The 57,671-nt window shown below is 67.1% G+C and carries 43 protein-coding genes (2 of these 43 running past the window's edge); 19 read left to right on the top strand and 24 right to left on the bottom strand.

Going from position 1 to position 57,671, the window contains the following annotated elements; genetic code table 11:
• A protein-coding gene (ntrC, locus tag AC06FE_RS16670) for a nitrogen regulation protein NR(I) (RefSeq protein WP_478073673.1) crosses the window boundary here: on the bottom strand, positions 1–1,142 show its 5' portion. It extends 301 nt beyond the left edge of the window; the window shows 1,142 of its 1,443 coding nt (coding positions 1–1,142); its start codon is at positions 1,140–1,142; the stop codon falls past the left edge of the window.
• Positions 1,135–2,172: a two-component system sensor histidine kinase NtrB gene (locus tag AC06FE_RS16665; protein ID WP_414717013.1), complete on the bottom strand. Its 1,038-nt coding sequence runs from the start codon at positions 2,170–2,172 to the stop codon at positions 1,135–1,137. The genes ntrC and AC06FE_RS16665 overlap by 8 nt, the downstream gene beginning before the upstream one ends.
• A 116-nt stretch (positions 2,173–2,288) precedes the next feature.
• Between AC06FE_RS16665 and AC06FE_RS16660 the strand changes: the two genes are divergently transcribed.
• A complete protein-coding gene (locus AC06FE_RS16660) occupies positions 2,289–4,028 on the top strand; it encodes a prealbumin-like fold domain-containing protein (RefSeq protein ID WP_478073672.1) in 1,740 nt (579 codons plus the stop codon).
• Between the two features lie 37 nt (positions 4,029–4,065).
• Here AC06FE_RS16660 and AC06FE_RS16655 read toward each other — a convergent pair whose 3' ends face one another.
• The 4 genes from AC06FE_RS16655 to glnA all read right to left on the bottom strand — a co-directional run bounded on the left by AC06FE_RS16655 (position 4,066) and on the right by glnA (position 8,423).
• Entirely contained in the window at positions 4,066–4,812 is a 747-nt protein-coding gene (locus AC06FE_RS16655) for an N-acetylmuramoyl-L-alanine amidase (RefSeq protein ID WP_478073671.1), read from the bottom strand.
• A 108-nt stretch (positions 4,813–4,920) separates the two neighbouring features.
• On the bottom strand, positions 4,921–6,345 hold the full coding sequence (locus tag AC06FE_RS16650) for an ammonium transporter (protein WP_478073670.1): 1,425 nt from the start codon (positions 6,343–6,345) through the stop codon (positions 4,921–4,923).
• A 21-nt stretch (positions 6,346–6,366) separates the two neighbouring features.
• On the bottom strand, positions 6,367–6,705 hold the full coding sequence (locus AC06FE_RS16645; protein WP_132862360.1) for a P-II family nitrogen regulator: 339 nt from the start codon (positions 6,703–6,705) through the stop codon (positions 6,367–6,369).
• Positions 6,706–7,013: 308 nt separating this feature from the next.
• Positions 7,014–8,423 carry a type I glutamate--ammonia ligase gene (gene glnA, locus AC06FE_RS16640; protein WP_132862359.1) on the bottom strand — a complete coding sequence of 470 codons (1,410 nt, stop codon included), beginning with the start codon at positions 8,421–8,423 and terminating at the stop codon, positions 7,014–7,016.
• Between the two features lie 215 nt (positions 8,424–8,638).
• Between glnA and AC06FE_RS16635 the strand changes: the two genes are divergently transcribed.
• Both AC06FE_RS16635 and AC06FE_RS16630 read left to right on the top strand, forming a co-directional pair.
• Positions 8,639–9,433 carry an undecaprenyl-diphosphate phosphatase gene (locus tag AC06FE_RS16635; protein ID WP_313254963.1) on the top strand — a complete coding sequence of 265 codons (795 nt, stop codon included), beginning with the start codon at positions 8,639–8,641 and terminating at the stop codon, positions 9,431–9,433.
• 83 nt (positions 9,434–9,516) lie between these two features.
• Entirely contained in the window at positions 9,517–10,335 is an 819-nt protein-coding gene (locus AC06FE_RS16630; protein WP_192288311.1) for an META and DUF4377 domain-containing protein, read from the top strand.
• 97 nt (positions 10,336–10,432) lie between these two features.
• Here the strand turns inward: AC06FE_RS16630 and AC06FE_RS16625 are convergent, their stop codons facing one another.
• The 4 genes from AC06FE_RS16625 to AC06FE_RS16610 are packed head-to-tail and all read right to left on the bottom strand — an operon-like array spanning position 10,433 to position 15,018.
• Positions 10,433–11,041: a YbhB/YbcL family Raf kinase inhibitor-like protein gene (locus AC06FE_RS16625; RefSeq protein WP_478073669.1), complete on the bottom strand. Its 609-nt coding sequence runs from the start codon at positions 11,039–11,041 to the stop codon at positions 10,433–10,435.
• A 14-nt stretch (positions 11,042–11,055) separates the two neighbouring features.
• Complete coding sequence (locus tag AC06FE_RS16620) at positions 11,056–13,125, bottom strand: tetratricopeptide repeat protein (protein WP_446541629.1); 2,070 nt, start codon at positions 13,123–13,125, stop codon at positions 11,056–11,058.
• A gap of 59 nt (positions 13,126–13,184) precedes the next feature.
• Entirely contained in the window at positions 13,185–14,174 is a 990-nt protein-coding gene (locus AC06FE_RS16615) for a YheT family hydrolase (RefSeq protein ID WP_478073723.1), read from the bottom strand.
• A gap of 52 nt (positions 14,175–14,226) precedes the next feature.
• Entirely contained in the window at positions 14,227–15,018 is a 792-nt protein-coding gene (locus tag AC06FE_RS16610; RefSeq protein ID WP_478073668.1) for a lysophospholipid acyltransferase family protein, read from the bottom strand.
• A gap of 200 nt (positions 15,019–15,218) precedes the next feature.
• Between AC06FE_RS16610 and AC06FE_RS16605 the strand changes: the two genes are divergently transcribed.
• Positions 15,219–17,789, top strand: a complete 2,571-nt coding sequence (locus AC06FE_RS16605) for an EAL domain-containing protein (RefSeq protein WP_323437742.1) — start codon at positions 15,219–15,221, stop codon at positions 17,787–17,789.
• A gap of 168 nt (positions 17,790–17,957) precedes the next feature.
• On the opposite strand, the gene AC06FE_RS16600 is transcribed toward AC06FE_RS16605, so the two are convergent.
• The 5 genes from AC06FE_RS16600 to AC06FE_RS16580 are packed head-to-tail and all read right to left on the bottom strand — an operon-like array spanning position 17,958 to position 22,077.
• Positions 17,958–18,383 (bottom strand): hotdog fold thioesterase, encoded by a 426-nt coding sequence (locus tag AC06FE_RS16600; protein ID WP_132862351.1) that lies wholly within the window; start codon positions 18,381–18,383, stop codon positions 17,958–17,960.
• A 25-nt stretch (positions 18,384–18,408) separates the two neighbouring features.
• Complete coding sequence (locus AC06FE_RS16595; RefSeq protein WP_478073667.1) at positions 18,409–20,379, bottom strand: phospholipase D family protein; 1,971 nt, start codon at positions 20,377–20,379, stop codon at positions 18,409–18,411.
• Positions 20,376–20,945, bottom strand: coding sequence for a YceI family protein (locus AC06FE_RS16590; protein WP_132862349.1), 570 nt, complete (start codon positions 20,943–20,945; stop codon positions 20,376–20,378). The genes AC06FE_RS16595 and AC06FE_RS16590 overlap by 4 nt, the downstream gene beginning before the upstream one ends.
• Positions 20,946–20,949: 4 nt before the next feature.
• On the bottom strand, positions 20,950–21,426 hold the full coding sequence (locus AC06FE_RS16585) for a SixA phosphatase family protein (protein WP_478073666.1): 477 nt from the start codon (positions 21,424–21,426) through the stop codon (positions 20,950–20,952).
• An 18-nt stretch (positions 21,427–21,444) separates the two neighbouring features.
• Positions 21,445–22,077: a ParA family protein gene (locus AC06FE_RS16580; protein ID WP_132862347.1), complete on the bottom strand. Its 633-nt coding sequence runs from the start codon at positions 22,075–22,077 to the stop codon at positions 21,445–21,447.
• 127 nt (positions 22,078–22,204) lie between these two features.
• On the opposite strand from AC06FE_RS16580, the gene AC06FE_RS16575 reads away from it, so the two are divergent.
• Positions 22,205–23,686: an AAA family ATPase gene (locus tag AC06FE_RS16575; protein WP_132862346.1), complete on the top strand. Its 1,482-nt coding sequence runs from the start codon at positions 22,205–22,207 to the stop codon at positions 23,684–23,686.
• A gap of 125 nt (positions 23,687–23,811) precedes the next feature.
• Here AC06FE_RS16575 and AC06FE_RS16570 read toward each other — a convergent pair whose 3' ends face one another.
• From AC06FE_RS16570 to AC06FE_RS16560, 3 genes are all read right to left on the bottom strand, one after another.
• The gene (locus tag AC06FE_RS16570) at positions 23,812–24,864 is read right to left on the bottom strand and encodes a hypothetical protein (protein ID WP_478073665.1); all 1,053 of its coding nucleotides are present in this window, start codon (positions 24,862–24,864) and stop codon (positions 23,812–23,814) included.
• A 44-nt stretch (positions 24,865–24,908) separates the two neighbouring features.
• Positions 24,909–25,823 (bottom strand): AEC family transporter, encoded by a 915-nt coding sequence (locus AC06FE_RS16565; protein WP_478073664.1) that lies wholly within the window; start codon positions 25,821–25,823, stop codon positions 24,909–24,911.
• 91 nt (positions 25,824–25,914) lie between these two features.
• Entirely contained in the window at positions 25,915–26,550 is a 636-nt protein-coding gene (locus tag AC06FE_RS16560) for a tetratricopeptide repeat protein (protein ID WP_132862343.1), read from the bottom strand.
• A gap of 173 nt (positions 26,551–26,723) precedes the next feature.
• Between AC06FE_RS16560 and AC06FE_RS16555 the strand changes: the two genes are divergently transcribed.
• Positions 26,724–30,434 (top strand): indolepyruvate ferredoxin oxidoreductase family protein, encoded by a 3,711-nt coding sequence (locus tag AC06FE_RS16555; RefSeq protein ID WP_478073663.1) that lies wholly within the window; start codon positions 26,724–26,726, stop codon positions 30,432–30,434.
• 186 nt (positions 30,435–30,620) lie between these two features.
• On the opposite strand, the gene AC06FE_RS16550 is transcribed toward AC06FE_RS16555, so the two are convergent.
• The 3 genes from AC06FE_RS16550 to AC06FE_RS16540 form a co-directional block, all read right to left on the bottom strand.
• The gene (locus AC06FE_RS16550) at positions 30,621–31,025 is read right to left on the bottom strand and encodes a hypothetical protein (protein ID WP_478073662.1); all 405 of its coding nucleotides are present in this window, start codon (positions 31,023–31,025) and stop codon (positions 30,621–30,623) included.
• Positions 31,026–31,282: 257 nt separating this feature from the next.
• Positions 31,283–35,851, bottom strand: a complete 4,569-nt coding sequence (locus AC06FE_RS16545; protein WP_478073661.1) for an AAA family ATPase — start codon at positions 35,849–35,851, stop codon at positions 31,283–31,285.
• 431 nt (positions 35,852–36,282) lie between these two features.
• A complete protein-coding gene (locus AC06FE_RS16540; protein ID WP_478073660.1) occupies positions 36,283–37,236 on the bottom strand; it encodes a helix-turn-helix domain-containing protein in 954 nt (317 codons plus the stop codon).
• Positions 37,237–37,370: 134 nt separating this feature from the next.
• Here AC06FE_RS16540 and AC06FE_RS16535 point away from each other — a divergent pair, with 134 nt between their 5' ends.
• Genes AC06FE_RS16535 through AC06FE_RS16525 form a run of 3 tightly spaced genes read left to right on the top strand, consistent with a single transcriptional unit; the run spans position 37,371 to position 41,236 of the window.
• Positions 37,371–37,757 (top strand): hypothetical protein, encoded by a 387-nt coding sequence (locus AC06FE_RS16535; RefSeq protein WP_192288321.1) that lies wholly within the window; start codon positions 37,371–37,373, stop codon positions 37,755–37,757.
• Entirely contained in the window at positions 37,747–38,967 is a 1,221-nt protein-coding gene (locus AC06FE_RS16530; RefSeq protein WP_478073659.1) for an MFS transporter, read from the top strand. Before AC06FE_RS16535 ends, AC06FE_RS16530 begins: the two co-directional genes overlap by 11 nt.
• A 19-nt stretch (positions 38,968–38,986) precedes the next feature.
• A complete protein-coding gene (locus tag AC06FE_RS16525; protein WP_478073658.1) occupies positions 38,987–41,236 on the top strand; it encodes a TonB-dependent receptor in 2,250 nt (749 codons plus the stop codon).
• Between the two features lie 324 nt (positions 41,237–41,560).
• Here AC06FE_RS16525 and AC06FE_RS16520 read toward each other — a convergent pair whose 3' ends face one another.
• Together AC06FE_RS16520 and AC06FE_RS16515 are read right to left on the bottom strand one after the other, a co-directional pair.
• Positions 41,561–43,459, bottom strand: a complete 1,899-nt coding sequence (locus tag AC06FE_RS16520) for a M61 family metallopeptidase (RefSeq protein ID WP_478073657.1) — start codon at positions 43,457–43,459, stop codon at positions 41,561–41,563.
• A 43-nt stretch (positions 43,460–43,502) separates the two neighbouring features.
• Positions 43,503–44,129: a DUF938 domain-containing protein gene (locus AC06FE_RS16515; protein WP_192288324.1), complete on the bottom strand. Its 627-nt coding sequence runs from the start codon at positions 44,127–44,129 to the stop codon at positions 43,503–43,505.
• 153 nt (positions 44,130–44,282) lie between these two features.
• On the opposite strand from AC06FE_RS16515, the gene AC06FE_RS16510 reads away from it, so the two are divergent.
• Positions 44,283–45,911: a TldD/PmbA family protein gene (locus AC06FE_RS16510; protein ID WP_446541613.1), complete on the top strand. Its 1,629-nt coding sequence runs from the start codon at positions 44,283–44,285 to the stop codon at positions 45,909–45,911.
• 147 nt (positions 45,912–46,058) lie between these two features.
• Here AC06FE_RS16510 and AC06FE_RS16505 read toward each other — a convergent pair whose 3' ends face one another.
• Entirely contained in the window at positions 46,059–46,832 is a 774-nt protein-coding gene (locus tag AC06FE_RS16505) for an SDR family oxidoreductase (RefSeq protein ID WP_192288326.1), read from the bottom strand.
• A gap of 107 nt (positions 46,833–46,939) precedes the next feature.
• Here AC06FE_RS16505 and AC06FE_RS16500 point away from each other — a divergent pair, with 107 nt between their 5' ends.
• The 9 genes from AC06FE_RS16500 to AC06FE_RS16460 form a co-directional block, all read left to right on the top strand.
• Positions 46,940–47,848, top strand: a complete 909-nt coding sequence (locus AC06FE_RS16500; protein WP_132862329.1) for a LysR family transcriptional regulator — start codon at positions 46,940–46,942, stop codon at positions 47,846–47,848.
• Between the two features lie 245 nt (positions 47,849–48,093).
• Positions 48,094–49,728 (top strand): TldD/PmbA family protein, encoded by a 1,635-nt coding sequence (locus AC06FE_RS16495; RefSeq protein WP_446541612.1) that lies wholly within the window; start codon positions 48,094–48,096, stop codon positions 49,726–49,728.
• Between the two features lie 22 nt (positions 49,729–49,750).
• Positions 49,751–51,085, top strand: coding sequence for a TldD/PmbA family protein (locus AC06FE_RS16490; protein ID WP_132862328.1), 1,335 nt, complete (start codon positions 49,751–49,753; stop codon positions 51,083–51,085).
• A 285-nt stretch (positions 51,086–51,370) separates the two neighbouring features.
• On the top strand, positions 51,371–52,087 hold the full coding sequence (locus AC06FE_RS16485; protein ID WP_192288329.1) for a DUF4159 domain-containing protein: 717 nt from the start codon (positions 51,371–51,373) through the stop codon (positions 52,085–52,087).
• 16 nt (positions 52,088–52,103) lie between these two features.
• Complete coding sequence (locus AC06FE_RS16480) at positions 52,104–53,093, top strand: AAA family ATPase (protein WP_478073656.1); 990 nt, start codon at positions 52,104–52,106, stop codon at positions 53,091–53,093.
• Positions 53,094–53,106: 13 nt separating this feature from the next.
• Positions 53,107–54,006, top strand: a complete 900-nt coding sequence (locus AC06FE_RS16475) for a DUF58 domain-containing protein (protein ID WP_478073655.1) — start codon at positions 53,107–53,109, stop codon at positions 54,004–54,006.
• Positions 54,003–55,154, top strand: coding sequence for a BatA domain-containing protein (locus AC06FE_RS16470; RefSeq protein WP_478073654.1), 1,152 nt, complete (start codon positions 54,003–54,005; stop codon positions 55,152–55,154). Before AC06FE_RS16475 ends, AC06FE_RS16470 begins: the two co-directional genes overlap by 4 nt.
• A complete protein-coding gene (locus tag AC06FE_RS16465) occupies positions 55,151–57,307 on the top strand; it encodes a hypothetical protein (RefSeq protein ID WP_478073653.1) in 2,157 nt (718 codons plus the stop codon). Before AC06FE_RS16470 ends, AC06FE_RS16465 begins: the two co-directional genes overlap by 4 nt.
• A protein-coding gene (locus AC06FE_RS16460) for a carboxypeptidase regulatory-like domain-containing protein (protein WP_478073652.1) crosses the window boundary here: on the top strand, positions 57,304–57,671 show its beginning. Its footprint extends 1,366 nt past the window's final position; the window shows 368 of its 1,734 coding nt (coding positions 1–368); the start codon lies at positions 57,304–57,306; the stop codon falls past the right edge of the window. Before AC06FE_RS16465 ends, AC06FE_RS16460 begins: the two co-directional genes overlap by 4 nt.

Below are 57,671 nucleotides of genomic sequence, written 5' to 3'. Positions count from 1 at the left end.
GCCACCGCCAGCGCGGCCAGGCGCCAGCACACGTTCTCCAGCTCGCGCACGTTGCCCGGCCAGGCGTACTCGCGCAGCACCTGCACGGCGGGCGCGGACAGGCGCTTGGGCGGCATGTCCAGCCGTCGTGCGGCATTGGCCAGGAAGGTCTCGGCCAACTGCGGCACATCGGCCAGGCGCTCGCGCAGCGGGGGCAGCAGCAGGCGCACCATGTCCAGCCGGTGCAGCAGGTCGGCACGGAAGCGGCCCTGCTCGACCAGTGCCTCCAGGTCCTGGTGGGTGGCGGCGACCACGCGCACATCGACATGGATCAGCTCGCGCCCGCCGACGCGGAAGAACTCGCCCTCGGCCAGCACGCGCAACAGGCGGGTCTGCAGCGGCAGCGGCATGTCGCCGATCTCGTCCAGGAACAGCGTGCCGCCATCGGCCTGCTCGAAGCGGCCGATATGGCGCTTGTGCGCGCCGGTGAACGCGCCGGCCTCATGGCCGAACAGTTCGCTTTCCAGCAGTTCGGCCGGGATGGCGGCGGTGTTCAGCGCCACGAACGGCCCCTTCGCGCGCGGCGACTCGCGGTGCAGCGCGTTGGCCACCAGTTCCTTGCCGGTGCCGGTTTCGCCATTGATCAACACCGACAACGGCGCCTGCGCCAGCTTGCCGATGGCGCGGAACAACGCACGCATGGCCGGGGTGTCGCCGATCAGCTGCGGCGCGCCCTGGCCGGCCACGGCGGCCGGCGGTGGCGCCGCCGGCGGGTCTTCCACCAACGGCTCGGGCAGCGCGCGCCGGGCCAGTTCCACCGCATCGTCCAGGTCGAACGGCTTGGACAGGAACTCGTGCGCACCGCCGCGGAACGCTCCGGCGGTGCTGGCCACGTCGGTGTAGGCGCTCATCACGATGACCGGCAGCTGCGGATGCGCGGCCTTGAGTTTCTCCAGCAGTGCCAGGCCGTTGTCGCCGGGCATGCGCACGTCGGTGAACAGCAGGTCGGGCACCGGCCGGGTTTCCAGCGCGGCCAGGGCCGCCGCCGCATGCTCGAAGCCTTCGACGGTGTAGCCGGCCTCGCGCAGCGCGGTGGTCAGCACGAAACGTACCGACCGGTCGTCATCGACCACCCAGACGGTGGCGGTGGTGGGGTCAGGCATCACGGGCCTCCTGTGTGCCCAGCGGCAGCAGCACGGTGAACACCGTGTGGCCGGGGCGCGAACGGTAACCGAGGGTGCCGCGGTGTTCGCGCGCCACCTGCTGGGCCAGCGCCAGGCCCAGGCCGGTGCCCTCGGCGCGGCCACTGACCAGCGGCAGGAACAGGTGCTCGGCCATGTCCTCGGGCACGCCGCGGCCGTCGTCGGCCACTTCCAGGCGCAGCGCCAACGGCTGGATCTGGTCGCCGATGCGCAGGCCGTGCTCGACCCGGGTGCGCAGCGTCACCACGGTGGCGCCGGCCTGGATGGCGTTGCGCACCAGGTTCCAGGCGGCCTGGGTCAGGCGGTCGGGGTCACCGTCGAACTCGGGGATGCTGGGGTCGTAATCGCGCTGGATACGCACCGACCAGCCCGCCTCGCTCTCGGCCAGGCGCAGCACCCGCTCCAGCGCGGCGTGGATGTTCATGGCCGCGTGCGGTCGTGCCGGGGCCGGTGACAGCAGTTGTTCGAGCAGGCCGTTGAGGCGTTCGATCTCCGCGCCGATCAGGTCGATCAACTCACGCTCGCCGGCGTCGCGGCCCTGGGCCCGGCGGGCCAGCAGCTGCGCGGCGCCCTTGAGCCCGGCCAACGGGTTGCGCAGCTCGTGGGCCAGGCCCTTGAGGGCGGCCGACAGTGCGCCGGGCAGCACCTGCGCCGGGTCGGGCGCGACGAACTCGTCCACCGGGTAGGCCTCCAGCAGCCAGCCGCCTTCCTCCAGCCGGCTCAACCAGCCCTCGGCGAAACGCGGGCTCTCGCCCGGCAGGGCCAGGATCAACCGATGCAGGCGCAGCACGTCGCGCTCGTCGCGGGCCAGGAAGTTGGCCAAGGCCTCGCCCTGCGCCTCCAGCGAGACCAGCGGCTGGCCGACCAGGCGGCGCACGCTCACGCCCATCCAGCGCGCGAAGGCCGGGTTGGTGCCAAGGATGCGGCCATCGGCGCTGGCCCAGGCCACGGGGGTACCCAGCACGTCCAGCGCGGGGCGGTCATCAGGCATCGTCATTGCACCAATGTAGTGCAAAGGCGACCGGCTGGGCAGCATCGTCACGGCGGCTTGGCACCGCCAAGGCCACTATCCGCGCCATTGCGGCAAGTGACACTTCAGGGGATGACATGCCAACGCTTCACGCTCGAACCACGCTTTCCGGCCTCTGGCGCGCCGGTGGCGCCGGCATCGCCGGCCTGCTGCTGGCCATGACCGCGTTCCAGGCGGCCGCGCAGAACGTGCTGTGGGAGGATTACCGTGGCACCACCAGCATCGCATCCGATGCCAATTACATCGGTCCGCAAGGCGCCCCGCGGTTCGTCAACAACCCCGCCACCATCGCCAACCTCTCCGCGCTGGCCAACAACCCGGCCAATGCGGTCCGCACCGGCACCTCGGCGCTGGTGGACTACGGCAGCAATCCGTTCGCGTTGTGCGATAGCCGCACCGCCGCCAACCTGCAGACCGATCCCTGCCGCTACCAGGCCATGGGCCGGGTGATGTACACGCTGGTGCGGTTCCCGGTTGCCGGCACCTACACGCTTTCCGTGGCGCATGACGACTCGGTGCAGGTCAGCATGTCCTCCAGTTACACCAGCACCGCCTACCGCACCGCCAACTACGACATCCCGGTCGGCGCACTGAGCAGTTACACCAGCGGCGAAACCGACTTCCGGGCCATCGGCAGCTTCAACGCCGACGTCGCCAACAGTTGTGCCCTGATGCGCATCTACTGGGTGAACGCCGGCGGCCTGAACTTCAACCGGCTGCGCTGGCAGCATCCCTCGATCAACGGCGGCGCGGCGCAGATCATTCCCGCCACCCAGTTCAGCAACCCCTCGCAGGCGAGCAGTTCCAGCGGCTGCGCCGGCAGCATCGTCTACCCGGTGCCGGCGATCATGGTCAACAAGGTGGTGAACCTGGGCCGCATCGCGCCCAACGACCAGTTCACCGTCTCCATCCGCCAGGGCAGCAACACGTTGCGCGCGGCCTCCACCAGCGGCGCCGGGACGGGGCAGCAGGCCAGCACCGGCGCGCTGCAGGTCAGCACCGGCAACCACGTCGTGCGCGATGACATGGCGGCCAACAGCGTCCAGGCCATCGGTGACTACGACAAGAGCATCAGCTGCACGTCCTACCAGCTCAACGGCCAGCAGCAGGCCTACACGCCCAGCGGGACCGGCCCCGACTGGACCATCGCGGTGGCGGCCAACACGCAGTACACCTGCACCATCACCAATACGCCCCGGCCGGTGGTGACCGCGCGCAAGATCAGCGAACGCGCGGTGGGCGCCTTCACCTTCACCGGCACCAATGGCCTGCCCTCGCAGACGCTGACCACGACCAGCGCCGGCCAGGCCGTGGCCGGCAGCGCGCGTGCGCTGACGGCGGTGAACACGGCCACCACGCTGACCGAGGCACAGACGCCGGGCTTCGCCCTCAGCGCGGTCCAGTGCACCGGCCTGCCTGCCGGCGTGAACGGTACCGTGGACCTGCCCAACCGCAGCGTCACGCTGCCGGCCGCGGCCATCGTCCAGGGCGCGAACATCGTCTGCACCTTCACCAATGCGGCCGGCGTCGACCTCTCCGTGACCAAGACCAATGCCGTGGCCAGCGTGCCGTCCGGGAGCAGTACGACCTACTCGCTGCAGTTCCGCAACGGCGGCCCGGGCGATGCCAGTGGCGCGGTCCTGAAGGACACGCCGGCGAGCGGGCTGTCCAACTGCCAGGTGCTCTCCTGCACGCCCACCAACAACGCGACCTGCCCGCAGGCGCCGGCGGACCTGCTGACCGCCAACGGGGCGACGGTGACGGCGTTCCCGGCCAACAGCCAGATCAACGTGCAGGTCCAGTGCAGCGTCAACTGAGCACGCGCCCGGCGACCATGCCACCGGGCGCGGTCGCTCACTTCACCTGTTGCAGCAGCGAGTGGAGGATGCGGGCATCTTCGGCATCCAGCTCGGCGGGCAACGTGTCGCTGCCACGGAAGCGCCGGTGGAAGGCGCGCGCGGCCGCGGCACGGTCGTCCATCGGGTAACCCAGCGCCTGCAGCGCCAGCCAGCGGTCGAAGCCTTCCGGGGCCGCGCCGTCGCTGGCCTTGGGCCAGATACCGAAGCCGGCCTCGGCCAGCTGCTGCCAGGGGAAGAAGCGGCTGGGGTCGGCCTTGCGCGACGGGGCCAGATCGGCATGGCCGATGATCTGGCTGCGCGGGATGTTGTAGCGGGTGCACAGGTCATCGAGCAGGCGCAGCAGCGTGGCGATCTGCGGTGCGCTGAACGGGCTCTCGCCGTCGTTGTCGATCTCGATGCCGATCGAGGTGGAGTTGAGGTCGGTGATCGATCCCCAGCGCCCGCCACCGGCATGCCAGGCACGTTCGCTGTCGGCGACCAGCTGGTACAGGTCACCCTTGCGCCCGACCAGGTAGTGCGAGCTCACCTTGCCGCCGCTGTTGGCGCTGCGCAGCGTGTCCAGGCTCTGCTGCACCGAATCCTGGTCGGTGTGGTGCAGCACGATGATCACCGGCTGGCGTGCGTTGTGGTTCGCCGAGGGAACCCATTGCGCCAGGGGATTGCGCTGCGGCGCGGTGGTGCAGGCGGCGAGTGCGGCGACCAGCGCCAGCGGCAACAGGAGTTTGTGGTTCATGCCGGGCATTGCACGTTGCCACGGATGGGAAAGCAAGTGACCTACGGCAGGATGCTGGCGCGGCCCTCACCCCAACCCCTCTCCCGCACGCGGGAGAGGGGCTTTGAGTACACAGTCTTAGACCTCGTAGGCGGATTCGCCGTGGGTGGTGACGTCCAGGCCGGTGCGTTCGGCTTCCTCGCTCACGCGCAGGCCGACCAGCGCGCGCACCACCAGCAGGATCACCGCGGTGACCACCGCGCTCCACAGCACCGTGAAGCCGACGCTGACCACCTGCACCCAGAGCTGGTGGCCGATATCCAGGTCGGCCTTGGTGCCGCCGAGCGATTGTGCGCTGAACACGCCGGTGAGGATCGCACCGACGATGCCACCCACACCGTGCACGCCGAACACGTCGGCGGTGTCATCGGCCTTCAACAGGCGCTTGAGCCCGGTCACGCCCCACACGCAGATCATGCCGGTGACGAAGCCAATCACGATCGCACCGAGCGGGCCCACCGTACCGCAGGCCGGGGTCACGCCCACCAGGCCGGCGACCGCGCCGGAAGCCGCACCCAGCGCCGAGGGATGGCCCTTGGTCACCGCCTCCACCAGCGTCCAGCCCAGCACCGCGGCAGCGGTGGCCAGCACGGTGTTGATGAAGGCCAGCGAGGCGACCGTGTCGGCGGCTGCGGCCGAGCCGGCGTTGAAGCCAAACCAGCCCACCCACAACAGCATCGCGCCGATCCAGGTCAGCGGCAGGTTGTGTGGCTTCAATGCGGTCTGGCCATAGCCCAGGCGCTTGCCGACGAACCACGCCGCCACCAGGCCGGCGACACCGGCGTTGATGTGCACCACCGTGCCGCCGGCAAAGTCGATCGCGCCCATCTCACCGAGATAGCCGCCGCCCCAGACGATGTGCGCCATCGGGATGTAGCTCAGGGTGAACCACAACGCCGAGAACAACAGCACCGCGCGGAACTTGATGCGCTCGGCGAACGCGCCGACGATCAGCGCGGTGGTGATGCCGGCGAAGGTGGACTGGAAGGCCACGAACAGGAAGTCCGGCAACCCGGCGATCGGTGTGTTGCCCACCGATTCGGGGGTGAAGCCCTTGAGGAAGGCGAATTCGGTGAAGGAACCGAAGAACGGGTTGCCCGCACTGAACACCGCGCTGTAGCCATAGGCCACCCACAGCATCAGCACCAGCGAGAACACCACCAGCACCTGGCTCAGCACCGAGAGCACGTTCTTGGCGCGCACCAGGCCGCCATAGAACAGCGCCAGGCCCGGCACCACCATCATCAGCACCAGCAAGGTGGCGGTGAGCATCCACGCCACATCCCCGCGATCGAAGCTGGGCGCCGCCTCGGCGGCGGCTTCGGCCGGGGCCTCGGCGGCAACCGCCGGTGCCGCGCCTTGCGTTGCCTCCGGCTGCGGCGGCGTGGCCTGCTGGGCCAACGCGTGTGAGGGAAGCATGCCCACCGCCATGACGGCGAGCATGAACGACAGGCACAGGCCACCGAACCGGGCCTTGAGCCCGGTGAAAAATTCCGTTCGCATTGTCGACTCCGGCTGTGGGGGTTAGAGCGCGTCAGCGCCTGTTTCACCGGTGCGGATACGCACCACCTGCTCGAGCGGGGTGACGAAGATCTTGCCGTCACCGATCTTGCCGGTGCCGGCCGCGCCCTGCAGGGTTTCGATCACCGCATCCACGCGGTCGTCGGTGACGGCGGTCTCGATGCGGATCTTGGGAAGGAAGTCGACGACGTACTCGGCACCGCGATACAGCTCGGTGTGCCCCTTCTGCCGGCCAAAGCCCTTGACCTCGGTGACGGTGATGCCCGAAACGCCGACGGCGCCCAGTGCCTCGCGTACCTCGTCAAGCTTGAATGGCCGGATGATGGCGGAGATCAATTTCATGCGCATGTCCCGTAGTGGAGGAGACCGGCCCGCGCCTGCGGGCCGGTTTCGTGTCTTCCACCGGCCGCGATGCGGCCGCTGGCTGTTGCGCCGAACGTGTCATGGGCCTCGCTGACGGCAGCACTTTTCCAGCCGCTGACGGCAGTGACGCGGGAGGGAGGAATGGCCCATGGCGCGCGTCCGGATTCTCTTGCCCCTGGTGCTTCCGTGCGTCCTGCTTCAGACCGCCTGCAAGGCTCCCCAGCCTTGAAAGCGGCGGCGATGACGAAGGTGGGAGGGGTGCCCTTCGTCATCGCCACCTGAAAGGATCAGCTTGCGTAGTACAGCTGGTACTCCAGCGGGTGGGTGGCCGCGCGGAACGCGGTCACTTCCTTCATCTTCAGCGCGATGTAGGCATCGATGAAGTCGTCGCTCATCACGCCACCGGCCTTGAGGAACTCGCGGTCCTTGTCCAGCGCTTCCAGCGCCTGGTCCAGCGAGGAGCAGACCTGCGGGATCAGCTTCTCTTCTTCCGGCGGCAGGTCGTACAGGTCCTTGTCGCTCGGCGCGCCCGGGTCGATCTGGTTCTTGATGCCGTCCAGGCCGGCCATCATCAGCGCGGTGAAGGTCAGGTAGCCGGACTGGATCGGGTCCGGGAAACGCATCTCGATGCGGCGTGCCTTCGGGTTGGACACCCACGGGATGCGGCACGAGGCCGAGCGGTTGCGGGCCGAGTAGGCCAGCATCACCGGTGCCTCGAAGCCCGGGACCAGGCGCTTGTAGCTGTTGGTGCCGGAGTTGGCGAAGGCGTTGATGGCGCGGGCGTGCTTGAAGATGCCGCCGATGTACCACAGCGCCATCTGGCTCAGGCCACCGTAGCCGTCACCGGAGAACAGGTTCTTGCCTTCCTTGGCCAGCGACTGGTGCACGTGCATGCCGCTGCCGTTGTCGCCGACCAGCGGCTTGGGCATGAAGGTGACGGTCTTGCCGTTGCGATGGGCCACGTTCTTGATGACGTGCTTCATGCGCTGCAGTTCGTCGGCCTTGGTGACCAGGGTGTTGAACTTGGCGCCGATCTCGCACTGGCCGGCGTTGGCCACTTCGTGGTGGTGCACTTCGACTTCGATGCCGACCTTTTCCAGCACCTTGCACATCTCGGCGCGGATATCGTGCAGCGAGTCGGTCGGCGGCACCGGGAAGTAGCCGCCCTTCACGGTCGGGCGGTAGCCGCTGTTGGTGCCTTCGTAGCTCTTGCCGGTGTTCCAGGAACCTTCCTCGGAGTTGATCTTGAAGAAGGTGTGGCCCATGTCATTGGCGAACTGGACCGAGTCGAAGATGAAGAACTCCGGTTCCGGGCCGAAGAAGGCCAGGTCGGCGATGCCGGAGGACTTCAGGTAGGCCTCGGCGCGCTTGGCGATGCCGCGCGGGCAGCGGCCGTAGCCCTGCATGGTGGCCGGGTCGAGCACGTCGCAGGTCAGCACCAGGGTCGGATCGGCGTAGAACGGGTCCAGGTAGGCGCTGTCCGGGTCCGGCAGCAGCACCATGTCCGATTCGGCGATGCCCTTCCAGCCGGCGATCGAGCTGCCATCGAACATCTTGCCTTCCTCGAACAGCGACGGCTCGATGATCGAGACCGGGAAGGTCACGTGCTGCTCGATACCGCGCATGTCGACGAAACGCAGGTCGACGAACTCGACCTGGTTGTCCTTGATCAGCTTCTCAACGTTTTCCAGGGACATCGGGTGCAACCTCGGATGGGTGATGACGTATGGGGTGAATGAGCAAATAGCGTGCCAACCCCGAAATCATCGCAAGTGATTGTTTTTGTTTGGTGAAAGTTGCAATTGCATCGACCGGCTTGCACCACGGAGGTGCAAACGGCGTGCACGGCACCATGCAGGTGCAACACATCACTTGGACTATGCTGTACCGGCCTTTTTTCCCACCGATCTCCATGTCCGACCTGCTCTCCGCCCTCCTGCTGGGCATTCTCGAAGGCCTCACCGAATTCCTCCCCATCTCCAGCACCGGCCACCTGCTGATCGCCCAGCACTGGCTGGGTAGCCGCTCGGACTTCTTCAACATCGTGATCCAGGCCGGTGCCATCCTGGCGGTGACGCTGGCGTTGCGGCAGCGGCTGTGGACGCTGGCCACCGGCCTGGGCCAGCACGAGAACCGCGACTACGTCATGAAGCTGGGCGTGGCCTTCCTGGTCACCGCCGTGGTCGGCCTGCCGGTACGCCTGGCCGGCTGGGAGCTGCCGGAAACGGTGACCCCGGTGGCGTGGGCGCTGGTCATCGGTGGCGTCTGGATGCTGGCCGCCGAACGCTTCGCCGCACGCCTGCCCGACCGCGAGACGGTCACCTGGACGGTGGCCATCGGCGTCGGCCTGGCACAGGTGGTGGCCGGCGTGTTCCCCGGCACCTCGCGCTCGGCGGCGGCCATCTTCCTGGCCATGCTGCTGGGCCTGACGCGCCGCGCCGCCGCGGCCGAGTTCGTCTTTCTGGTAGGTATTCCCACCATGTTCGCCGCCAGTGGCTACGCGTTCCTGGAACTTGCCAAGGACGGGCAGCTCGGCAGCGAGAACTGGACCGACGTCGGCGTGGCCTTCACCGCCGCCGTCATCACCGGTTTCGTGGTGGTGAAGTGGCTGCTGGACTACATCAAGCGCCGGCCCTTCACGGGCTTCGCGCTATACCGCATCGCACTGGGCATTGGCTTGCTGCTGTTCTTGCCTGCTGGAAACTGAACGCGCCCCGGCGCCTTCAACCCCGGCCGGCAGCTTCATCCGTTTGTCGTCCCGAATCCTTTCCATAACCCAAGGAGTTGTCCATGAAGCGCATCCTCATGCTGGCCCTGCCGCTGGCCCTGATGGCCGCCTGCAGCAACCCGTCGCAGACGACCACCAAGAGTGAAGCCACCCCCGCCGCCAACACCGCCACCCCGGCCGCGGCGGCCTCGATCGACGCCACCCAGCTTGGCGCCAACCACTGGCTGCTCGACACCGCCGTGGATTCGGCCGGCAAGCGCGTGGACGCGCTGTTCGTGCGCGCCGACAAGCCGGTCACGCTGGACTTCAAGGACGGCCGCCTGAGCGTGAGCAATGCCTGCAACGGCATGGGCGGTGGCTACACGCTGGAAGGCGACGCACTCAGCGTCGGCAACATGATGTCCACCAACATGGCCTGCGGCGAGCCGGGCGTGATGGCGCTGGACGGCCTGGTCAGCGAGCGCCTGCAGGGCAAGCTGACGATCCGTTCGCTGGATGCGTCGCAGCTGGTGCTGGCCGCCGCCAATGGCGACGTGCTGACCTTCCGCGCCGAGCCGACCGCCGAAGCCCGCTACGGCGGCGAGGGCGAGCGCGTGTTCCTGGAAGTCGATGCACAGACCAAGCCCTGCACCCATGGCGTGATGCGTGATGCACAGTGCCTGCAGGTGCGCGAGGTGAAGTACAACGAGCAGGGCCTGGAGCAGGGCAAGCGCGGTGAGTGGGAGAACTTCTACGGCAACATCGAGGGTTACACCCACCAGCCGGGCGTGCGCAACGTGCTGCGCCTGAAGCGTTTCCAGGTGAAGAACCCGCCGGCCGACGCGTCTTCGCTGGCCTACGTGCTGGACATGGTGGTCAGCTCGGAGCAGGTGGGCAAGTAAGCCACCGCTGCGAAGCAGACGACGAGGGCGCCGCAAGGCGCCCTCGTCATTTCGGTTCCCTGCCGCCGTGTGGCGGCAGCGCGCCCGGCAGTACCGGTCAGAGGTGCGGGTTCAGCGTGTAGGTGCCGTGCAACGCGGCTTCGGCCAGCACATGGCCCTGCATCGCGCTGAACACATCGGCGGCGGTGAAGGCGCCTTCCACCGGCAGCGACGCCACGTCCAGCGCGAACACGCGGAAGAAATAGCGGTGCGGGCGCTCGTCGTTGAACGGCGGGTACGGGCCGTCATAGCCGAAATAGGTGCCGGCCATGTCGAGGTCACCGGCGAACCAGCCGGTGTAGTCGTTGATGCCCTGGCGCGCGCCGGCCGGGCCTGCCGGTTGCTGCTTGCCATGCGCGGTGAAGCCGTCGCTGCAGCTGCCGGCGGCAATCTCCTGCACGTCGGCGGGGATATCCACCATCACCCAGTGCACGAAATCAGCGCGTGGCTGGTCCAGCGGGATGCCGACATCGTCGCGACCGACCAGCTCGGCCACGGTCGGCGCGTCCGGGTCCACGCACAGCAGGGCGAACGAGCGCGTGCCTTCGGGCACGTCGTGCCAGGACAGCTGCGGGTTGCGGTTGCCGGCAACGCCGGACGGCTGGCCGGCGGCGAACTCGGCCGGGATCGGCTGGCCGTTGCTGAAACTCTGGCTGTCCAGTTTCATCGGGGGTCCTCGGGTCAGGCTTCGGGGTAGCCCAGTCGCACCGCGACCGGGGTGAGATACAGGAATTCCGCCGCCAGCACCTGGGCGTAGCGGCGCCAGTGGCCGGCCTCGACGGTGCCCGGGCCGAGGCTGCGCACCTGCGGGAAGCGCACGCCGAAGGCCTGCTCCAGCAGCGCGCCCATCGCCGCCGGGTCGTTCACCGCCTCGTCGGTGCGGAGGATCAGGTGCGGGTACAGGTCGCCCTCGTGCAGCTCGGCCACCTGCTCCACGGAACGTGCCAGCCACTGCGCCGCGTCCATCGACGAGGTCAGCGCCAGCGGCGCGGGTGCGCCCAGCGCCAGCCATTCGATGAACATGTCGCGCGGATCGCGCACCGCCACCACCAGACGGCCTTCCGGCAACTGCGGGCGCAGCGCCCACAACAGCGCGTTGTCCCACCACAGCAGCCAGTCGATGACGTTGCCATCGGCAATGCCGCGCGCCGGCAGCTGCTCGCGCCACTGCTGCACCAGCTGCTCGGGCGTCAGCGCATCGGTGGCCAGCCGCTGCAGGGTCAGGTAGTTCTGGAAACCATCGGTCGGCGGGGTGGCACCGAAACGGTCGGCGCGCAGCACCCGGCTGCCGGCCGCCATCACCGTCACCACGCGCTCCACGCCCGAGCCCGGCGCGCCCCAGACGAACAGCGGGCGCATCGCGTTGTCGTCGGCCACCTCACCCAGCGCCGGCCATTCCACCGGGGCCTTGGCCTGCGGCGGCAGCGGCAGGCGCGTGGCGGCCTGCTCGGCATGCAGCTGCAGCCAGGTGGCCACCGCGCCGGCCGGGTTGCCGCCACGGTCCTGCACGGTGCCCAGCCAGCTGCGCAGGTTCGGCCGCGCGGCTTCCGGGGCGCTGTCGATCAGTGCCTGGACATGCGCCGCTGCCGCGGGCGCATCGCGCAGCAGCAGGGCTTCGACGATGCGCTGCTCGGCGCTGACGCGGCCCGGCTCCAGCGCGGCGATGCGGCGGGCGATGGCCTCGGCCGCGTCGCTTTCCTCGTTCATGTCATGCAGCCGCATGCGGGCTTCCAGCGCCGGCACATGGTCGGGCATGGCCGCCAGCCAGCGCTCGACCACGGCCACCGCTTCCGGGCTGCCCACCGCCGGGATCGCCAGGCGGGCCAGCCACAGGTCGTGCAGCTGCGGGTGGGCTTCCAGTGCCGCATCCAGCGCGGCGCTGGCTTCCTCCTCGCGCCCCAGTCGCTGCCAGGCCACCAGCAGCATCTGCAGCGTGCCGCGGTCACCGGGCAACTGCGACAGCAGCGGGCGCAGGTGTTCCAGCGCCTGCAGCGGCTGGCCGGAGGCCAGCTCCAGTTCGCCGGCCAGGCGACGCAGGCCGGGGGTGTCGCCCCCCTTGCTGGCCAGCACCTCGCGCATCACTTCGGCCGCGTTGTCGACATGGCCCTGGCGCAGCGCCAGCTGCACCAGCAGGCCGCGCAGCGCCTGGTTGTCCGGGACCAGTTCGAGCACGCGGCGGAAGGCCTGCTCGGCGAACGCCGGCATGTCCTTGCCCAGATAGGCGAAGCCCAGTGCGTAGAGCAGGCGCGGATCGCGCGGTAGGCGCTCGACCGCGGCCGACAGCACGCCCAGCGCGCGGTCCAGCTCGCCGCGGCGCAACGCGACCATGCCCTGCACCGCACCCAGCTCCGGGCTGTCCGGGTCCACGCGTTCGGCCAGGCGGATCAGGCGGTCGGCTTCGTCGATGTCCTCGCGGCCCAGCGCCAGGTGCGCCTGCATCAGGTAGGCGGAGAATTCATTGGGGTTGAGCGCGGTGCTGCGGTCCAGCGCCTGGTCGGCGGCCTCGAGCTGGCGCAGGGCCAGCAGCAGGCCGGCGTGCTGCAGGTGCAGGGCGGCCTCTTCCGGTGCCAGCGCCAGTGCCTGGTCCAGGCTGGCCTGGGCCTGTTCCAGCTGGTTGTCCTGCTGCAGGGCCAGCGCCAGCCAGCGATGGGCCTGCGCCTGCTGCGGTTCGGCCGCCACCCATTCGCGGGCCAGGGACACCGCGTCGTCGTTGGCGTTGCGGCGCAGGGCTTCGATGATCTTGTCTTGCATGGCGGTCCAGCGTGAGCGCAAAAAACCCATTGTAGCGGGCGCGCCCGCCGCGCCACGGTTCAGCCTGGCAACGCCGCCAGCAGTTGCCGGGTGACCCAGCGCTCGGAGAAGCCATCGCCGCGCAGGTTCTCGATGAACCCGCAATGCCCGCCCCAGCGCGCGATCTGCAGGCGTGCGTGGTTCGGCAGCTGCCAATGGTCGAAGGTGGCGAAGGGGATGACCGGGTCGTCCTGCGCCATCAGGATCTCGGCCGGCACCTGCAGCCCGGCCAGCTTGTGGCCGGCGATCGAGTAGCCCTCGAAGTAGTCCTGCAGCGTGGGGAAGTCGGTATGCCGGTTCACCAGCCAGCCGGTCAGCGCGCGGATGTCCAGCTTGAGCACGTCGTCGTCGCAGTCGGCCAGCTCGGGGAACAGCGCGCGCTTGCGCCGCAGCGAGCCGGTCCACTTGCGGCGGAAGTACCAGTCGTACATCGCCGGCCCGTGCTCGATGCTCTCCATCGTCACCGCCGGGTCCAGCACCGGGCAGACCGAGGCCACGTGCCGCAGGGGCACGCCCGCGGCCGGTGCATGCAGGGCCAGGCGCAGCACGAAGTTGCCGCCCAGCGAGTAGCCGGCGGCCACCATCGGCAGGTCCGGGAAACGGCGTGCCACGTCGCCGGCGGCCTGCACCACTTCATCGATGCGGCAGGAGTGGAAGATGCCCGGGTTCAGGTGGTGGGTGTTGCCGTGGTCGCGGAAGTTCAGCCGCACCACGTCGAAGCCGGCCTCCAGCATGCGCGCGGCGGTCATGCGCATGTAGCTCGACTCGGTGCTGCCTTCCCAGCCATGCAGCAGCAGCGCCAGCCCGATCGGGGCACGGCCCGGCACGCTGCTGTGCCAGCCCTGCAGGCGCACGCCGTCACCGCCGTCCAGGATCAGTTCGCGGTTGACCGCGCCGGTGGCGGCCAGCAGCTGCAGGCCGCGGCGCAGGCGCAGCCGGCTCGAAGCCAGCATCGATTGCAGGTGGGGATTGCGCAGCCAGCGCGGCGGCAGGTAGTCGGCGGCGTTCAGCGCGTCCGGCTGGCGGCTTTCCGACGACGGCAGGCGCACGACCGACATCGCCTCACGGCCCTTCCATCACCGCCACGATGCGCGCACGCGAGGTTTCGGCGATGCGGCGGCGACCTTCCAGGTCCTGGCTGCCGATCGGCGCGAGGAAGTGCACCTGCGCCGCACGCGCCGGCTCGCCGAGCAGGCGCAGGAAGTTGCCGAAGAAGCTCTCGCTCGGCCCGAACGCCACCATGGTCTGCGCGTCACCGCGCACGCCGTAGCGCAAGGCCACCGGCTGCACCGGCACGTTGGCCTCCACCGCCGCCTGGAAGATGCGGGCGTGGAACGGGCCCACTTCGTGGCCACCGCGGGTGCGGCCTTCGGGGAACACCGCCACCGGCCGCTGTTCGTTCAGGCGCTTGACCATTTCCTCCATCACCCCACCCAGCGACTCGGTGTTGCCGCGCTGGTGGTAGATGGTATGCCCACGGCTGGCCAGCCAGCCGACCAGCGGCCAGCCGGCGATCTCGCGCTTGGCGACGAAACCGACCATCTTCTGGCTGTGGATCATGCAGATGTCGACCCAGCCCACGTGGTTGGCCACGAACAGCACCGGCCCCGGCAGCGGCTGGCCGAAGCGCTTGAGCCGGAAGCCGAAGATCCACATCAGCACGCCCGACCACCAGCGCACCACGCGGTGCTCCAGGGGATCGGCAGGCCCGCCGATGCGGCCGAATGGCGGGGCCATCAGCAACAGGATCAGCGGCAGGAACAGGACGATGTGCACCAGCAGCAGCGGGACGCGGTACAGGTAACGGAACACGCGAGCCACACCGCCCTGGCGGGCGGGACGGGGGGAGATCATCCGCGCACGATACCGGATGCGGTCCGGCTTGTGCCAGCGACTGTTACGGCGGCAGGGTATTGCTGCCAGGACACGGAAAGGTGCGTTGCGGCACAGTATCCAGACATCACGCGGGCCAAGGGGCCCGGCTGGACCTTCAGCGTTACCCTTCCCGCGCCGTAAGTGTGTAAAACGGTTCCAACGTTCAGGGGAGCGTGGTGATGCACCGGCAGCTGCTGTCATCGACAGAGGACATGCTGCATTTCTTTTCTGCCGCGCTGGAGCGCATTGGCAGCGGCGTGATCCTGTTCGACGAACAGAACACCATCCTGTACCTCAACCGCGCCATGGAGACCATCTCCGGCTGGCCGCGCGAGGAAATGCTGGGCAGGAACCTGGGCCAGCTGGCCCCGCCCTCCATGCGCGAGCGCTATGACACCCGCCTGTACCCGGGGGCCAGCAACCGCGTGCAGGAACTGGCCCTGGCGCCGCATGACATCCAGCTGGTGCGCAAGGACGGCAGCCACTGCTGGATCAGCGTGACCCTGTCGCACGTGTCCAGCGGCGGCCGCGACATCCACATGGCGCTGATCAGCGACGTCACCGCGCGGCGCCAGGCGCAGGAGCGCGAGCGGCTGCTGTCGCTGGGGTTCGACGAGACCCAGAGCGCGGTGCTGATCACCGATGCCCAGGCCCACGTGGTCTACCCGAACAAGGGTTTCCGTCGCCTGTTCGGCTTCCTGGACAGCGAGCTGCTCGGCCGCTACGTCCCCACCCTGCTGGCGCCGGACGATCATTCCGGCGAACAGATGGCCGCCTACATGACGCGGCTGATGTCCGGGCAGTCGATCCGCGCCGACGAGCGCCTGTACCGCAAGGACGGCCAGCCGCTGTGGTGCTCGGTCACCATCAACCCGATCTTCGACGACTACGGCAAGCTGGTGAACATGGTCGTGGTGCTGACCGACATCACCCGCACCAAGGTGCATGAGGTCCTGCAGCACCGCATGCTCGATGCGATGGTGCGCGAGGTACCCACCGCCGAGATCATGCAGATGATGTGCGAGGAGGTGGAGAAGATCGCCCCGCAGGTCACCTGCTCGGTGCTGCGCGTGGAGGACGGCCGGCTGCGCACGCTGGCCGCGCCCAGCCTGCCGGAGGCCTACAGCAAGCTGGTCGATGGCACGCCGGTCGGCCCGCATTCGGGCAGCTGCGGCACCGCGGCCCATTGCGGTGAAACCGTGGTCGCGCGCGACATCGCCAGCGACCCCAACTGGGAGGGCGTCAGCCACCTGGCCCTGCAGTACGGCCTGGCGGCGTGCTGGTCCACGCCGATCAAGTCCAGCGACGGCCGCGTGCTGGGCACCTTCGCGTTCTATTACCGGCAGCCGATGGAGCCGGACAGCTTCCACCGGCGCCTGGTCGAGGTGATCGTGCACCTGTGCGCGCTGGCGCTGGAACGCGAGGAAGCGCGCAACCGCATCCGCCGGCTGGCCTTCTACGACGACCTCACCGGCCTGCCCAACCGCAGCCTGCTGCATGCCCGTGCCGACCAGGCGATCAGCGCCGCCGGCCACACCCACCAGTCGCTGGCGGTGCTGTTCATCGACCTGGACCGCTTCAAGCAGGTCAACGATTCCTTCGGCCACCCCGGCGGCGATGAACTGCTGCGGGTGGTCGCGCGCCGCCTGCAGGAGCAGACCGGGCCGATGGACATCGTCGGCCGCCTGTCCGGCGACGAGTTCGTGGTGGTGCTCAACGGCTGCGACGCGCAGGGCGCCGACGAACACAGCGAACGCCTGCTGCGCGCGTTGGGCGAGCCGCTGCAGCTGGGGGAGATGGAGATCCGGCCCTCGGCCAGCATCGGCATCAGCGTGTTCCCGCACGACGGCACGAGCATGGAAACCCTGCTGCACCGCGCCGACATGGCGATGTACCAGGCCAAGCACAGCGGCCGCAACCTGGCCCGTTTCTACAGCTGCGAGATGGATCAGAGCGCGCAGGAGCGGCTGGCGCTGGAGAATGCCCTGCGCGAAGCCCTCGCGCTGGGCCAGCTGCAACTGCACTACCAGCCGCAGATCGACCTGCACGATGGCCGCCTGCACAGCGTCGAGGCCCTGGCCCGCTGGCACCACCCGCGGCTGGGCAACGTGCCGCCGGTCCGCTTCATCCCGCTGGCCGAGGAAACCGGCCTGATCGGCGACCTTGGCCAATGGGCGCTGCACGAGGCCTGCCACCAGCTGGCCGACTGGCGCGAGGATGGGCTGGAGGTGCCCTCGGTCTCGGTCAACCTGTCACCGACCAACTTCCACAGCCCGGCGCTGGCCGAGATGATCAGCCGGATCCTGCACGAGCACGGCCTGTCGGCGTCGGACCTGATCCTGGAAATCACCGAGGACGTGCTGCTCGACGCCGACCCGGTCACCCTGCAGACCCTGCGCAAGGTGCATGCGCTGGGCGTGCGCCTGTCGATGGACGACTTCGGCACCGGCTATTCCAGCCTGAGCTACCTGCGCCAGCTGCCGATCAGCGAGCTCAAGCTGGACCGCAGCTTCGTCAACGGGATCGAGCGTGACAGCGTGGCCAGCGCGCTGACCCAGGCCATCGCCCACATCGGCCAGAGCCTGCACCTGAAGGTGGTGGCCGAAGGCGTGGAAAGCAGCGAGCAGCTGCGCCTGCTCGGCGAGCAGGGCTATCACATCGCGCAGGGCTTCCACTTCACCCCTGCCCTGCCCGCGCCGGCATTGGCGCAATGGGTACGCGAGCATCTGCCGGCGATGGTCGAGGGCTGAGCGACGGCTACGGCGGCGGGGCAGTACCCCTCCCCTGGGCTTCGCCAAAGGGAGGGAGTGGTTCGGCGGGGTCGGACCGATCACGGTAAAGCCGTATGGCCCCCTCCCTTGCACAGCAGGGGAAGGTTGGGGAGGGGTAAGCCGCAGGTATCGCGCGTCAATGCCCGCTCAGCGGGCCACCACCGCCAGCGTCAGCCGCGAAATGCACACCGGCTTGCCGTCTTCGTTCTCGATGCGGATCTCCCACACCTGGGTGGTGCGGCCCACGTGCAGCGCACGCGCGGTGCCGGTGACCACGCCGGTGCGCGCCGCGCGCAGGTGGTTGGCGTTGATCTCCAGCCCCACGCAGACCTGCTCGGCCGGGTCCACGCACAGGTTGCCGGCGCTGCTGCCCAGGGTTTCGGCCAGCACCACCGAGGCGCCGCCGTGCAGCAGGCCATACGGCTGGCGGGTGCGTTCGTCGACCGGCATGGTGGCCTGCAGCCAATCCTCGCCGGCGGCGGTGAACACGATGCCGAGGTGGTCGATCAGGGTGTTGCGGCTCAGGGCATTGACCTGTTCCAGGTCGACGGGAGCGCGGAATACTCGGGACATGGCTTGAACCTTTGCGGGGACGCAGTCAGAGGATGGGCACCAGCCCGGCGCCGAAGGCAGTGAGCATGCGCACCAGCAGCCATTTCGGGCCGACGTCCACTTCCGGGAAATCGCCGATGGCGGTGTAGCAGGCGCGGAAGCCGGGGTCCTGCCGCGGCAGCGGCCGCGGGCAGTCCGGGCCGGGCTTGAACTCATAGATGGTGGCGTAGCGCCATGGCCAGAAATCGAGCACCGGCAGCGCTTCGGACGCCTTGCCGATGCTGTAGTTCAGGCCGGAGAACACCGGTGCCTTCTCGCGCGGCGCCACCACCCAGGAGTTGTCCGGGGCGATGTCGCGCTCGATGCTGCGCGCCAACTGCTCGGCGAAGGCGGCATCTTCGATGATCACCGCGCCCTCGGTGTTGTAGTTCTCGCTGCGCGGGTCGAAGTTGTGGGTGCCGATCACGCCGATGCGGCGGTCCACCACCAGCGACTTGGCATGCAGGCCCATGCGCGCGCCGCTGCGGGTCACCGGCAGCGGCCGGTTGGCCGCGCGCCGGCTCAGGAACGAGGGGCGCGTCTCGGTGCGCAGCACCTCGCGTTCGACGTCGCTGCCTCCGGGCGTGTTGCGCCGGCCCGAGCCGCTGCCGCGCACGTTGCTGCCGGCCGCGCTGCCGCCGATCACCCGGTTGCGGCCGGACGGCACCGATTCGACGTCCACCGGCTCGGGCAGCAGCCCGGGGTAGTTGACCGGCGCATCGAGCGGGAACGGCTTGTATTCGTAGATGTTGAAGCCCAGTTCGCGCAGGTTGCGGCGCTTGTACTTGTACGACAGCGCGTAGACGATCGGGTTGTCGGTGGCGGCCAGGCTGTTGGTCGAGACCACCACCCGCGGCGCGGCCTCGCGCTTGCGCAGGTCGCGGAACAGCTGCTGGGCCGGCTTGGACAACACCAGGTACGGCGTCTGCAGCAGCACTTCGGTCCTGGCCGAGGCGATCAGGGCATCCAGCCGCGGCTCGGTGACATGCTGGCCATCGTCCGGATCATCGTCCTCGCGGCGATGCTTGCGCGGCAGGTCGGCCACGTAGGCCACCGACCGCACCGGCAGCGCGGTCTGCACGAAGGCCTCGTCGATGAAGGCCGGGTCGGCTGCCTCCTCGCCCACCCGCTCGATCCGCTCCGGGTGGCGGAAGTTGGCCTGCGGCATCGCCGGCACCCCCTGCTTGAGCAGGGCCCGGCCCACGTCGTTGAGCCGTTCGGCCGGCACGCTGCGCTGCGCGACCCAGAACGACTCAAAGTTGGCGGCCATTTCCCGCGCCTCCGGACCGGCGACGATCACGTCACGATCGCGGAAGTTGTACTCGTTGTCCCAGTCGTAGTAATCGTCCTGGTAGTTACGGCCACCGACCACCCCCAGCACGTCGTCGATCACCAGCAGCTTGTTGTGCATGCGCTGGTTGAAGCGGCGGAAGCAGCACAGCACGCTGCCGGCGTAGTCCAGGTAGTTCAGCTTGGCCTTGCCGAAGGCAGGGTTGTAGACGCGCAGCTCGAAGTTGGCATGCGCCCCGGACAGGGCGGCCAGCATCTGCACGTCGGAGATCGCCGAGAGCTGGTCGATCAGCACCCGCACCTTGACGCCGCGCCGGGCGGCGGCCAGCAGTTCGTCGATCACCAGCCGCGCACTGTCGTCGGTATCGAAGATGTAGGTCTGCAGGTCGATGCTGCGGGTGGCGCTGCGGATCAGGTTCAGGCGCGCCACCAGCGCCAGTTCGCCCTCGTCCACGATGGTGGCGTAGTGGCGCGGCAGCCCGGGCGCCGATTCGGTGATGGCCTGCCCGCCGAGCGCGCGCAGCGGCGAATCCAGCGCGCAGCGGTCCGGCCGGTCGCAGTCCACCACGGTCGAGCGCGCGGCGATGGCAATGCCTTGGGCACGGTCGCGCTGCTGCGGCGACAGCGAGGCGCAACCGCCGGCCAGCAGCACCGCCAGCAGCAGGAAAAGTCGTACGAAAGGGTTCACTTTGGGGGGGCGCTGCTCAGGCGCGTACGCAATATGAAGGTCACTCGATCACCCAGGGCCATCTGCCAGCTGTCCATGCCATACCGCCCGCGCTGGACGGTGCCCCGGCTGACGAGGTCGCAATCATAGCCGGGACGTGCGCATTCAGGCTTTGCCAGGTGCAGCGTCTCCCGGCGGCTGATGCCGCGGATGGTCAACCAGCCATTGACGTCGCCGCCCTGGTGGATCAGCTCCGGAGAGTACGGATCGGAGCGGAACTCGATCACCGGGTAACGCGCCACGTCGAAGAAATCCTCGCCGCGCATCCAGCCGGTGTAGCGCGGCTTGTCGGGGATCTCGACGTATTGGGTGTACATGCGCAGCACCACCTGGTGCTGCCCGTTGGGCAGCGCGGTGGCCTGTGCATCGAAACGGCGGAACACCCCTTCGATCTTCTGGCCGAAGCGGGTGCGGATCTCGAAGCCGAACTGTGAATGAGCCGGGTCGAACTGGGGCGGTTCCGCCGCGAAGGACGAAACCGGCCCGATCAGCAAGCCCAGCAGCAGCCCGCCACGGAACAAACCCATGGACTTACGGCCACCAGAACGCCGCCAGACGGGCAATGCCCGGTTCTATCGATGCCTCCATCGGCAGCGAAAGCACCGCCACCGAGGCCGGCGGCATGCCGCGGTAATCCCCGGACTGGCCGCTGTGCATCAGCGCCACCAGCTGTTCCAGGCCCGGGTTGTGGCCCACCACCAGCAGGCGTTCGACCTCGCGGTGTTCATCCAGCAACGCGGCCAGGGTGCCGGGCACGGCGTCGTAGATGCGCTCATCCAGCCGCTGCTCGACGTAGCCGGTCAGTGCCAGCACCGCCTCCAGCGTCTCGCGGGTCCGCCGCGCCGGCGAACACAGCACCCGGTCCGGGGTGAGCTTCTGCTCCAGCAGCCAGCGCCCGGCGGCCTCGGCCTCGGCCAGCCCGTGCGGGGAAAGGGGACGATCGATGTCGGCCAGACCGTTGTTGGCCGGTTCGGCATGGGCATGTCGCAGCAGGATCAGTTCACGCATGGCCGGGGAGTACTCCTGTCAGACCTTGTTCAACCATTTGAGTAGCGGCTCCCAGTCCTGCTGGTGCTCGCGTACCTGGGCGGAGTGATAGTCGAACAGGCTGCGGCCCAGCCCGACCATCACCACGTAGCTTTGGCTGTCGCGCAGCTGCGCGACCACCTCATACGGCCATTGGCCCAGCATCTGCCGGGCCTGTTGCGATGTCTGCGTCCACGGTTTGGTGCGGTTGAGCACCAGCCCCACCGGCAGCGCGCGCGAATGCACGCGCTTGAGCTTGGACAGGCTGTTGAGGAAGCCGACGATGGCCTCGATGTCCAGGGCCGAGGGCAGGACCGGCACCACCACCGCGTCGGCGATGTCGGTGAAGCGCTCCAGGTCCTCGCCGTAGGCGCCGGCGGGGGCATCGATGATGACCTGCTCGGTGCCGTCGGGGATCAGCTTTTCCCAGTTCTTCTTGCGGTGCACGTCGACCGGCAGCACGGCGCTGTCCAGCATGGCCCGGCGCTCGGCCCAGCGGCTGCTGGAGCCTTGCGGATCGGCATCGGCAATCACCGTGGCATGGCCTGCCAGGGCCGAATGCGCGGCCAGGTGGGTGGCGATGGTGGTCTTGCCGACACCGCCCTTGGAGCCGGCTACCAGGATCGTCTTCATGCACGCCTCGTTTCCGCGGAACGTTCCCGCAGCGTACACCGCGTTGCATGACCAAAGGTAGTCACCGGGTGAGGGTCGGCCCCGGGGCTCGGCTTTGCTATCGTGTCGCCCCCGGGATGGAACCACCATGAGCGAACTGCAGGACCTGACCGCGCTGATCCGCGCCAACACGCCGTTGATCGTCATCCAGACCCAGGATGAGTCGCGGGTCGTGGAACTGTTCCGGCAGGCGCTGATGCACGTCTGGCGGGCTTTGTACCGCTGGTCGATCACCGAGGGCCTGCGCAGGATCGACATGGACCGCGAGGACGAGGCGTTCGGCCCGCCCGACGCCAGCTCGGTGCTGCGGATGATCCAGGAGGCCGAGCAGCGCGGCATCTACCTGCTGCTCGATTTCCACCCCTACCTGGGCTACGCCAGCCACCAGCGGCTGCTGCGCGACATCGTCCAGCGCCGCCACAGCCAGCCACACGTGCTGGTGCTGGTCGGGGCCAAGGTCGAGCTGCCGCCGGAGCTGGAGGCCCTGGCCACCCGCTTCAACCCGCGCCTGCCCGACGCCAACGCGCTGCTGAAGATGCTGCGCGAGGAGGCGGCCAGCTACGCCAGGGACAACGGCGGGCGCCGGGTCGAGGCCGACCAGGACGCGGTGCAGCAGATCCTGCGCAACCTGCGCGGGCTGAGCATGACCGACGCCCGCCGCATTGCCCGCCAGCTGATCTACGAGGACGGCGCGCTGCAGGCCGACGACCTGCCACAGCTGGCCAAGCTCAAGTTCGAGCTGCTCAACCGCAGCGGCAACCTGCATTACGAGTACGACTCGGCGCGCTTCAACGAGGTGGCCGGCGCGCGCCGGCTCAAGCGCTGGATCGAGCAGCGCCGGGCGGTGTTCGTCTCCGGCAACGCCCCGCCGGGGCTGGACCCGCCCAAGGGCATGCTGCTGCTGGGCGTGCAGGGCTGCGGCAAGTCGATGCTGGCCAAGGCCACCGCCGCCGGCTTCGGCGTGCCGTTGCTGCGGCTGGATTTCGGCACGCTGTACAACAAGTACCACGGCGAGACCGAGAAGAACCTGCGCGAGGCGCTGACCTCGGCCGAGCAGCTGGCCCCGTGCGTGCTGTGGATCGACGAGATCGAGAAAGGCCTGGCCAGCAACGGCGAGGACGGCGGCGTGTCGCGCCGGGTGCTGGGCTACCTGCTGACCTGGCTGGCCGAGCGCAAGGCGCCGGTGTTCATCGTCGCCACCGCCAACCAGGTGCACGAGCTGCCGGCCGAACTGCTGCGCAAGGGCCGCTTCGACGAGATCTTCTTCGTCGACCTGCCGGCCCCGGACGTGCGCGTGGAGCTGCTGCAGCTGCACCTGCAACGCCGCCAGCTGGACCCGGAAGCCTTCGCCCTGCCCGCCCTGGCGGCAGCCAGCGAGGGCTTCTCCGGCGCCGAGATCGAACAGGCGGTGGTGGCCGGGCTGTATGCCGCGCACGCCGAGCAGCGCCCGCTGGACACCGAGCTGCTGATGGCCGAGATCCGCAACACCCGGCCGCTGTCGGTGCTGATGGCCGAACAGGTGCAGTCGCTGCGTGACTGGGCGCGCGAACGCACCGTGCCGGCCGATTGAGCCGCGGCATGCATCACGTGGTCCGGGTGAGCACGGCACGCCCGGGAAACGTTCGCCCACCCATCACCAACCGCCCGCCAACCTGACCGCCTCCGGCTTTGCCGATGCCACAGGCGGGCTTCGGCTCACTGTGGCGTGGACGGCGGTTGCCAGTCCGCCGGCGGCTCAGGGGCGATGCCATGCACGGCCAGCAGGCGGCGCATGGCCGGTAGTTCCCCGTCATCACCGATCCAGCGCATGTAGTCGGCGGGGCTCACCTTGGGCGCAGTGCCCTGTTCCGATCCGAGCACGCCGCTGGCGCGGATGCTGATCCACGCCAGCAGGCGCCGGCGCGCTTCCCACCGTGCCTGCGCGGGCGTGCCCGCGCTGGCTTCGAACATCCATCGGGCACCGGCCTGGGCCACCGCGTTCGAGGTGCTGTCGGCCATCACCGAGAACACGCGTTCGCACTCCTGCCTCCTCGCGGGCTCGCCGATGTCCTTCGGGCACGCGTCGAAAGCCGTTTTCAGCTCCGGCATCCACACCGTCGCGGCGATGCCGAACAACGTGATCGCGCGCTCCTGGTCGGCATAGCTGCCGCCATTGCGCTGCTCCCATTCGGCCGCGCGCGCGGCATCGGAGACCGGCCACGGCACGTCGCGCGTGGCTTCATCCAGCAAGCCCACCAGCTGTGCCAGCGAGTCACCGTAACGCGTGGCATGCGTCGCCCGCTGCCACGCCTGCGCGGCCTGGGCAGCGTCCTTGCGGTGTTCGGCCAGCCGCTTCAGCAGCAGTTGCGAACCGGCATCGGCGGCACCGTCCCCCTGCAAGGTCTGCACCGCGGCATCGATGGCACAGGCGTCCTTCCCGATGCAACGCCGCACGGCTTCCATCGCGATCAGCGGCTGCGTGCTGCCGGACGCAATGGCCTGCGCGAGCCAGGCGTCGGCTTCGGGCTCGCGCTTGAGGCCTTTGCTCGCCAGGTCCATGCGCATTGGCACCAGCAGGGATGCGGCATACAGTTTGCGCGGCTCGCCGGTGGCCGCCAGCCCGCGGGCCAGTTGCAGGCGTGCGGCATTCTGCGCCTCGATCCGCGCCAGCAGCTGCTCCGGCGCGATCTCCTCCTCCGCCGGCGGTTGCGCATTGGCCATGCCGGCAAACACCAGCAACACCGCCGCCCACATTCCCTGTCCACGCATGCCTTGATCCTCCCAACGGATTGAAATTCGTCGCCGTGCGCGCATCACTCCAGGTGATGCAGCACCCACACCCACGCCGGCAGGGTCACCAGCGACAGCACGATGCCATACCCCACCATCGCCGCGGCCAGGCGCGGCGCCAGCCGGTGCGAGATGGCCAGTGCGGCGGCGGTGATCATGGTCGGCATGGCCGTCTCCAGCACGTTGACCTGCAGCATCTCACCACGCAGGCCAAAGGCCAGTGACAGCGGCAGGGCCACCGCCGGCAACACCAGCAGCTTGAGCAGCAGACCCACCGCCAGGGGCGCCAGCTCGGCGCGCAACAGGCGCAGCTGGATGGTGAGGCCGACCGCCAGCATCACCAGCGGCAACATCGCGTCGGCCAGGCTCTTCAAGGCCGAAGCGACCCACGACGGCGGCTCGGCCGGCATCAACGTCACCGCGAACAGCAGCGCCCACAGCGGCGGGAAGCGGAGGATGCGCAGCAGGATCTCGCCGGCGGTGGGCGGCGCATCGCCGCTGTAGCGGGCCAGCACGTACAGGCCGAAGGTCGAGAGCAGCACGAAGGTGCCGAACTGGTCGTAGACCACGGCGTACGGCAAGGCATGGTCGCCCAGCAGTGCACGCACCATCGGATAGCCGATGAAGCTGGAATTGCACAACGCCACGCACAGCAGCAGCACCGCATGCACCTGCCGCTCGAAGCCGAACAGGCGCGTGGCCAGGCTGACCAGACCCACGCTCAACAGCATCAACAGCCAGGGAGTGGCGATGATGCCGGCCAGCGACAGGTCCAGCTGCAGGCGCGGCACGTAGGTGAGCACCGCGGCGGGAAGGCACAGGTACAGCACCACGCGGTTGAGCGTGTCGGCGGCGTTGTCCGGGAAGGTACGCCGCCGTGCGAAGACCATGCCCAGCGCGAGCATGGCCAAGATCAGTGCGAATGCATCGAAAGCCATGCCGCAAGCATGCCCTGCCGGGACGCGCCATTGGAATCGGCAATCGTCCGGATGTGGTCAAGCGCCGCCCGGCCAGCGGGCGGGGCGGTGGTCAGGGCCAGGCCGGCGGATTGGCCGCCCAGGCCTGCTGCACCTCGGCCAGCTGCGCGCGCTCGGCATCGGTCCAGGCCGGCAACAGGCGCGCGAACTCGGCGCTGCTGCCCCATTGAGTGGGCTCGGTACGCACGGCGGCGGCATACCAGGCCAGCGCATCGGCCTTGTTGCCCTGCTTCCACAGTGCCAGCGCCAGGGTCGGCGGCAGCCAGCCGGGGTTGCCACGCGCGCTCTCGGCCGCGCGCGTCCACAGGCCCAGGGCGGCATCGACCTCGCCCCGGCGATACAGGTCCCAGCCCTGGTTCCAGCGCAGGCCGCGCATCTGCACCGAGGACTCGCTCACCGTCGCATAGGCTTCCTGGTACAGCTTGGCCCCCAGTTCATCGCGGCCCTCGGCATAGGCGATGCTGGCCAGCTGCACGGTCGCTTCCAGCCCCTTACGGCCGCGCTCGCGCAGCTTCATCAGCTGGTCCACCACGTCGGCCTGCTCCGGCGGCACCGCCTGGATCGGCTTGGCCGCCGTGTCCTCGTCGAAATAGAACTCGTTGATCTTCGGAAGGCCTTCGGCCCATGCATTGGAAAACAACAGCCCGGCCAGCACGGTGCCGGCGACCAGACGCCTGATCATCCCCATCACAGCAATCCCCGTATCCCGATTTTCACATCCAGCCCCCGATCCTAACCCGCAAGGCGGCCCGTGTGCGATTGCAGCAGGGGGGGGCTGAAACGGCCACTGCTACAATCGCCGGCTGCCACGCGCGCCGCCAGCGGCGCCAGCCGCCAGCCGTCTTTTGCAATGGGCCAGCCATGACCAGCACTGCCGAACTTACCTCGCCCGCGTCCGCCAATGATCCGCTGATCGGGGTCCGCGACCGCGACTACACGCTGGACCACAAGTACACGCGCACCGACGGCCGCATCTACCTGAGCGGGGTACAGGCACTGGTACGGCTGCCGCTGATGCAGCAGCAGCGTGACCTGGCGGCGGGGCTGAACACCGGCGGCTTCATCAGCGGCTACCGTGGCTCGCCGCTGGGCGGCTTCGACCTGGAGCTGTGGCGCGCGCGCAAGCACCTGGAAGCAGCCAAGGTGAAGTTCGTGCCCGGCCTCAACGAGGACCTCGGCGCGACCATGGTCTGGGGCACCCAGCAGACCAACCTGTTCCCCGGCGCCAACGTCGATGGCGTGTTCGGCATGTGGTACGGCAAGGGCCCGGGCGTGGACCGCTGCGGCGACGTGTTCAAGCACGGCAATGCCGCCGGCACCTCGAAGCACGGCGGCGTGCTGGCGCTGGCCGCCGACGACCATGCCTGCCGCAGCTCGACCCTGCCGCATGGCAGCGAGGAGGAGTTCGTCAGCGCGATGATGCCGGTGCTGAACCCGGCCGGGGTGCAGGACATCCTGGACATGGGCCTGGTCGGCTGGGCGATGAGCCGCTACACCGGCCGCTGGATCGGCTTCAAGACCATCGCCGAGACGGTGGAGTCCTCCGCCTCGGTGGACGTGGACCCGTTCGCACGCCGCATCGTGCTGCCGGAAGACTTCGAGATGCCGCCGGCCGGGCTCAACATCCGCTGGCCGGACCCGCCGATGGAGCAGGAGATGCGCCTGCACCGCTATGCGGTGAAGGCCGCGCAGGCCTTCGCCCGCGCCAACGGCATCGACAAGGTGGTGATGGACGCGCCGAACGCGCGGCTGGGCATCGTCACCACCGGCAAGAGCTACCTGGACGTGCTGCAGGCGCTGGAGTACCTGGGCCTGGACGAGAAGGCCTGCGCGCAGATCGGCATCCGCGTGTACAAGGTCGGCATGACCTGGCCGCTGGAACCGCAGGGCATCGCCGCGTTCGCGCGCGGGCTGCAGGACATCGTGGTGGTGGAGGAGAAGAAGGCCTTCATCGAGCGGCAGATGAAGGAGTACTTCTACAACTGGCCGGCCAGCTGGGGCGCGCGCCCGTCCATCGTCGGCAAGTACGACGAGCAGGGCGAATGGATCCTGCCGTCCACCGGCGAACTCACCCCGGCCACCATTGCCGGCGTGATCGGCCGCCGCATCCAGCAGTTCTTCAACACCGAATCGATCGAGCAGCGCCTGCGCTGGATGGACGAGAAGGAAGCGGAGATGGCACTGCCGCGCGCGCAGTTCCCGCGCGTGCCGCATTACTGCTCCGGTTGCCCGCACAACACCTCCACCAACGTGCCGGAAGGCTCGCGTGCGATGGCCGGCATTGGCTGCCATTACATGGTGACGTGGATGGACCGCGACACCGACACCTTCACCCACATGGGCGGCGAAGGCGTCACCTGGGCCGGGCAGGCCGCCTTCACCGACACCGAGCACGTGTTCCAGAACCTCGGTGATGGCACCTACTTCCACAGCGGCTCGCTGGCGATCCGCCAGGCGATCGCCGCCGGCGTCAACATCACCTACAAGATCCTCTACAACGATGCGGTGGCGATGACCGGCGGGCAGCCGGTGGACGGCACCCTGACCGTGCCGCAGATCGCGCACCAGATGCGCGCCGAGGGCGTGTACACCATCGTGCTGCTGTCCGACGACATCGACAAATGGAAGTCGCGTCGCCACGAGTTCCCGTCCGACGTGGAGTTCCACGACCGCGCCGAGCTGGACGCCGTCCAGAAGCAGCTGCGCACGGTGAAGGGCACCAGCATCCTGATCTACGAGCAGACCTGCGCCACCGAGAAGCGCCGCCGCCGCAAGCGCGGCAAGCTGGTCGACCCGCCCAAGCGCACGATGATCAACTCGCTGGTCTGCGAAGGCTGCGGCGATTGCGGCGAAAAGAGTTTCTGCGTGTCGGTGCTGCCGAAGGAAACCGAGTTCGGGCGCAAGCGCGACATCGACCAATCCAACTGCAACAAGGATTTCTCCTGCACCACCGGTTTCTGCCCGAGCTTCGTCACCGTGCACGGCGGCCAGCTGCGCAAGGGCAAGAAGAGCGATGCGGCCAGCCTGCTCGACAACCTGCCGACCCCGGCGTTCCGCACTGACCTGTCCCAGCCCTGGAACATCCTGATCACCGGCGTCGGCGGCACCGGCGTGGTCACCATCGGCGCGCTGCTGGGTATGGCCGGCCACCTGGAAGGCAAGGGCGCCAGCGTGCTCGACCAGACCGGCCTGGCGCAGAAGGGCGGCGCGGTCACCACCCACATCCGCATCGCCAACACCCCGGCCGACATCCACGCCGTGCGCATCGCCGCCGGCGAGGCCGACCTGGTGCTGGGCTGCGACATGGTGGTGGTCAACGACTACTGGGCACTGTCCAAGGTGCGCGCCGAGCGCTCGCAGGTGGTGCTCAACACCTACGAAGCCATGCCCGGCACGTTCACCACGCACCCGGACATGCAGTTCCCGGCCGCCGACATCATCGCCGGCGTGAAGGTTGCCTTGGGCGGGCGTGACCCGATCCTGCTCGACGCCACCCAGCTGGCTACCGCGCTGCTCGGCGACGCGATCGCCGCCAACCTGTTCATCCTCGGCTTTGCCTGGCAACAGGGCCTGGTGCCGCTGTCGCTGGAATCGCTGATGCGCGCGGTGGAACTCAATGGCGCGGCCATCGAGATGAACCAGAAGGCATTTGCCTGGGGCCGGCTGGCGACGATTGATCCGCAGGCCGTGCAGCAGGCCGCCGGGCTGGTGCGCAACGCGCCGACCCAGGCCGAACGCGCGCCGGGTGCATTGCATGAACTGCCGCCGGGCGAATGGGAAGGCAGCGAGGCCGGCGCGCCGTCGGCACCGCGCAACCCCGGCAATGAACCGGAGGTGCGCGGCCTGCCCGCCGCCGGCCCGGCCAATGGCGAAGCCACCTTCGCCGCGCTTGACGACGGCCGCCTGTCGCGCTCGCTCGACGAGCTGGTCGCGCGCCGCGGCGCCTTCCTCACCGACTACCAGGATGCGGCCTACGCCAAGCGCTACCGCACGCTGGTCGATGCGGTGCGCAGCGCCGAGCAGCAGGCCGTGCCGGGCAGCACCGCGCTGACCGAGGCGGTGTCGCGCTACTTCTTCAAGCTGATGGCCTACAAGGACGAATACGAAGTGGCCCGCCTGTACACCAGCGGCGACTTCATCAAGCGCGTGCAGCAGCAGTTCGAGGGCGACTACCAGGTGCGTTTCCACCTGGCACCGCCGCTGTTCGCCAAGCGCGACGAGCAGGGCCAGCTGCAGAAGAAGGAATACGGCCCGTGGATGTTCAAGGCCTTCGGCCTGCTGGCTAAGCTCAAGGGCCTGCGCGGCGGCCGCTTCGACGTCTTCGGCTACACCGAGGAACGCCGTGGCGAACGCCAGCTGATCGCCGACTACGAGAAGACCCTGCAGGAACTGCTGGGCGGGCTGGATGCGCGCCGGCTGGCGCTGGCGGTGGACATCGCCAGCATCCCCGAGCACATCCGCGGCTACGGCCACGTCAAGGAAGCGCACCTGCACGAAGCCAAGGCCCGCGAAGCGGCGCTGCTGGCGACGTGGCGCAACCCGAAGGCACTGCATATCGTGCAGACGGCGTAAGCCGATGATGCGCCGCCTGTATTGCCTCGGGGAGGCGATGCAGGTGGCGCACGATCACCGGGGCGGGCGAGCCAACGCCGGCAACGACACGTTTCCCGCTCAGGCTGCATGGGGCATGCACAACCTGTTCGCATAGCCGCCCGGCCGTTCGCCGGGAAGCTGCGGTTCGGGGAGGCGGGTCGCCTGTCAGCGCGTCCGGAAATCCATGAAGACCAGCGACGGCCGCACCTGCCCACCCACCTGCGCCGGCGTCCATTGGACGGACAGCACCATCTGCTTCTCTTGCTCGGTCAACGCGAACCGGGACGGATAGGAAACGACGGCATCCTGCGGTGTTCCAGCGGCATCCAGCGCCACCACGACGCAGGTCAGGTTGCTCCCCGAACGCATCCAGATGCCACGGGGAAACGTCGGCAGCGTCCCCACCGGCGCAGGCTTCACGTCGGCCGATTCACCGATGACGTGGTCCGGGACGCGTTTCTGGATTTCCGCTAGAAGCGGCGCCTTCTCGCATGATTGGATCGGGCGGTCACGCGCCAGTGCGCTGTTGGCGATCAACAGAAATGCTGCAACAACCACGATCTTGAACATGTGACCCGACCTTCCGTTGGTGGTGAGCTGAAGTATCCATTGCATGGTGCATGTGCAGCCTGCCAGCGGGTGGGCCCTGCGCTTGCTGCCGCTTGATTCTGGAAGCGTTGGGCTTGGCCAGCAATGCGGCGCTGGTCGTATCCGGTGCTCAACGTGACGCCGGTCTGGATTTGATCTTCCAAGGTCGCTTCCGGCCAATAGCAGAGAGAAGCTAACTAGCACCCTCTCAAGTTTAGTGCCGACGACCTTTGTTGAGGTCATGGCCGCTCGGCAGCCTTCAACCAATCCGCAACACCATTGACTCCCAGGGAAAGTAATGTGTCTTGTGCAGCAACCACACGTTGCAGCATCACGCCACAGTCGGACTCCTCGCGCTCCTCCGCTTCAGCAAAGAGACGCGTCATTAACTGGGTGAGGTTATGCTCGTGATCATATAGATATGGCCTGCAATGACAGGCATAGTCAAGATAAATCTCAGCTGCGGTCAACGCGTGCTCCGGATCAATTTGGGAGGTCGCATTGAGCCATTTATGGAACCCAAAGAGACGATGGTTCCTCTTCCCTATGTCGGCATCATTTCTAAATACATCAAAACATTCTCGAATCAACTCTATAGGAAAAGAAATCTCCGCCGACTTGTCATCAAAGAATTGACCCACTTGCTCCGCAACCCCCTGCGCATGATTCGCACCAGAATTCAACCCGTCACCCAAACCTACTAGGCATTGCTCCCGGTGCTGCTGAATGTTCTCAAAGTTTGTCCAAACGGTGGTTGCTCCATACCAAGCCTCCGTTTTACTCATCACTTTCAAGTCTTCCAAGAATTCAGCATAGTCGAGTTTTTTGTCCATGGCCGCCAGCGCTGAAATGCGCCCCCATGTTTCTAAGCCATTCCCGCTACTTTCGCCACGGAGACGCGTCAGCCAACGCCTCACCACTTCGAAATGACTGTGATAGGCGTAATAGAAGCAGGGCTCTGCGATCTCCCAAAGCCTATCCGCATCCTTCATGGCCAAGTAAAATAGATCCCAACCCAGATCAAAATCTTTGCTCTGCAAGTATGGCAAGCGTCGCAGGATCAGCGAACGAATCGCAGGATGCTCGTCACTGGAAAACCGGCGCAGGGTGGGGATCAGTAAATCAGGAAGTTCGATACCTCGGTCATATAAATTACTTGCGAGGATCATCAACGCTTCGGCAACATCCCCTTTCACCATATTGATGCCGATTGAGACCAAGTCGACGTTATTCCCCTTTATTGGATCATCTTCATAGAGACCTTCAAATCCTATGGCAAGAAAGATCAATCGATTGGCATTTTGCGCGTCGCATATTACATTTGAACAAGCCTCTAGCGCTTTGGCTGCAGGGCGCTGGCATCGCCAATGATCCGGATGCCTTTCTAGTTCATCAAGAATCAGACGTACTAAAACAGAAGCATCGGGCTCGTCGATGGGCTCCCACCCGCCATTTACTTGCAGATTTCCATAACGATGAGCCAGATATGTGGCAACCCCGTCCATGATGTCATCTCGGAATCGCCCAGGAATGTCCGCCCAAAAATTTGGCAACAAATTCAGGAATCGAGTGGGGGCGCGAGAAGAAGCCTCTCGCAATTGACATCCAACCTCACGCTCACCACCAATCAGAAAATCATCGAAATCCCTTTCATATCCTGCATAATGCACCAACAACCGCAAAATCTCTGCATTACTCGAATTGAGGAATACCTCATATGAAAATGGAGCACGCACCGTACCTCCATGCGAGCGTATATGAGGCTGTCGAATCAACCTGCCGGCAGCATCTTCATATGCACTCAACACCGCCTGCACCTCTGGCGAACGCTGATGACAAGGAATACCAACGATAAAATCCGCTCGCTCTTTTAGTATCCAGAAGCGATGTCTTTCATCAAGATACTTTTCAAACCGTAGATTCAATATACCCGCTGTAATTGCATCCTGCGTTCGATCATCGAGAAATATAAATGACGCCTGAAGTAGCGTCCCAAGTTCATAGGAAAGCTCAGACTCTAGCAATCTTCTGTCGCACAACAGACGTCCTATCAAATCTTTGTTGGCCTCAGGCGACGCAGTACAAGCGAGGATGACGAAATAGAGCAATGCTCCCTCATGACTGGAGCACAGGTGCTCACGCCTATCTCGCCACCAATCTGAATCTGCTTGTGCATGAGCAATCACGGCAGCTTCAAGCGCATCAAGCAGGATACGCATACTATCCGCGTGTCTCACACCCCTATGACTGTGAATATCATCATATGAGGTATCACCTAAAAAACCGTACCTGTAGCCGGCGCGGGCTCCGCTGTGGCGAGATGCGCGTGCATTGCTCCAACGCTCTACCGACTCCAAGGCCAAGTCCAGAAATTTTGTGGAAGCCTCCATTCGCTGACGAATGAAACCCTCTTCCCGACCACCGAATTCATGGGAACTACAACGCAATCTGCTATTGAGATCAAAATCAAGAACATTATCGTCGCTAATACCACCTGCGATATAGCGCCAAAGCAGGGAATCATCCGCCGCACCTTTCGCCACGCAACGTGCGATATCGCTGCCAAGAGAGCTGTGCTCTGAGAGCGGAAATTCGAGCAGTCGCTCGATTAGTGGAACAATCAGCAAAGCACTTTCGGACTTTATCTCAGACAGCCGAAAAGCAATGTTCTCTGCAACTACGTTACAGTCCAACCAGTCCAGCGATAGCGCCTCTTCCCAGAACGCCAGTACATTGCCTGGATCTACTGCCCCCCAATGCGCTATTCGATAAACATGCGTTGTCATCCCTTCTACATCCTTTGCACTCCTTAAGGAAGGAACCAGATGCTTGAGCCAGAAGTGGTGCCACGCAACTGCCCTCGCCCCATAGATCACCTGAAAGACGTCGCGATGCTTTTCTCGCAAATCACGCACCAGCGACCAATCCTCATCCTGAGGTTTCTGCTCCGCAAATGACTCTGCTACGAGGCGCCTAATGTGGAAGGCGGCGCTCCCCATCAGTACTGTGCGCAGTTGCTTTCTGAATTCCCGACGCTCGCCCATTGCCAACTGCGCAACAAAGCTACGGATACTGGGACGTACGAAGGGAATTGGCGGCAGGCCCTGAATGAACTCATTTAACGTAATGCCGCCGCGCACAGCCCCGCTGATTACCAGTACATCCAACAAGGTTTGGTGCCCAAAAGTCAGCTTTCCTTCCTGGGTTTCTTGTATCACATTGAGACTGCAAAGTATCCGAAGGACTTCTTGTGATGCGCCGAAGCGTTGATACGGCACGACTAGACTGCGTGAACTCAGCATATCCGAAGCAAGGACTTCTATAGCCTGTATCGCAGCGTCTCCCAACGCGCTGTTTGCTCGCACGACAACATCGAGATAGCGTTGCGCCAGGGCTTGGCTAGTTACCACGTTGAAGCTACCCTCGCGCTGTGCCAATTCGATAAACAAAGTCAGCTCGCGCGGATTCTTTATCAAATCACGGGTTACTGCATCAATGGAGGCCGCTGCAATCCCCAGCTTATAGAGCAGTGGCGCAACCTCGGCTTCCCAATCCAGAGGTTGACACTTCAACTCGCAATCCCAGCTCCTTTCGGCAATTCGACGATCGTAATACCTGTCAAAGTCGCGGCAAGCAGTGACCACAGTGACGTTTCGAATCAATAGCAAACGATCGATCTGTGCCAAAAAATAGGCTAGCACGCGATGATCTCGGGCTATGGACAGCACGTCCAGCGAGTCAATGATCACAATTACATGCGCTTCTTCAGCTAGACGGGCGGCCTTCTCAACCCATTGCTCAGACAAGCCTTGGGATTGTCGGTCCTGCACAGTAGTCATATCAGCGAACTCTCGCGACTGAATGAACAGCGGCGCAATGTTTTGACCCTTTTGTGCTCGTTCCTCCAAAGCCTCCTGCAACGTTAGCATCACACAAGTCTTTCCCGAGCCTGGGAGCCCGGTAAGCAGAATGGCCGGCTTCTTTGCATCAATTGCAGCGAGCAGCTCACTCACAGTAGGACTAGCAATCCTCTGCCCTGCAACATCGCGCCGCCACGACCTACCTATCGCTGAAGTACCGGAAAATGATAGTCGCACCTCGGCAAGATCCATTGGAGGAACAAGCAGGGCTCCGGCCTTATGAAGGATTGCTCTCAGGTCGTCTTTAGTTAATCGATGCCGAGTAGCGGCTGTACTATCTCCCGCCATCCGAGCACCGAGTTGATCAAGGCTTTTCCAGAGAGCATTGAAAGAGGAATCTAGATTGCTCGCAATGTTGCGCAAACGCTCACGGAGCAGATCATTCATGCGCTCCATTTCATCACTGGTGATAAACCTTGTGCGTCGCAAAAATTCGTATGAAGATAGATCGGGAACCGAGATAGTGAGCAGTGCTGTCAATGCTGCATCGGTCGTGCGGTGCTCCTTCCCCAAACTCGCCTGGTATCCCATTTCACTACTCTGTGTCGAGCTGTGTTCTCTCAGCTTTGCGAGTTCGCCAAAGTTACTACGCGAATAGAAACGCACCTCGGCGCTCTGATTATTGCTCAGCAAGCTGGATGCTTTAACCAGCTCATCCGCCAAGTCTGCTATCGACCAGGCCTTGAAATCTGCCTGATTCTTTTTGCACTGGCAGGCTATCAGAGTACCGTCGGCTTTGCCGACCACGACATCGTCTACCGAGTGAGTTGTTGAGTCGATCTCAACCCAAAGAAAGTCCGGATCGGATAGAACTGTCAATGCCCAATCAAATGCCACCAATGTCTGGTAACTGTCACCTCGGTTGGAACGCACGCCTGCGACACTCATCCACTTACTCCCATTGGAATGCACTCACCCCATGTCCCGGTTACGCGGACAACTACTATCCAATAGTCTGCCTTCACAGTCGACTTATCGGATCTAGATAAAGCATATCTTGCGATGGACCGTCGCCTTGTGCCGCTGAATCTTTGAGCGCTAAATCTGTCTAGAAAGCCGGCATGCTATTGGTCAGCAGAGCGACACCGAATCGCTTCTGTGCATCGATCATGCCCATTTTTGGGTCGAGAGCTGCCCCCCATTCGTCTGAGGTACTGATCAATCTCCCCCTGGTCTACAACTCGTTTCCGTCAGAAACTTCACGGAGGCACAAACTGCATTACCCGAGCAAGTGTCGCAGATTCTCCTTGAACGATCATCGACAACCACGATGTCTTCGCGGCTGAAGCCGCTCCTGCCGGGGGTTGGTTCCTGCCGGGTTACTTCAGCTGCGAGGGCGACACGCCGTACTGGCGCTTGAACGCGGCGCTGAAACTGCTGGTGTGCGCGTAGCCGGCGATGGCGGCAGCGACGTCTACCGGTACGCGCTGACGCTGCAGCGCCTGGCGGGCGCGTTCCAGCCGCAGCTGGCGCTGGTGGTGGGCGATGCTCTGGCCGTGGCAGTGCTGGAAGCCGCGCTGCAGGTCGACCGCGTTGGTGCCGAGCTGGCGCGCCATCTGGGTGATGCTCAGTGCGTCGGCCTCGCCGCTTTCCAGCCACTGCTGCAGGCGTGACACGCAGCGCTGCAGGTGCGCGCTCAACGGACGCGCTTCGTCCTCCTGCGACAAGGCCTGCAGCACGTCGGCGGCCAGCTCCAGCGCGAAGCTCTCCTGCTGCAGGCGGCGCACCAGCGGCAACGCCTGCGGTGCGTCCTGCAGCAACCGTGTCGCCCGCTGCAGCAACGGCGCACCCGGGCGCCAGGCGTGGTTGTCGGCATGGCTGCGGCATACCCGCGCCAACCGCGCACGGCCAGTTGCGTCACCGTCGAGCTGACGACGCAGCCAGTCATCGCCCAGGTGCAGGCTGACCTTGCCCTCCTGGCGGCCGGCCTGCCAATGGCGCCGGAAGCTGTCTTCCTCCCGCAGGTGCACCAGCATCGTCGGCATGCGCCGCTGGGCGCCTTCCAGGCGCAGCCGATGCCTGCCGATGGCCACGTCGGCCTCGCCATCGACCAGGAAGCCGGCGGTGATGCCCGGCGCCAGCCGGTTATGGCTGCTGCCGCCGACCATGTCGCGGCTGCGGCTCAGGTACAGCACTACCCCGTCATCGACCGCGTGCACCTGCTGCCAGCCGGCCAACACCGGCGTGGCGTCGGCCATGCCGGCATCGAAATCGACCTGCCCACCCAGCGCGTGGGCGGCGGTCATCAGTTCGGCGCAGGTGAAAACCTGCATGCAGGGCATCCCGGGAATGTGGTCGTGCCTAAATTTTCCGTCGCCCCGCCTAAACTTGCAATGGAATTGGTAACTATTCTCATTTGAGGCCCGGCACCTGTCGCTGGGCGTTCTTTCCTGAACAGGCAGCAGTGATGGGTTTGACGATCAACGAGGCGGTGCTGGTACGCGCCGTGTTCCACGGCCAGGTGGATGCGGACGAGATCCGCCGCTGGCTGGCCGGAGTGGAACGCCTGATCGTGGCCCGTACACCGTTTTTCTTCATCGCCGCCACCCTGCCCGGCGCCAGCTTCTGCGACGACTACCGGGCCATCCAGGCGGTCTGGTACAAGCAGCACAAGGCCGCGTTCCGCCGGTATTGCCGCGGGCTGGTGCGCATCGCCGTCTCGGCCGAGGACCAGCAGCGGCTGGACACCCCGGCCCTGCACGCGGCCTGGGGCGTGCCCTACTTCGTCACCACCGACGAACACGCCGGCCTGCAGTGGATCACCACCCAGTGGGAGGCCGGCGATGCGCGTTGAGCGTTCGGCCGCCGCGCCGCTGGGCTTGACCGTGATCGTGGCGCTGTACATGGCGCATGCGCTGCCGCTGTACTTCTACAACGTGGCGGTGCCGGCCATCCTGCGCAGCCAGGGCGTGGACCTGCGCTGGATCGGCATGTTGTCGCTGCTGTACCTGCCGTGGGCGTTCAAGTTCCTGTGGGCGCCCTTGGTCGACCGCTGGCACCTGCCGCGGATCGGGCGCCGCCGCAGCTGGCTGTGGTTGACCCAGCTGCTGTTGCTGGCCGGCATCCTGGCGCTGGCCGCGACCGGGCTGGACCACGGTCTGGGCGTGTTCCTTGCAGTGGGGCTGTGGATTTCCACCGTCGCCGCCACCCAGGACATCGCCATCGACGGCTACACCGTCGAAGCACTGGCACCGGCCGAGCACCGGCTGGGCAGCATGGCTCAAAGCGTGGGCGTGGCGCTGGGCAGCATGGTCGGCGGTGCCGGTGTGCTGTGGCTGTACGAAACCCGTGGCTGGAACGTGGCGCTGCTGACCCTGGCGGTGATGAGCGCGCTGACCCTGCTTGCCGTGCAGGCGGTGCAGGAGCAACCGCGCCCGGCCGAGCAGCAGCGCCCGAGCGTGCTGCGCGCCCTGCGCCGGCCGTCGATGCGCTGGGCGTTGCTGCTGATCGTGCTGTACCGGCTGGTCGAGGCACCGGCGATGGCGATGATCAACCCGCTGCTGGTCGACCAGCAGTGGAGCCTGACCGATATCGGCCTGCTGATCTCGGTGACCGGTGCCGGCATCGGCATGCTTGCCGCCGTGGCCGCGGCGTGGCTGCTCAAGCGGCGGAGCGCCGAACAGCTGCTGATGCACGCCGGCATCTGGCGCAGCGTGCTGTACGTGCTGCTGGCGGCGTTGTTGTACGGCGGCGTGCTGGCCGGCTCCCGGTGGGGCCTGGGCGCCTTGGTGGTGGCGATGCTGGCCCTGCGCTACGTGGCGATGACCAGCTTGTATGCGCTGTTCATGCGGGTCAGCTCGCGCGAGCAGGCCGGCACCGACTTCACCCTGCTGGTGTGCTTCGAGCTGCTGCTGTTCTTCATCGGCGGCGCGGCCTCCGGTTTCCTGGCCAAAGGCCTGGGCTATGCCCCGTATTACCTGCTGCTGGCGGCCGTATCGGCCATCGGCCTGCTGTTGTGCAGGCCGGTGATGACGCGCCTGGCAGCGCCCTCCCCTTCCCCCTGACGACATCCCCGAGGACATCATGCGGCATCATGCGGCAACCCTTCCGCTCGCCTTGCTGAGCCTGGCCATCAGCAGCCAGCTGTATGCGCAGAGCACTACTTCCGTGCAGCAACTGGATACGGTCAGCGTCAACGCCACCCGCGACGCGCGCAGCGTGGCCGAGATCGCCGGCACCGTGTATCGCATCGACCATGCGCAGGTTGCGCAGCAGATTGCTGCCGGCCGCAGTACCGCCGACATCCTCGGCCAGCTGGTGCCGTCGCTGGCCCCTGCCTCGGGCACCACCAGCAACTACGGCACGACCATGCGCGGCCGCAGCGTGCAGGTGATGATCGATGGCGTGCCGCTGACCGGTGCCCGCGACGGCTCGCGCCAGCTCAACAGCATCTCGCCGACGATGATCGAGCGCATCGAGGTGATCTCCGGTGCCACCGCGTTGTACGGCGCTGGTGCCAGCGGCGGCATCATCAACATCATCACCCTGCAGCCGGGCGAGCAGCCGCTGGCGCTGGCCACGCAGGTCGGCCTGCGCAGCCCGTCGGACGTGGATGGCGACAACCTGGCCTGGAACCTGGCGCAGACGCTGACCTTCCGCAGCGGCACGCTCAGTGGCGCGGCCGGCATCCACTATGCGCGCCAGGGCGCCTCGCTGGATGCCGATGGCCGACGCATCGGCCCGGAGATCGCGCAGACCGACCGCCAGGACACCGAGACCAAAGAGTTCAACGGTCGCCTGGATTGGAACCCGGACGAGAAACAGCAGCTGAGCGTGGGCCTGCGCTGGTACGACGACCAGCAGGACAGCGACTACGGCCCGGACTACGGCCCGCGCCTGGCAGTGCTGTTCAACCCGGCTTATGCGCCCAGCCACCTGGCGGTGAAGGGCCTGCAGCTGGATGACCAGCCGCGCACCAGGCACCAGGGCATCAACACGCAGTACCGCAACCGCGACATCCTCGGCGGCCACGAGCTGAGCGTGGAAGCCTATTACCGCAACGAGAAGGGCCGCTGGTTCCCGTCGGTGTCGGCCGCGGTGCACCCGGCGTTGCCGGGCGGCTTCGCCTATGTGGCGATGCAGTCCAACACCGATATCGACGTGTGGGGTGTACGCAGCGCGCTGCACAAGGCGTTCGACGTGGATGGCCGCGCGTTGCAGCTCTCCTACGGCGTGGACCATGAGCGTGAGAAGGACCGCCAGCTCGGCCAGACCTACGACATCACTGCCTTCATCGCCACCAATGGCTTGAACTACGTGCCAACGCAGCGCTATGCGATGGGCCCGGACGTACGCGTGGACACCACCGGCCTGTTCCTGCAGGGCGACTATCCGCTGACCGAGCGCGTGACCGTGCAGGCCGGCGTGCGTCACCAGATCCTGCGCAACCGCGTCGCCGATTCACTGCCCTACACCGAGGCCATCGCCGCCACCGCCAACCCGGCCTATGTGCCGAAGCTGCTGGAAGGTGGCAACGTCCGCCATTCGCAGACGCTGTTCAATGCGGGTGTGGTCTACAAGGTGGCCGACGGCCAGCAGCTGTTCGCCAATTTCTCGCAGGGCTTCAGCCTGCCCGATACGCAGCGCATGCTGCGCGACGTGCCGGCCAGCTTCGTGATCGACAGCCGCAACATCGGCCCGATCAAGGTCAACAACTACGAGCTGGGCTGGCGTCGCAGCGATGACGCGATACTGCAGGGTGGCGTGACCGCGTTCTACAACAACTCCGACAAGACCGTGCAGTTCAACCGCGACTACAGCGTGTCGGTCGCCGACACCGACGAGCGCGTGTGGGGCGTGGAGGCCAACCTGCGCTACCTGCCCAACGAGCAGTGGGAGTTCGGCGCGAGCGTGGCCAGCACGCGCGGCCAGTACAAGGATGCCAACGGCCAGTGGCGCGAGCTCAACGCGTTCCGCGTGTCACCGCTGAAGGCTGGCCTGTACGGGCAGTGGCGCTTCGCCACCGACAGTCTGCTGCGCCTGCAGGGGCAGGCGGTGGGTGGCACCGACCATGCCTGGCGCGACGCGCAGGTGGCGGCGGTCAGCCCGACCATTCGTGCCACGCCGTCGGCGAAGATCAGCGGCTATGCGGTGTTCGACCTGCTGGCGGAGATTCCGCTGGGCGTGGGCCGCTTCAGTGCCGGCATCTACAACCTGGTCGACCGCGACTACAAGACCGTGTACGGGCAACAGGCAGCGGCGACCTATGGCCAGATTTCCAGCGTGGCCGCGCAGGGGCGGACGTTCGGGATCGGGTACCGCTGGGAGTATTGAGGGTCCTGTTTGAAGCCCTTCTCCCGCGTGCGGGAGAGGGGTTGGGGTGAGGGTGCGCGTTGCGCGAGCAAGGCAGAAGTGCCCTCATCCGCCCCTTCGGGGCACCTTCTCCCATGCATGGGAGAAGGGAGGTTCCCGGGCATGGTGTGTGCTGGCGGGGCTTCGCTTTGCTCAAGCCCCTCTCCCGCGTGCGGGAGAGGGGTTGGGGTGAGGGCAGGCTCTCCGCGAACAAAGCAGAAGCGCCCTCATCCGCCCCTTTGGGGCACCTTCTCCCATGGCATGGGAGAAGGGAGGTTGTCGTGCACTGGTCAGGCTCCGCTGCCCTTATCTCCGCGGCGCCAAGATCTTCGTCAACAGATCCGGGCTGCCCTCGACACGGCGCAGGTGCGGGTAACGCAGCCCATCGCGGTAGTCGATGCGCACGGTGCGGAAGCTGTCGGCCTGGCGCACGATCAGCTCGATCGGCGTCCCTTCCTTCGCATCGATCACTGCCTGCTTCAGACGCCCGCCGCTGTACGCCAGGCCGTTGACCGCCACCAGCGTCACGTCCTTGGCCAACCCCGCCTTGAACGCAGGGCTCTCCCAACCGACGAACTGCAGCACGCCATCGCTGCCCACCTTCAGGCCCAACGCGTACTGCAGGTCGGTCACGCCGTCGGCTTCGCCATCGGCCACCACCAGGTTTGGCGCATCGCTGTAGTACAGCTCCCAACCGGCGGCCTTCAGGCCATCCGGAGCGCTGCCGTCACGCGCATCCAGGCGCGTGCCGATGAAGGCATCCCAGTCACCGGGCTGTACCGCTTCCAGTGCCTGCATCACGTCGGCACGGTCGTACAGGCGGATCTCGCCCTGCGTGCCGCCCTGATGGAAGCGCCGGGCGAAGTCATCCAGCGTGACCTTTCCCTTCGACAGGCTGCGCAGGCGCGCGTCCACGCCCAGCCACAACAACGTGCTTTCGTTGTAGAACTCGAAGGCACGCTGCCAGTCGGCCCACGCCTGCGGCTTGGAATTGAAGTCGAGGATGCCCTGGTGCACGGTGTCGTGCAGGTCGCGCCATTGCCGGCCCGGCTGGGTGGCGTAGTTGGCCTGCAACTGGGCCAGCATCGCCATCGCGTAGTCCGGCTTCCACAGCCCCGAGCGGGCGGCCAGTACCACCGCCCAGTACTGGGTCTGGCCTTCGTACATCCACAGCTCGTCGTTGTGCATCGGCCCGTTGTAATGCGGCACCCAGGTCGGGCGCGGGCGCCAAGCCTTGCCCACCCACGCATGCGCGTACTCGTGCGGCAGCAGGTCGTTGTCCATGAATGGCCGCTCGCCGCGCAGGTAGCCGTCGTGCATGCCGTTCTCGCTGGACTGCGCGTGCTCCAGGCCGATGCCGCTGAACACGTCCGACACCGCCAGCAGGAAGTTGTAGCGCGTGTAGGGCCGCGCGCCGAACACCGCGTCGGCCTCGCGCACCAGCGCGCGGTGCGCGTCCAGCACCTTGACATCGGCCTGCAGTGCCTGCGGGTTCTCGGCGACCACGTCCAGCCACACCGGCTGCCTGGCGGTCTCATCCAGCGCGAAGCGCTTGAAGTGGCGGCCGGCGAACACCGGTGAATCGATCAGCGTCATCAACGGCACCGGCTGGTAGTGCGCGGTGCCGCCCTCGCGACGCGCCACGTCCAGTGCGGTGCCGCTCTGCCAGCCGTCGGGCAGGCGCAATGACGGCTTGACCTGGATGCCACGCGCATCGATGCCAGCCGGGTACAGCACCACCCGATGCCACTGCAGGTCGAGCAGGTTCGGCGTCATCGCCACGCGCCCCTGGTCCGAGGCCGTGGGCGAGAGGTACTGGAACTCGATGTCGAGCACGTTGACGCCTTCGGGCACCTGCAGCGTGAAGGCATACATGTCGCCGGGATCGCGCAGCCACTGCAGCGGCTGGCCGTTGCCACGGATGACCAGGCCGCCGATCTGGTTGATCGGGCCGGTCGGCGCGTGGTTGCCGGGGATCCATTGCGGATACCACAGCCTCAGCGGGCCGGGGGCCACCGGGATGCGCTCGCGCACGCGCTGGATGCGGCGGTCGACGTCGCTGGCGTCCACCTCCAGCTCGATCACGCCGGGATAGCTGGCCTGCACCTGCAGGGCCGCCTGCCGTGCATCCCCCTGCTGTGCCTGCACCCACCAGGGCGTCACGCCCAGGGCCACCGCCAACAACCACCTACGACCGTGTTTCACCACGCCCTGCCCTCCCGAGAAGTTCCCGCATCCTAGCCGGTCCTCAACCGGGTTGGCGCTGCCAGACCAGCAAGCGGTTGTTGGCCGGCATCGCCACGTCGGCCTGCAGCACCAGCCGCTGCGCGCGCGCCAGCGCGTCGACCGCCTCGAAGTCACGGATGCCGGAAGCGGCATCGCGCGCCTTCAACCAGCCATCGAAGGCGCGGTTGCTGTCGCTGGTGAACGCACCGCCGTAGTTGAATGGCCCGTACACCAGCAGCAGACCATCGGTGGACAGCACCGCCGGCAGGCCGGCGAACAAGGCCTGCACGTGCGCCCAGCTCATGATGTGCAGGGTGTTGGCGGTGAACACCGCATCGAAGCGGCCACCGGCGGTGGGCACCGGCTGCAGGCCGGCGACGGGCTCGGTGACTGCCTGCAGCGCGATGGGCGACGGTGTATTGGGCAGCGCCGCCTCGTCCAGCCATTGCCTGATGCCCGGCAGGTGGTCGCGGTGATCACTGGCCTGCCAGCTCAGCCAGGGCAGCGCCGCGGCGAAATGCACCGCGTGCTGGCCGGTGCCGCTGCCGATCTCCAGCACGCGCCGGGCGCCGCCGAGGTGTCGCTGCAGCTCGGCCAGGATGGGCGCGCGGTTGCGCTCGCAGGATTCGGCATAGGGTTTGTCGGGCATGGCGGCGCTACCGGGAAAGACCACCGTGATTGTGCCGCAATGCCACTTTCGGCCCACGCATGACCATGGTCACTTGTGCCCGGCGTGGGCTGGCGCCGAGATTCAACGGTCTTGCGCGATGCGTGCATCGCCTGCTCCGGAGCCCCGCCCCCCATGCAACGCCGTCAGTTCCTCACCCTCTCCGGTCTCGGCCTGGCCGGGATGATGCTGCCCAATGCCCGCCTGATCGCCGCCGAGGAGCTGCTCACGCCGTCGGACGTGGCGAAGAAGAAGGCATTGGCCGACACCGTGCTGGCATTGGCCAAACGCGGCGGTGCCAGCTACTGCGACGTGCGCATTGGTCGTTACCTCAACCAGGCCATCGTCACCCGCGAAGACAAGGTGCAGAACGTCACCAACAGCGAATCTGCCGGCGTGGGCATCCGCGTGATCGTCGATGGTGCCTGGGGCTTCGCCGCCAGCAACCAGACCAATGCGCAGGGCGTGGCCGCCGCCGTGGCCCAGGCCATGGCGATCGCGCGTGCCAACGCGAAGATCCAGACCCGTGCCGTGCAGCTGGCACCGACGCCGGGCGTCGGTGAGGTGCAATGGGCGACGCCGATCCGCAGCAACGCGATGGCGGTGCCGGTCAAGGACAAGGTGGAGCTGCTGCTGTCGATCAACGCCGCGGCGATCAACGCCGGCGCCGACTTCATCAACTCGCAGTTGTTCCTGGTCAACGAACAGAAGTACTTCGCCTCCAGCGATGGCTCGTGGATCGACCAGGACGTGCACCGCATCTGGTTGCCGTTCACCGCCACCGCCATCGACAAGGCCAGCGGCAAGTTCCGCACCCGCGCCGGGCTGTCGGCGCCGGCCGGCATGGGCTGGGAGTTCCTCGACGGCAACGCCGCCGACAAGCACGCACTGCCCGGTGGCGTGGTGGGCTACGGGCATTCCTATGACCCGGTCGAGGACGCCATCGCCGCCGCGAAGCAGGCGCGCGCCAAGCTCACCGCGCCGTCGGTGAAGCCGGGCAAGTACGACCTGGTGCTGGACCCGTCCAACCTGTTCCTGACCATCCACGAGAACGTCGGCCACCCGCTGGAGCTGGACCGCGTGCTCGGCTACGAAGCCAACTACGCCGGCACCAGCTTCGCCACGCTGGACAAGCGCGAGAGCGGCTATCGCTGGGGCAGCGAGATCGTCAACTTCACCGCCGACAAGACCGAGCCGTACAGCCTGGGCGCGGTGGGGTACGACGATGAGGGCGTGAAGACCCGGCGCTGGGACCTGGTCAAGGACGGCATCCTGGTCAACTACCAGGCCACCCGGGACGAGGTGCATATCCTCGGCGAGAACGCCTCGCACGGCTGCAGCTACGCCGATTCGTGGAAGAGCGTGCAGTTCCAGCGCATGGCCAACGTGTCGCTGGCCCCGGGCAAGGCGCCGCTGACGCCGGCGCAGATGGTCAAGGACGTGGAGAACGGCATCTACATCCACGGCCGTGGTTCGTATTCGATCGACCAGCAGCGCTACAACGCGCAGTTCGGCGGCCAGCTCTGCTACCAGATCAGGAACGGCGAGATCACCGGGTTGGTCGAGGATGCGGCGTACCAGATCCGCACGCCCGAGTTCTGGAACGCCTGCAGTGCGATCTGCGACGAACGCGACTTCCGCCTGGGCGGTTCGTTCTTCGACGGCAAGGGCCAACCGGGCCAGGTGTCGGCGGTGTCGCACGGTTCGGCGACGACGCGCTTTGACGGGGTGAGCATCATCAATACCGCGCGGTCGTTGGGGTAAGCGCGAAACGCTGCCCTCATCCGCCCTGCGGGCACCTTCTCCCGCTTGCGGGGGAAGGGAGGGAAGCACCGCACACTGCAGCAAACCGCTTCCTTCTCCCGCAAGCGGGAGAAGGTGCCCCAACGGGGCGGATGAGGGGCGACGCTGTTAGCGCGTCGTATACCCACCATTGACCAGGATCGTCTGCCCGGTCATCCACCAGCCCTCGGACACCAGGAAGCGCACCCACGGCACGATGTCCTGGATGTCGGTCAGGCCGGTGCGCGAGAACGGCGACAGCGCCGCGGCGGTCTTGTGGTACGCCACCGCGTCGGCACCTTCGGCCGGGTAGAAGAACGGCGTGTCCATCGGCCCCGGGCCGATCGCGGTCACCGAGATGCCGCGCTCGCCGAACTCCTTGGCCGCCGCACGGGTGTAGTGCTCCACCGGCGCCTTGGTGCCGGCATAGCTGGAGTAGAACGGGGTGAACGCCCCCAGCAGCGAGGTCACCAGCGTGCACACCTTGCCGTTGTCGGCCAGGTGGCGGCCGGCTTCCTTCAGGAAGAAGAACGCCGCCTTGTTGTTGACCGCGTCCATCTGGTCGAACTCGGCCTCGCTGATCTGGGTCATCGGCTTCTTCAGCACCTTGCCCACCGTGTTGACCGCGATGTCAATGCGGCCCAATGCCTGCCGGGCATCGGCGAACAACTGCTCCACTGCCGCGGCGTGGGTCAGGTCGGCCTGGAACAGGTGCGCGTCGGCGCCGGCGGCGCGCACCGCCTCGGCGGTGGCCTCGGCCTCGGCACGGGCGGCGTCGCCGTTGTAATGGAGGGCGATGCCGGCCGCGCCCTGGGCGGCCAGGTCACGGGCGAGCAGGCCGCCCAGGTTCTTGGCGCCGCCGGCGATGAGGACGGTCTTGCCGTGGATGCGATGGTCGGTCATGGGGCAACTCCTGAGCGGGTGGATGCCCACAGAGGCTATCGGCTTGGAATTCCGGATAAAGCCCGCCATTCTGACTTCACTTGTCGGCCTTTCCGGACAATCCGCCCATGGACCGCATCGAGCTGTACCGCATCTTCGTCCGCGTGGTCGACTGTGCCGGCTTCACCCGCGCCGCCGACCAGCTGAACCTGCCGCGCTCCACCGTCTCCGAGGCGGTGCGCACGCTGGAACAGCGGCTGGGCACGCGCCTGCTCCACCGCACCACCCGCCAGGTCACGCCCACCCAGGACGGGCTGCTGTTCCATGCCCGCTGCCAGCAGCTGATCGCCGACACGGACGAGGCCGAGCAGTTGTTCCGGCAGGCGCCGCAGGCGCTCAGCGGGCGGCTGAAGGTCGATGTCCCCGGCCGCATCGGGCGCCTGATCGTGGCACCGGCGCTGCCGGCGTTCCTGCAGGCGCATCCGCAGATCGACGTGGAACTGGGCATCACCGACCGCAGCATCGACCTGGTCGAGGACGGCGTGGATTGCGCGTTGCGGGTCGGCCCGCTGCAGGACTCGCGCTTGGTGGCGCGCAGCCTGGGCCAGCTGCCGCTGCTCAACGTGGCCAGTGCCGGCTACCTGGCCACGCACGGCGTGCCTGTTCATCCACGCCGGCTGGAGCAGCATTGGGGTGTGTTGTACGCCTCGCCCGGCAGCGGCCGGGTCGAACCCTGGGAGTGGCGCGAACACGGGGCGCTGCACACCCTGCCGTTGCGCGGGCGCGTCACCGTCAACAGCGCCGAGGCCTACATCGCCTGCTGCATCGCCGGGATGGGGCTGATCCAGATCCCCGCCTATGACGTGCGTGATGAGCTGGCCGATGGGCGCCTGGTGGAGGTGATGCCGGACCACCGCGCCGACCCGATGCCGATGCACCTGCTGTTCCCGCATCGGCGGCATCCCTCGCAGCGGCTGCGGGTGTTCGTGGAATGGCTGCAGGGGGTGATGGGCGACGTGGTCGGGGGCCGCGGGTAACGCATCAACGCCAGCCCTCCCGTTCACTCCTGAACCGCTCCCTCCCTTTGCCGCAGGCAAGGGACGCGTTGCGGAGGGGATGCCGTGCGCTCCGAACCGCACCACCGGCACATCATCCATGCCTAAAGTCACTACCGCTGCCATCGCGCGCCCGCAAGAATCGGGAGGGTTCGCAGAGCATCGCGAAACCATCGTCGTTCGTTGCCCATTGCCCGCATCGCGGGCCGCGCCTCCGGAGAGCAGCCTTGCAAAGACGTGACTTCCTCGCCCTGACCGGGCTCACCGCCGGTGGCCTGATGGTGCCATCGTTCTTCGGCAAGGCGATCGCCGCCGAGCAGCTGCTCACCGTGCTCGACCCCGTCGTCAAGAAACGCCTGGCCGATGACGCACTGAACGCCGCGCGCGCCGCCGGCGCCACCTATTGCGACGTGCGCATCGGCCGCTACCTGCGCCAGTTCGTGATCACCCGCGAGGACAAGGTCCAGAACGTGGTGAACACCGAGTCCACCGGCACCGGCATCCGCGTGATCGTGAATGGCGCCTGGGGCTTCGCCGCCACCAACGACCTGAGCCCGGCCGGCGTGGTCAAGGCCGCGCAGCAGGCCGCCGCCATCGCCAAGGCCAACGCCAAGGTGCAGACCGCGCCGGTGCAGTTCGCCAAGGCACCGGGCTACGGCGAGGTCAGCTGGCGCACGCCGATCAGGAAGAACGCGATGGAAGTGCCGATCAAGGACAAGGCCGACCTGCTGCTGGGCGTCAATGCCGCCGCGACCGCCGCCGGTGCCAGCTTCGTCAACTCGATGCTGTTCCTGGTCAACGAGCAGAAGTATTTCGCCTCCACCGATGGCTCCTACATCGACCAGGACGTGCATCGCATCTGGGCGCCGATGACGGTCACTGCCATCGACAAGGCCAGCGGCAAGTTCCGCACCCGCGACGGCCTGTCCTCGCCGATGGGCCTGGGCTTCGAATACCTGGACGGCGACGCCTCCGGCAAGACCGTGCTGCCCAACGGCGTGACCGTGTACGGCCAGTCCTACGACATGCGCGAGGACGCCATCGCCGCGGCCAAGGACGCGCAGGAGAAGCTCAAGGCGCCGTCGGTGAAGCCGGGCAAGTACGACCTGGTGCTGGACCCCTCGCACACCTGGCTGACCATCCACGAATCGGTCGGCCACCCGCTGGAGCTGGACCGCGTGCTCGGCTACGAGGCCAACTACGCCGGCACCAGCTTCGCCACGCTGGACAAGCGCGAGCAGCATTTCCAGTACGGCAGCGACAAGGTCAACATCTTCGCCGACAAGACCCAGCCCGGCTCGCTCGGCGCGGTGGCCTACGACGACGAGGGCGTGAAGACCAAGCGCTGGCCGCTGATCACCGACGGCAAGCTGGTCGACTACCAGACCATCCGCGACCAGGCCCACATCCTGGGCAAGACCGAGTCCGATGGCTGCTGCTATGCCGACTCGTGGTCCAGCGTGCAGTTCCAGCGCATGGCCAACGTGTCGATGGCGCCGGGCAAGACCCCGCTGTCGGTGGCCGACCTGGTCAAGGACGTGGAGAACGGCATCTACATCATCGGCGACGGCTCGTTCTCCATCGACCAGCAGCGTTACAACGCGCAGTTCGGCGGGCAGCTGTTCTACGAGATCAAGAACGGGCAGATCACCCGCATGCTGGAGGACGTGGCCTACCAGATCCGCACGCCGGAATTCTGGAACGCCTGCAGCGCCGTGGCCGACGAGCGCGACTACCGCCTGGGCGGTTCGTTCTTCGACGGCAAGGGCCAGCCGGGCCAGGTCTCGGCCGTGTCGCATGGCTCGTCCACCGCCCGTTTCGACGGCATCAACGTCATCAATACCGCGCGCAGCCTCGGCTGATCGTCAAGGAGCTTCGAGAACCATGAGCATCTTCACCGAACAGGAAGCCAAGGCCATCCTGGACAAGGTCATCGCGCTGTCCAAGGCCGATGAATGCACCGCCACGCTGGCCGGCTCGGTCGATGGCAACATCCGTTTCGCGCTGAACAACGTCTCCACCAGCGGCATCGTCAGCAATGCCGAACTGGCCGTGCAGGTGGCCTTCGGCAAGCGCGTGGGCACCGCCTCGATCAACGAGTTCGATGACGCCTCGCTGGAGCGCGTGGTCCGCCGCGCCGAGGACCTTGCGAAGCTGGCACCGGAGAACCCCGAGTTCGTGCCGGCCATCGGCAAGCAGCAGTACACCGCCAGCCCGACCTTCAGCGCGTCCACCGCCGCGATCGACCCGGAGTTCCGCGCCAAGGTGGCGGCCGACTCGATCGCACCGTGCCGCGGCCATGGCCTGGTCGCCGCCGGCTTCCTGGAGGACGGCAACGGCTTCGTCGCCATCGCCAACAGCAACGGCAACTTCGGCTACCAGAAGAGCACCAACTTCAACTACACCTGCACCGTGCGCACCGAGGACGGCCGCGGTTCGGGCTGGGTGGGCCGCAACCTGAAGGACGCATCGGACTTCAGGGCCGACCAGGACATCGAGATCGCCAAGCGCAAGGCCACCGAATCGGCCGAGGCCAAGGCGCTGGAGCCGGGCAAGTACACGGTGATCCTGGAGCCGGCCGCCGCCGCGGGCCTGATCAGCTTCATGATGAATTTCTTCAGCGCCCGCTCGGCCGACGAAGGCCGCAGCTTCCTGTCCAGGAAGGGCGGCGGCAACAAGCTGGGCGAGCAGGTCTACGACCCGCAGGTGAACCTGTTCGCCGACCCGTGGCATCCCGATGCACCGGTGCTGCCGTGGGACGGCGAAGGCATGCCGCGCGAGCGCATGGCCATCATCGAGAACGGCAAGGTCGCCAACCTCAGCTATTCGCGCTACTGGGCGCAGAAGCAGGGCAAGACCGCCAACGCACAGCCGGGCAACCTGTTGATGAGCGGCGGCAGCAAGTCCATCGCCGAGCTGGTGCGCGGCACCGAGAAGGGCATCCTGGTCACCCGCACCTGGTACATCCGCATGGTCGACCCGCAGACCGTGCTGCTGACCGGGCTGACCCGCGACGGCACGTTCTACATCGAGAACGGCCAGATCAAGCACCCGGTGAAGAACTTCCGCTTCAACGAGTCGCCGGTGATCATGCTCAACAACATCGACGAGTTGGGCAAGCCGGTGCGCGTGGCCGGTGACGAGTCCAGCTTCGTGATGATGATCCCGCCGATGAAGCTGCGTGATTTCACGTTCACCTCGTTGTCGGATGCGGTGTGACGGAGGGCGGCTTCTTTTAGCTTTTGATTTGAGCGGCTGCCTCCAGCCTTCCGCTGTTGCTCCATCCCTTCTCCCGCATGCGGGAGAAGGTGCCCGAAGGGCGGATGAGGGGCGCTTCTGACGTTTGCTCTCCAGAAGCCTGCCCTCACCCCAACCCCCGCTCCGCGCCCCGGCCCTTGCGTTGGCGCAAGGGCGTTCGACGGGCCGCGAACCAATGGTTCGCAAACGTCCCCTCTCACCCCGCAAGCGGGAGAGGGGCTCCTGGTTTCCTGAGATTCTTGGCCTTTGCTCCAGTCCCGTCTAACGCGAGCGCAATTCCTGCAGCTGCTGCTTGGCGGTGCGGTTGCGGCCGCATTGCCGGGACGGGCCAAGGCGCAGGCCGGCCGCTACGACTTCTGGTTCACCCGCCTGAAGTACGACTCCGGCGACTGGGACGTGGACGCGCGCATGCCGTCCAACCTGCTCACCTCGCTGGTGGACTACACCACGCTGCGCGTGGACCCCAACGAACATGTCGTGGCGCTGTCCGACCCGAAGATGCTGCGCGCGCCGTTCTGCTACCTGGCCGGGCACAAGCTGGTCGAGTTCAACCCCGACGAACGCCGCAACTTCGAGCGCTACGTGCGCAACGGCGGCTTCGTCTTCGTCGATGACTGCAACCATGACATCGACGGCCTGTTCGCCACCTCGTTCGAGGCGCAGATGCGCGGCATCTTCGGCACCACCGCATTGAAGAAGCTGCCGAACAACCACGCCGTCTACAACAGCTTCTTCAAGTTCCCCGAAGGTCCGCCGGCCACCGGCTTCGAGCTCAACGGCTGGGGCGATGACCTGGTGCACGACTACCTCAAGGGCATCGAGATCGATGGCCGGCTGGGCGTGCTCTACAGCAACAAGGACTACGGCTGCGAATGGGACTACGACTGGCGCAACAAACGCTTCCTGGCCGAGGACAACACGAAGTTCGGCGTGAACATCGTGATGTACGCACTGACGCACTGACCCCACTGGTGACCGCATGACTGCCACTTCCCCCGACCTCGATTCCTTGCTGCCCCGCCTGGGCGAACTGCGTGGCGCGTTGGCGCAGGCGGTGGTCGGCCAGCAGGCGGTGGTCGAGCAACTGCTGATCGGCCTGCTCGCTGGCGGCCACTGCCTGCTCGAAGGTGCACCGGGCCTGGGCAAGACGCTGCTGGTGCGCTCGCTCGGGCAGGCGCTGGAACTGCAGTTCCGGCGCGTGCAGTTCACGCCCGACCTGATGCCCAGCGACATCCTCGGCACCGAGCTGCTGGAGGAGGACCACGGCACCGGCAAGCGCGCGTTCCGCTTCCAGCAGGGCCCGATCTTCACCAACCTGCTGCTGGCCGACGAGCTCAACCGCACCCCGCCCAAGACCCAGGCCGCCCTGCTCGAAGCCATGCAGGAGCGCACCGTCAGCTATGCCGGCACCACCTACACGCTGCCCTCGCCGTTCTTCGTGCTGGCCACGCAGAACCCGATCGAGCAGGCCGGCACCTACCCGCTGCCCGAAGCGCAGCTGGACCGCTTCCTGCTGCACGTGCGCGTGGACTACCCCGATGAGGCCGAGGAGCGCGACATCCTGGCCCAGACCACCGGCAGCCACGGCGGCACGGTGCCGAAGGTGATGGATGCCGAGGCGGTCAAGGCACTGCAGGCCGCCGTGCGCGACGTGCACGTCAGCCCCGACCTGCTGACCTGGATCACCCGCCTGGTCCGTGCCAGCCGTCCCGGCGACGGCGCGCCGGTCGAGGTCAACAACTGGATCAAGTGGGGCGCCGGTCCGCGCGCCGGCCAGTCGCTGGTGCTGGCGTCGAAAGCACGCGCCCTGCTGCATGGCCGCTTTGCCGCCACCCGCGAGGACGTGCAGGCCCTGGCCGCGCCGGTGATGCGCCACCGCCTGCTGCTGTCCTTCGCCGCCGAGGCCGAGCAGAAGAGCGCCGATGACGTGATCACCGCATTGCTGCGCACGGTGCCGTTCCTGGCCTGATGCCGATCCCGCCATGGTGTCCTCTGCCCCACCGCTGATTCCTGCCGATGTGCGCAGCCGCCTGCGTGCGTTGCGGCTGTTCCCGCAGCGCGCCAGCGGCAGCCGTGGCATCGGCATGCATGCCAGCCGCAGCCGCGGCGCCGGGCTGGAGTTCGCGCAGTACCGGGCCTACGAACCGGGCGATGAACTGCGCCAGATCGACTGGAAGCTGTACGCCCGCTCGGACCGCTTCTTCGTGCGCGAGTCCGAACGCGAAAGCCCACTCACCGTATGGCTGGTCCTCGATGCCACCGCCTCGATGCAACAGGCCGACCAGGCCCGGCGCGACTGGACGCGCCTGCACGCCGCCAAGGCCCTGGCCGGCTGCGTGGTCGAACTCGCCCTGCAGCAGGGCGACGCGTTCGGGTTGATCGCCATCAACGGCGACGGCCTGCAGTTGCTGCCGGCCGGTAATGGCCTGCGCCAGCGCGACCGGCTGCACCTGCAACTGCATGGCCTGCACGCACGCGGACAATGGCCCGGCGCCGAGCAGCTGAAGCCGGTCTGGGAACGCATCGGCACGCATGATCTGGTGGTGATGATCGGCGACGGCTTCGACGAGGCGGCGATTGAGCTGGCCGAACGCCTGGCCAAGGCCGGTCGCGACGTGGTCCACCTGCAGCTGCTCACCGTGGAGGAGCGCGACTTCCCATTCCGCGACGGACACCGCTTCCGCGACCCGGAAACCGCGCAGGAACTGCTCAGCGATGGCAGCCGCGTGCGCGCCGACTACCTGGCCCGCTTCGCCGAGGCCCGCCGCACGCTGGATGCGCGCCTGCAGGCCGCCGGCATCCGTCACGACACCGTCTTCCTCGATGCGCCCATCGATGCACCGCTGCAGCGCCTGTTTGGCCGGCGCGGAGGCGCGGCGTGAGCCTGCTGTGGCTGTTTCCGGCCGGCCTGGCGGCATTGGCCGCGCTGCTGTTGCCGCTGCTGATTCATCTGGCCCGGCGCGACCAGCAACAGTTGATCGATTTCGCTGCACTGCGCTGGTTGTCGGCCAAGCCGCGCCCGCGCCACCGCATCCGCTTCGACGAATGGCCGCTGTTGCTGGTGCGCCTGCTGTTGCTGGCGGCACTGGCATTGCTGCTGGCGCGCCCGGCGCTGGACGGCCTGCGCGACACCGAGCCACGCATCGCCGTGCTGCCCGGCCTGACTCCGGCACAGGCGCGTGCCGTCGCCGGGACCACGCCGTCGCAATGGCTGTGGCTGGCACCGGGGTTTCCACGCATCGGGCAGGACGTGCCCATGCCCGATGCGCGGCAACCCGTGGCCAGCCTGCTACGTGAACTCGATGCGTCATTGCCGCCGGACGTACCCCTGACCGTGATCGTGCCGTCGGTCAGCCAGGGGTGGGACGCACAGCGCCCGCGCCTGTCGCGCACGGTACGTTGGCTGCAGGTCGACGTGCCCCCTGCGGGCACGGCCTCGGCGACGCACAAGCCGCCGCGGTTGCAGGTCCGCCACGATGCCGAGGGCGCGTTGCAGCTGCGCTACCTGCGCGCCGTGAACCAGGCCTGGCATGCGGAGGCCGTGCTGGACAGCGCCGGCGACGACCAGGCCTTCACCGAGGGTGACGCGGTGCGCGTCTGGCTGTCTTCCAAGCCGGTGCCCGCCGGGCTGCTGGCCTGGGCCGGGAACGGCGGCACCTTGCTGGTCGACGCGCGCACCCCGGTGCCACCGCAGGCGCAGCGCACCCCGCTATGGCATGACGACGCCGGCAACCTGCTGCTCGAGCAGGTCAACCAGCCACCGCGCTGGTTGCGCTGGAATGCCAACCTGGCCGCGGCATCGATGCCGGCGTTGCTGGATGCGCGCTTCCCCTCGCAACTGCAGGCACGGCTGCAGCCGCCGCCGGCACCTGGCCGTGCCGATGCCACCAGCCTGCGCCCGGACAGCGGCGCCCCTGCGTATCCGCAGCCCGCACGCGAGCTCGCACCGTGGCTGGTGCTCACGGCCGCCCTGCTGTTCCTGCTCGAACGCTGGCTGGCCAGCGCACGGCGTCGCCGGGGGCAGGCATGAAACGGCCTGCGCTGTTGCAACGCGCGCGACGCCGGGTGCAGGCCATCACCCTGCTTGGCGGGCTGCCGATCGCCGCGGCGCTCGCGGTGCTGGGCTGGCGCCTGTACGACATCGATGTGGCGTCGGTGGTCCTCACCCTGGCCCTGCTCGCGGTCGCCGGCGTGGCGATGTGGCGCGCGCGCCGGCGTGATGCACGCTGGCTGATTGCCCGGCTCAACGAGCATCCGCGCCTGGAGGACAGCGCCGACCTGCTGTTCGCCACGCCGGCGACATTGAATCCCCTGCAGCAGCGGCAGCGCCAGCGCATCGGCCAGCGCCTGCAGGCGGACCCGCCCGACCTGCGCCAGCCGTGGCCGGGATTGCGCCTGCTGGCCTGTGTCGCGGTGGCGTTGCTGGTCGCGGCCATCGCCCTGGCATGGCCGCGCGGTGGCGAGCGGCCAACCGCGGCCAATGACACCACCGGCGACGCGGCATCCCCGGCCGCGCAGGCACCGGTGCTGCGTGCCGCGCAACTGCACGTGACCCCACCGGCCTACACCGGCCAGCCCGCGACCGGCGGCGAGAAACTCGACGCACGTGCCGTGCAGGGCAGTCGCCTGCACTGGCAGCTGCAGTTCCAACCGCAGCCGCGGCAGGCATGGCTGCAGTTCCACGATGGGCGACGGTTGCCGTTGCAGCGCGACGGCGAGCGCTGGCAGGCCGGGCAGACGCTGCAGCGCGCGGGCCTGTACCGCATCGTCACCGCGCCGGCGCTGGCCACCGCCAGCCGCGCCTACCGCCTGGACGTGGTGCCGGACCACCCGCCGCAGGTCAAGGTGCTGGAGCCGGCGCAGACCCTCAACCAGGCCACCGCCGGGCAGCGACAGTGGCCGCTGCGCTTCGAGGCCAGCGACGATTTCGGCGTCACCGCCAGCGCCACGCTGGAGCTCACCACCGCCAAGGGCAGCGGCGAGAACATCGCCTTCCAACACCAGCGTGTAACGTTGAACGGTAGTGGTCCGGCGACCACGCGCCGTTTCGCCTACACCGCCGACCTCGCCGCGCTGGGCGTCGGCCCCGGTGACGAAGTGGTCGCGCGCCTGACCGTGCGTGACAACCGCGACCCGCAACCGCAGCAGGCGCGCAGTGCCAGCCTGATCCTGCGCCTTCCCAGCGAACAGGACGTGCAGGCCAGTGCGCTGGAAGGTGCGATCAAGAAGGTGATGCCGGCGTACTTCCGCAGCCAGCGGCAGATCATCATCGACGCCGAGGCCCTGCAGAAACAGCGCGGCACGCTGGACGCGGAAACCTTCATCAAGCGCTCGGACGCCATCGGCGTGGATCAACGCATCCTGCGCCTGCGCTATGGTCAGTTCCTCGGCGAGGAAGCAGAGGGCGGCGCCAAGGCACCACCGACCGGCGACATGCCCACCAGCGACGCACCGGCTGCCGATGCCGACAACGACCACGCCGATGAGCACGCGCACGACGACGGCCACGATCACGACAGCAGCACCGCCAGCGAGGGAGCGCCGGTGTTCGGCAGCGCCACCGACGTGCTGTCCGAGTACGGCCATACCCACGATCACGCCGAAGCGGCCACCCTGCTCGATCCGCAGACCCGCGCCATCCTCAAGGCCGCGCTCGATCAGATGTGGCAATCCGAAGGCCATCTGCGCCAGGGCCATCCCGACAAGGCGCTACCGTTCGCATACAAGGCACTGGGCTTCATCAAGCAGGTGCAGCAGGCCGAGCGCATCTACCTGGCGCGCGTGGGCAGCGTGTTGCCACCGATCGACCTGGGCCGGCGCATGACCGGCAAGCGCGAGGGCCTGGGCAATCGCGCCCTGCAACCGTCCACGCGGCCGCCACCGGAGCGTTTCATCAGCGATGCGTGGCAGGCATTGGCGCAGGCCGATGGCGCGGTCGACCTGGACGCGCTGTCGCGTTGGCTGGATGCACATCCGCAGGCCGTGCCGGATCCGCTCGACGTGCTCGCCGCCATCGACGAGGTCCGCCAGCAACCGGATTGCCAGGCATGCCGCCAGCGCCTGCGCGCGCAGCTGTGGCCGGCCCTGCAGCGCCCGCCCGGCCCACCCGCGCGCCGCGACGCCGCCGATGCCGGTGGGCGCCGCTACCTGGATGCATTGGCCCCGCCACGGGAGACACGATGACGAGCACCTGGCTGCCATGGGCCATCGTCGCACTGGCGGTACTGCTGGCCAGCATCCGCCTGTGCCAGCGGCCACGCCCGGCGCCGGCACGCCTGTCCGCATTGCTGCTGTTGCAGGCCGTGGCGGCGGTGTTGCTGTGCCTGGCCTTGTCGCCCCCGCCGCGCAGCGCGCGCGCCGACACCCTGGTCATCGCCACCGCCGGGGCGCGGGAGGCCGATGTGCTCGCCATTCCCGCCGCTACCCATCTGCGCCTGCCCGAAGCACCGGCGATGTCGCGCGTGGTCGCGGTGCCGGACCTGGCCACCGCCATGCGCCAGCATCCGGGCACGCGCGAGCTGGTGATCGTCGGTGATGGATTGATCGC

This window comes from Stenotrophomonas sp. Steno-C18, assembly GCF_056393195.1.
The sequence above is the reverse complement of the archived record's forward strand: the minus strand, read 5'-3'. Positions and strand labels throughout refer to the sequence as shown.

What these genes read in the sequence shown, in the direction of transcription:
- AC06FE_RS16590 (WP_132862349.1), bottom strand. Translation starts at nt 20,945, where the DNA reads ATGGGTTTGTTCCGTGGCGGGCTGCTGCTGGGCTTGCTGATCGGGCCG.
- AC06FE_RS16535 (WP_192288321.1), top strand. Translation starts at nt 37,371, where the DNA reads ATGGGTTTGACGATCAACGAGGCGGTGCTGGTACGCGCCGTGTTCCAC.
- AC06FE_RS16650 (WP_478073670.1), bottom strand. Translation starts at nt 6,345, where the DNA reads ATGCGAACGGAATTTTTCACCGGGCTCAAGGCCCGGTTCGGTGGCCTG.
- AC06FE_RS16585 (WP_478073666.1), bottom strand. Translation starts at nt 21,426, where the DNA reads ATGCGTGAACTGATCCTGCTGCGACATGCCCATGCCGAACCGGCCAAC.
- AC06FE_RS16570 (WP_478073665.1), bottom strand. Translation starts at nt 24,864, where the DNA reads ATGCGTGGACAGGGAATGTGGGCGGCGGTGTTGCTGGTGTTTGCCGGC.
- AC06FE_RS16575 (WP_132862346.1), top strand. Translation starts at nt 22,205, where the DNA reads ATGAGCGAACTGCAGGACCTGACCGCGCTGATCCGCGCCAACACGCCG.
- AC06FE_RS16555 (WP_478073663.1), top strand. Translation starts at nt 26,724, where the DNA reads ATGACCAGCACTGCCGAACTTACCTCGCCCGCGTCCGCCAATGATCCG.
- AC06FE_RS16605 (WP_323437742.1), top strand. Translation starts at nt 15,219, where the DNA reads ATGCACCGGCAGCTGCTGTCATCGACAGAGGACATGCTGCATTTCTTT.
- AC06FE_RS16540 (WP_478073660.1), bottom strand. Translation starts at nt 37,236, where the DNA reads ATGCAGGTTTTCACCTGCGCCGAACTGATGACCGCCGCCCACGCGCTG.
- AC06FE_RS16665 (WP_414717013.1), bottom strand. Translation starts at nt 2,172, where the DNA reads ATGCCTGATGACCGCCCCGCGCTGGACGTGCTGGGTACCCCCGTGGCC.
- AC06FE_RS16565 (WP_478073664.1), bottom strand. Translation starts at nt 25,823, where the DNA reads ATGGCTTTCGATGCATTCGCACTGATCTTGGCCATGCTCGCGCTGGGC.
- AC06FE_RS16645 (WP_132862360.1), bottom strand. Translation starts at nt 6,705, where the DNA reads ATGAAATTGATCTCCGCCATCATCCGGCCATTCAAGCTTGACGAGGTA.
- AC06FE_RS16510 (WP_446541613.1), top strand. Translation starts at nt 44,283, where the DNA reads ATGCAACGCCGTCAGTTCCTCACCCTCTCCGGTCTCGGCCTGGCCGGG.
- AC06FE_RS16500 (WP_132862329.1), top strand. Translation starts at nt 46,940, where the DNA reads ATGGACCGCATCGAGCTGTACCGCATCTTCGTCCGCGTGGTCGACTGT.
- AC06FE_RS16660 (WP_478073672.1), top strand. Translation starts at nt 2,289, where the DNA reads ATGCCAACGCTTCACGCTCGAACCACGCTTTCCGGCCTCTGGCGCGCC.
- AC06FE_RS16505 (WP_192288326.1), bottom strand. Translation starts at nt 46,832, where the DNA reads ATGACCGACCATCGCATCCACGGCAAGACCGTCCTCATCGCCGGCGGC.
- AC06FE_RS16610 (WP_478073668.1), bottom strand. Translation starts at nt 15,018, where the DNA reads ATGATCTCCCCCCGTCCCGCCCGCCAGGGCGGTGTGGCTCGCGTGTTC.
- AC06FE_RS16600 (WP_132862351.1), bottom strand. Translation starts at nt 18,383, where the DNA reads ATGTCCCGAGTATTCCGCGCTCCCGTCGACCTGGAACAGGTCAATGCC.
- AC06FE_RS16625 (WP_478073669.1), bottom strand. Translation starts at nt 11,041, where the DNA reads ATGAAACTGGACAGCCAGAGTTTCAGCAACGGCCAGCCGATCCCGGCC.
- AC06FE_RS16550 (WP_478073662.1), bottom strand. Translation starts at nt 31,025, where the DNA reads ATGTTCAAGATCGTGGTTGTTGCAGCATTTCTGTTGATCGCCAACAGC.
- AC06FE_RS16545 (WP_478073661.1), bottom strand. Translation starts at nt 35,851, where the DNA reads ATGAGTGTCGCAGGCGTGCGTTCCAACCGAGGTGACAGTTACCAGACA.
- AC06FE_RS16620 (WP_446541629.1), bottom strand. Translation starts at nt 13,125, where the DNA reads ATGCAAGACAAGATCATCGAAGCCCTGCGCCGCAACGCCAACGACGAC.
- glnA (WP_132862359.1), bottom strand. Translation starts at nt 8,423, where the DNA reads ATGTCCCTGGAAAACGTTGAGAAGCTGATCAAGGACAACCAGGTCGAG.
- AC06FE_RS16515 (WP_192288324.1), bottom strand. Translation starts at nt 44,129, where the DNA reads ATGCCCGACAAACCCTATGCCGAATCCTGCGAGCGCAACCGCGCGCCC.
- AC06FE_RS16480 (WP_478073656.1), top strand. Translation starts at nt 52,104, where the DNA reads ATGACTGCCACTTCCCCCGACCTCGATTCCTTGCTGCCCCGCCTGGGC.
- AC06FE_RS16475 (WP_478073655.1), top strand. Translation starts at nt 53,107, where the DNA reads ATGGTGTCCTCTGCCCCACCGCTGATTCCTGCCGATGTGCGCAGCCGC.
- AC06FE_RS16630 (WP_192288311.1), top strand. Translation starts at nt 9,517, where the DNA reads ATGAAGCGCATCCTCATGCTGGCCCTGCCGCTGGCCCTGATGGCCGCC.
- AC06FE_RS16635 (WP_313254963.1), top strand. Translation starts at nt 8,639, where the DNA reads ATGTCCGACCTGCTCTCCGCCCTCCTGCTGGGCATTCTCGAAGGCCTC.
- AC06FE_RS16530 (WP_478073659.1), top strand. Translation starts at nt 37,747, where the DNA reads ATGCGCGTTGAGCGTTCGGCCGCCGCGCCGCTGGGCTTGACCGTGATC.
- AC06FE_RS16465 (WP_478073653.1), top strand. Translation starts at nt 55,151, where the DNA reads ATGAAACGGCCTGCGCTGTTGCAACGCGCGCGACGCCGGGTGCAGGCC.
- AC06FE_RS16560 (WP_132862343.1), bottom strand. Translation starts at nt 26,550, where the DNA reads ATGGGGATGATCAGGCGTCTGGTCGCCGGCACCGTGCTGGCCGGGCTG.
- AC06FE_RS16580 (WP_132862347.1), bottom strand. Translation starts at nt 22,077, where the DNA reads ATGAAGACGATCCTGGTAGCCGGCTCCAAGGGCGGTGTCGGCAAGACC.
- AC06FE_RS16655 (WP_478073671.1), bottom strand. Translation starts at nt 4,812, where the DNA reads ATGCCCGGCATGAACCACAAACTCCTGTTGCCGCTGGCGCTGGTCGCC.
- AC06FE_RS16525 (WP_478073658.1), top strand. Translation starts at nt 38,987, where the DNA reads ATGCGGCATCATGCGGCAACCCTTCCGCTCGCCTTGCTGAGCCTGGCC.
- AC06FE_RS16490 (WP_132862328.1), top strand. Translation starts at nt 49,751, where the DNA reads ATGAGCATCTTCACCGAACAGGAAGCCAAGGCCATCCTGGACAAGGTC.